Origin of the sequence: Embleya sp. NBC_00896 (assembly GCF_045207785.1) — a bacterium.
In the GTDB taxonomy this organism is placed as follows: domain Bacteria; phylum Actinomycetota; class Actinomycetes; order Streptomycetales; family Streptomycetaceae; genus Embleya.
In genome coordinates, this window is record NZ_CP108776.1 from 5,096,201 (window position 1) to 5,152,693 (window position 56,493).

Annotated in this window: 53 protein-coding genes and 2 pseudogenes (2 of these 55 only partly in view); 32 read left to right on the forward strand and 23 right to left on the reverse strand. The window is 70.9% G+C overall.

Annotated features, from left to right (window positions below; translation table 11 throughout):
• Positions 1-123 carry the 3' portion of an AMP-dependent synthetase/ligase gene (locus OG928_RS23200; RefSeq protein WP_406286852.1) on the forward strand. 1,803 nt of this gene lie to the left of the window's left edge, so the window shows 123 of its 1,926 coding nt (coding positions 1,804-1,926); the start codon falls outside the window, past its left edge; the stop codon is at positions 121-123.
• Positions 124-214: 91 nt separating this feature from the next.
• The gene (hemW, locus tag OG928_RS23205) at positions 215-1,435 is read left to right on the forward strand and encodes a radical SAM family heme chaperone HemW (RefSeq protein ID WP_406286855.1); all 1,221 of its coding nucleotides are present in this window, start codon (positions 215-217) and stop codon (positions 1,433-1,435) included.
• A 142-nt stretch (positions 1,436-1,577) separates the two neighbouring features.
• On the opposite strand, the gene OG928_RS23210 is transcribed toward hemW, so the two are convergent.
• Genes OG928_RS23210 through OG928_RS23225 form a run of 4 tightly spaced genes read right to left on the reverse strand, consistent with a single transcriptional unit; the run spans position 1,578 to position 9,452 of the window.
• Positions 1,578-3,551, reverse strand: a complete 1,974-nt coding sequence (locus OG928_RS23210; RefSeq protein ID WP_406286858.1) for a dynamin family protein — start codon at positions 3,549-3,551, stop codon at positions 1,578-1,580.
• 38 nt (positions 3,552-3,589) lie between these two features.
• Complete coding sequence (locus OG928_RS23215; RefSeq protein WP_406286859.1) at positions 3,590-6,235, reverse strand: dynamin family protein; 2,646 nt, start codon at positions 6,233-6,235, stop codon at positions 3,590-3,592.
• 44 nt (positions 6,236-6,279) lie between these two features.
• Positions 6,280-7,410 (reverse strand): C39 family peptidase, encoded by a 1,131-nt coding sequence (locus OG928_RS23220; RefSeq protein WP_406286861.1) that lies wholly within the window; start codon positions 7,408-7,410, stop codon positions 6,280-6,282.
• Positions 7,407-9,452 (reverse strand): dynamin family protein, encoded by a 2,046-nt coding sequence (locus tag OG928_RS23225; RefSeq protein ID WP_406286863.1) that lies wholly within the window; start codon positions 9,450-9,452, stop codon positions 7,407-7,409. The genes OG928_RS23220 and OG928_RS23225 overlap by 4 nt, the downstream gene beginning before the upstream one ends.
• A 291-nt stretch (positions 9,453-9,743) precedes the next feature.
• On the opposite strand from OG928_RS23225, the gene OG928_RS23230 reads away from it, so the two are divergent.
• Positions 9,744-10,637 (forward strand): phenylalanine 4-monooxygenase, encoded by an 894-nt coding sequence (locus tag OG928_RS23230; RefSeq protein ID WP_406286865.1) that lies wholly within the window; start codon positions 9,744-9,746, stop codon positions 10,635-10,637.
• Positions 10,638-10,744: 107 nt separating this feature from the next.
• On the forward strand, positions 10,745-11,320 hold the full coding sequence (locus OG928_RS23235; RefSeq protein ID WP_406286867.1) for a Uma2 family endonuclease: 576 nt from the start codon (positions 10,745-10,747) through the stop codon (positions 11,318-11,320).
• Between the two features lie 19 nt (positions 11,321-11,339).
• Here the strand turns inward: OG928_RS23235 and OG928_RS23240 are convergent, their stop codons facing one another.
• From OG928_RS23240 to OG928_RS23260, 5 genes are all read right to left on the reverse strand, one after another.
• A complete protein-coding gene (locus OG928_RS23240) occupies positions 11,340-12,560 on the reverse strand; it encodes a WD40 repeat domain-containing protein (RefSeq protein WP_406286870.1) in 1,221 nt (406 codons plus the stop codon).
• Between the two features lie 44 nt (positions 12,561-12,604).
• Positions 12,605-12,898, reverse strand: coding sequence for a hypothetical protein (locus tag OG928_RS23245; RefSeq protein WP_406286872.1), 294 nt, complete (start codon positions 12,896-12,898; stop codon positions 12,605-12,607).
• A gap of 452 nt (positions 12,899-13,350) precedes the next feature.
• Positions 13,351-13,464, reverse strand: a complete 114-nt coding sequence (locus OG928_RS23250; protein ID WP_406286875.1) for a putative leader peptide — start codon at positions 13,462-13,464, stop codon at positions 13,351-13,353.
• Positions 13,465-13,499: 35 nt separating this feature from the next.
• A complete protein-coding gene (locus tag OG928_RS23255; protein ID WP_406286877.1) occupies positions 13,500-14,330 on the reverse strand; it encodes a DUF3097 domain-containing protein in 831 nt (276 codons plus the stop codon).
• Positions 14,331-14,360: 30 nt separating this feature from the next.
• The gene (locus tag OG928_RS23260) at positions 14,361-15,116 is read right to left on the reverse strand and encodes an MBL fold metallo-hydrolase (protein WP_406286879.1); all 756 of its coding nucleotides are present in this window, start codon (positions 15,114-15,116) and stop codon (positions 14,361-14,363) included.
• 138 nt (positions 15,117-15,254) lie between these two features.
• Here OG928_RS23260 and hrcA point away from each other — a divergent pair, with 138 nt between their 5' ends.
• The 11 genes from hrcA to era all read left to right on the forward strand — a co-directional run bounded on the left by hrcA (position 15,255) and on the right by era (position 26,516).
• Positions 15,255-16,271, forward strand: a complete 1,017-nt coding sequence (gene hrcA / locus OG928_RS23265) for a heat-inducible transcriptional repressor HrcA (RefSeq protein ID WP_406286881.1) — start codon at positions 15,255-15,257, stop codon at positions 16,269-16,271.
• 2 nt (positions 16,272-16,273) lie between these two features.
• On the forward strand, positions 16,274-17,404 hold the full coding sequence (gene dnaJ / locus OG928_RS23270) for a molecular chaperone DnaJ (RefSeq protein WP_406286884.1): 1,131 nt from the start codon (positions 16,274-16,276) through the stop codon (positions 17,402-17,404).
• 135 nt (positions 17,405-17,539) lie between these two features.
• Positions 17,540-18,601, forward strand: coding sequence for an NAD(P)H-dependent flavin oxidoreductase (locus OG928_RS23275; protein WP_406286887.1), 1,062 nt, complete (start codon positions 17,540-17,542; stop codon positions 18,599-18,601).
• Positions 18,598-19,338 carry a 16S rRNA (uracil(1498)-N(3))-methyltransferase gene (locus OG928_RS23280; protein WP_406286889.1) on the forward strand — a complete coding sequence of 247 codons (741 nt, stop codon included), beginning with the start codon at positions 18,598-18,600 and terminating at the stop codon, positions 19,336-19,338. The genes OG928_RS23275 and OG928_RS23280 overlap by 4 nt, the downstream gene beginning before the upstream one ends.
• A 72-nt stretch (positions 19,339-19,410) precedes the next feature.
• Positions 19,411-19,773, forward strand: a complete 363-nt coding sequence (locus tag OG928_RS23285; RefSeq protein WP_406286891.1) for an HIT domain-containing protein — start codon at positions 19,411-19,413, stop codon at positions 19,771-19,773.
• A gap of 7 nt (positions 19,774-19,780) precedes the next feature.
• The gene (locus tag OG928_RS23290; RefSeq protein ID WP_406286893.1) at positions 19,781-20,692 is read left to right on the forward strand and encodes a ribonuclease Z; all 912 of its coding nucleotides are present in this window, start codon (positions 19,781-19,783) and stop codon (positions 20,690-20,692) included.
• Positions 20,693-20,906: 214 nt separating this feature from the next.
• Positions 20,907-23,033, forward strand: a complete 2,127-nt coding sequence (locus tag OG928_RS23295) for a PhoH family protein (RefSeq protein WP_406291145.1) — start codon at positions 20,907-20,909, stop codon at positions 23,031-23,033.
• Between the two features lie 5 nt (positions 23,034-23,038).
• The gene (gene ybeY / locus OG928_RS23300) at positions 23,039-23,512 is read left to right on the forward strand and encodes an rRNA maturation RNase YbeY (protein ID WP_360304623.1); all 474 of its coding nucleotides are present in this window, start codon (positions 23,039-23,041) and stop codon (positions 23,510-23,512) included.
• Between the two features lie 51 nt (positions 23,513-23,563).
• Complete coding sequence (locus OG928_RS23305; RefSeq protein WP_406286896.1) at positions 23,564-24,889, forward strand: hemolysin family protein; 1,326 nt, start codon at positions 23,564-23,566, stop codon at positions 24,887-24,889.
• A 253-nt stretch (positions 24,890-25,142) separates the two neighbouring features.
• A complete protein-coding gene (locus OG928_RS23310; RefSeq protein ID WP_406286898.1) occupies positions 25,143-25,505 on the forward strand; it encodes a cytidine deaminase in 363 nt (120 codons plus the stop codon).
• Between the two features lie 60 nt (positions 25,506-25,565).
• Positions 25,566-26,516 carry a GTPase Era gene (gene era / locus OG928_RS23315; protein WP_406286900.1) on the forward strand — a complete coding sequence of 317 codons (951 nt, stop codon included), beginning with the start codon at positions 25,566-25,568 and terminating at the stop codon, positions 26,514-26,516.
• A 34-nt stretch (positions 26,517-26,550) separates the two neighbouring features.
• Here era and OG928_RS23320 read toward each other — a convergent pair whose 3' ends face one another.
• Positions 26,551-27,285 carry a hypothetical protein gene (locus OG928_RS23320; RefSeq protein ID WP_406286902.1) on the reverse strand — a complete coding sequence of 245 codons (735 nt, stop codon included), beginning with the start codon at positions 27,283-27,285 and terminating at the stop codon, positions 26,551-26,553.
• 320 nt (positions 27,286-27,605) lie between these two features.
• On the opposite strand from OG928_RS23320, the gene leuA reads away from it, so the two are divergent.
• From leuA to OG928_RS23350, 6 genes and pseudogenes are all read left to right on the forward strand, one after another.
• Positions 27,606-29,363: a 2-isopropylmalate synthase gene (gene leuA, locus OG928_RS23325; RefSeq protein WP_406286905.1), complete on the forward strand. Its 1,758-nt coding sequence runs from the start codon at positions 27,606-27,608 to the stop codon at positions 29,361-29,363.
• A 356-nt stretch (positions 29,364-29,719) separates the two neighbouring features.
• Complete coding sequence (locus OG928_RS23330) at positions 29,720-30,328, forward strand: TerB family tellurite resistance protein (RefSeq protein ID WP_406286907.1); 609 nt, start codon at positions 29,720-29,722, stop codon at positions 30,326-30,328.
• A gap of 76 nt (positions 30,329-30,404) precedes the next feature.
• On the forward strand, positions 30,405-31,157 hold the full coding sequence (gene recO, locus OG928_RS23335; RefSeq protein WP_406286910.1) for a DNA repair protein RecO: 753 nt from the start codon (positions 30,405-30,407) through the stop codon (positions 31,155-31,157).
• 23 nt (positions 31,158-31,180) lie between these two features.
• Positions 31,181-32,041 carry an isoprenyl transferase gene (locus OG928_RS23340; protein WP_406291147.1) on the forward strand — a complete coding sequence of 287 codons (861 nt, stop codon included), beginning with the start codon at positions 31,181-31,183 and terminating at the stop codon, positions 32,039-32,041.
• A 77-nt stretch (positions 32,042-32,118) separates the two neighbouring features.
• Positions 32,119-32,526, forward strand: a pseudogene (locus OG928_RS23345) (permease); the annotation flags it as partial.
• Entirely contained in the window at positions 32,523-33,302 is a 780-nt protein-coding gene (locus OG928_RS23350) for a TIGR03943 family putative permease subunit (RefSeq protein WP_406286913.1), read from the forward strand. The pseudogene OG928_RS23345 and the gene OG928_RS23350, both read left to right, overlap by 4 nt.
• A gap of 117 nt (positions 33,303-33,419) precedes the next feature.
• On the opposite strand, the gene OG928_RS23355 is transcribed toward OG928_RS23350, so the two are convergent.
• Genes OG928_RS23355 through OG928_RS23370 form a run of 4 tightly spaced genes read right to left on the reverse strand, consistent with a single transcriptional unit; the run spans position 33,420 to position 36,527 of the window.
• The gene (locus OG928_RS23355) at positions 33,420-33,845 is read right to left on the reverse strand and encodes a Fur family transcriptional regulator (protein WP_406286915.1); all 426 of its coding nucleotides are present in this window, start codon (positions 33,843-33,845) and stop codon (positions 33,420-33,422) included.
• Entirely contained in the window at positions 33,842-34,798 is a 957-nt protein-coding gene (locus tag OG928_RS23360) for a metal ABC transporter permease (RefSeq protein ID WP_406286918.1), read from the reverse strand. Before OG928_RS23360 ends, OG928_RS23355 begins: the two co-directional genes overlap by 4 nt.
• Positions 34,795-35,571, reverse strand: a complete 777-nt coding sequence (locus OG928_RS23365; RefSeq protein ID WP_406286920.1) for a metal ABC transporter ATP-binding protein — start codon at positions 35,569-35,571, stop codon at positions 34,795-34,797. The genes OG928_RS23360 and OG928_RS23365 overlap by 4 nt, the downstream gene beginning before the upstream one ends.
• Entirely contained in the window at positions 35,568-36,527 is a 960-nt protein-coding gene (locus tag OG928_RS23370; protein ID WP_406286922.1) for a metal ABC transporter substrate-binding protein, read from the reverse strand. The genes OG928_RS23365 and OG928_RS23370 overlap by 4 nt, the downstream gene beginning before the upstream one ends.
• A gap of 163 nt (positions 36,528-36,690) precedes the next feature.
• Between OG928_RS23370 and OG928_RS23375 the strand changes: the two genes are divergently transcribed.
• On the forward strand, positions 36,691-38,073 hold the full coding sequence (locus OG928_RS23375; RefSeq protein ID WP_406286925.1) for a glycine--tRNA ligase: 1,383 nt from the start codon (positions 36,691-36,693) through the stop codon (positions 38,071-38,073).
• A gap of 112 nt (positions 38,074-38,185) precedes the next feature.
• Here the strand turns inward: OG928_RS23375 and OG928_RS23380 are convergent, their stop codons facing one another.
• The gene (locus OG928_RS23380; protein ID WP_406286927.1) at positions 38,186-39,193 is read right to left on the reverse strand and encodes a hypothetical protein; all 1,008 of its coding nucleotides are present in this window, start codon (positions 39,191-39,193) and stop codon (positions 38,186-38,188) included.
• 42 nt (positions 39,194-39,235) lie between these two features.
• The gene (locus OG928_RS23385) at positions 39,236-39,859 is read right to left on the reverse strand and encodes an NADAR family protein (protein ID WP_406286929.1); all 624 of its coding nucleotides are present in this window, start codon (positions 39,857-39,859) and stop codon (positions 39,236-39,238) included.
• A gap of 104 nt (positions 39,860-39,963) precedes the next feature.
• Between OG928_RS23385 and dusB the strand changes: the two genes are divergently transcribed.
• Complete coding sequence (gene dusB / locus OG928_RS23390) at positions 39,964-41,160, forward strand: tRNA dihydrouridine synthase DusB (protein ID WP_406286931.1); 1,197 nt, start codon at positions 39,964-39,966, stop codon at positions 41,158-41,160.
• A 71-nt stretch (positions 41,161-41,231) separates the two neighbouring features.
• The gene (locus OG928_RS23395) at positions 41,232-41,822 is read left to right on the forward strand and encodes a TetR/AcrR family transcriptional regulator (protein WP_406286934.1); all 591 of its coding nucleotides are present in this window, start codon (positions 41,232-41,234) and stop codon (positions 41,820-41,822) included.
• Between the two features lie 68 nt (positions 41,823-41,890).
• On the opposite strand, the pseudogene OG928_RS23400 reads toward OG928_RS23395, so the two are convergent.
• Positions 41,891-42,787 (reverse strand): annotated as a pseudogene (locus OG928_RS23400) (M23 family metallopeptidase); the annotation flags it as partial.
• On the opposite strand from OG928_RS23400, the gene rpsB reads away from it, so the two are divergent.
• The 6 genes from rpsB to rlmN all read left to right on the forward strand — a co-directional run bounded on the left by rpsB (position 42,786) and on the right by rlmN (position 48,739).
• A complete protein-coding gene (gene rpsB, locus OG928_RS23405; protein WP_406286936.1) occupies positions 42,786-43,742 on the forward strand; it encodes a 30S ribosomal protein S2 in 957 nt (318 codons plus the stop codon). The pseudogene OG928_RS23400 and the gene rpsB overlap by 2 nt on opposite strands.
• Positions 43,743-43,945: 203 nt before the next feature.
• Positions 43,946-44,779, forward strand: coding sequence for a translation elongation factor Ts (tsf, locus tag OG928_RS23410; protein WP_406286938.1), 834 nt, complete (start codon positions 43,946-43,948; stop codon positions 44,777-44,779).
• An 80-nt stretch (positions 44,780-44,859) separates the two neighbouring features.
• Positions 44,860-45,669: a UMP kinase gene (gene pyrH / locus OG928_RS23415; protein WP_406286941.1), complete on the forward strand. Its 810-nt coding sequence runs from the start codon at positions 44,860-44,862 to the stop codon at positions 45,667-45,669.
• A 32-nt stretch (positions 45,670-45,701) separates the two neighbouring features.
• A complete protein-coding gene (gene frr / locus OG928_RS23420) occupies positions 45,702-46,259 on the forward strand; it encodes a ribosome recycling factor (RefSeq protein ID WP_406286943.1) in 558 nt (185 codons plus the stop codon).
• Positions 46,259-47,524, forward strand: coding sequence for a phosphatidate cytidylyltransferase (locus tag OG928_RS23425; protein WP_406286944.1), 1,266 nt, complete (start codon positions 46,259-46,261; stop codon positions 47,522-47,524). Before frr ends, OG928_RS23425 begins: the two co-directional genes overlap by 1 nt.
• A gap of 108 nt (positions 47,525-47,632) precedes the next feature.
• Positions 47,633-48,739, forward strand: coding sequence for a 23S rRNA (adenine(2503)-C(2))-methyltransferase RlmN (rlmN, locus tag OG928_RS23430; RefSeq protein WP_406286947.1), 1,107 nt, complete (start codon positions 47,633-47,635; stop codon positions 48,737-48,739).
• 357 nt (positions 48,740-49,096) lie between these two features.
• Here rlmN and OG928_RS23435 read toward each other — a convergent pair whose 3' ends face one another.
• Together OG928_RS23435 and OG928_RS23440 are read right to left on the reverse strand one after the other, a co-directional pair.
• Complete coding sequence (locus OG928_RS23435; RefSeq protein ID WP_406286948.1) at positions 49,097-50,338, reverse strand: hypothetical protein; 1,242 nt, start codon at positions 50,336-50,338, stop codon at positions 49,097-49,099.
• Between the two features lie 19 nt (positions 50,339-50,357).
• Positions 50,358-51,107 carry an ABC transporter ATP-binding protein gene (locus OG928_RS23440; RefSeq protein ID WP_406286950.1) on the reverse strand — a complete coding sequence of 250 codons (750 nt, stop codon included), beginning with the start codon at positions 51,105-51,107 and terminating at the stop codon, positions 50,358-50,360.
• 178 nt (positions 51,108-51,285) lie between these two features.
• Here OG928_RS23440 and OG928_RS23445 point away from each other — a divergent pair, with 178 nt between their 5' ends.
• The gene (locus OG928_RS23445) at positions 51,286-52,086 is read left to right on the forward strand and encodes a tyrosine-protein phosphatase (protein WP_406286953.1); all 801 of its coding nucleotides are present in this window, start codon (positions 51,286-51,288) and stop codon (positions 52,084-52,086) included.
• Between the two features lie 29 nt (positions 52,087-52,115).
• On the opposite strand, the gene OG928_RS23450 is transcribed toward OG928_RS23445, so the two are convergent.
• From OG928_RS23450 to OG928_RS23465, 4 genes are all read right to left on the reverse strand, one after another.
• Entirely contained in the window at positions 52,116-53,495 is a 1,380-nt protein-coding gene (locus OG928_RS23450; protein ID WP_406286955.1) for an NAD(P)/FAD-dependent oxidoreductase, read from the reverse strand.
• Complete coding sequence (locus OG928_RS23455; protein WP_406286958.1) at positions 53,492-54,148, reverse strand: pyridoxamine 5'-phosphate oxidase family protein; 657 nt, start codon at positions 54,146-54,148, stop codon at positions 53,492-53,494. The genes OG928_RS23450 and OG928_RS23455 overlap by 4 nt, the downstream gene beginning before the upstream one ends.
• 141 nt (positions 54,149-54,289) lie before the next feature.
• A complete protein-coding gene (locus tag OG928_RS23460) occupies positions 54,290-55,675 on the reverse strand; it encodes an aspartate aminotransferase family protein (RefSeq protein WP_406286960.1) in 1,386 nt (461 codons plus the stop codon).
• The gene (locus OG928_RS23465; RefSeq protein WP_406286962.1) at positions 55,672-56,163 is read right to left on the reverse strand and encodes an Lrp/AsnC family transcriptional regulator; all 492 of its coding nucleotides are present in this window, start codon (positions 56,161-56,163) and stop codon (positions 55,672-55,674) included. Before OG928_RS23465 ends, OG928_RS23460 begins: the two co-directional genes overlap by 4 nt.
• Positions 56,164-56,348: 185 nt before the next feature.
• On the opposite strand from OG928_RS23465, the gene OG928_RS23470 reads away from it, so the two are divergent.
• Positions 56,349-56,493 carry the 5' portion of a gamma-aminobutyraldehyde dehydrogenase gene (locus OG928_RS23470; protein WP_406286965.1) on the forward strand. The gene runs 1,286 nt beyond the window's last position, so the window shows 145 of its 1,431 coding nt (coding positions 1-145); the start codon lies at positions 56,349-56,351; its stop codon lies off the right edge, out of view.

Below are 56,493 nucleotides of genomic sequence, written 5' to 3' on the forward strand. Positions count from 1 at the left end.
CCGTGCGACCTCAGCGTCGAGCAGGGCACGCTGACGCCCAGCCTGAAGGTCAAGCGGCGGGTCGTGGAGCGCGAGTACGCGGCCGTCCTGGAGGAGATGTACAAGGGCACGCTCGTCGGCTGACCCGGTCGGGGCATCCCGATCCGACCGGGACGCCCCGACCGGGTCGTCCCGGCCCGCCGGGGGTCACGGCCGACTCGTGGACAATGGGGAGATGCCCTCCGCACCCCCCGACGGTCTGCCCGTGCCCGAAGACGGTTCGCTGCCCGCGTCCGCGCTCGACGAGTTCGCGGGCGCGAACCGCCCGTTCGGCTTCTACGTGCACGTGCCCTACTGCGCGTCGCGCTGTGGCTACTGCGACTTCAACACGTACACCGCCACCGAGCTGGGCGGCTCGGCCTCGCAGGGGTCGTACGCCGACGACGCGATCGCCGAGATCCGGATGGCGCGGAGGCTGCTCGGCGACGTCGACCGGCCGGTCGAGACGGTGTTCTTCGGGGGCGGTACGCCGACCCTGTTGCCCGCCGCCGACCTGGCGCGGGTGCTCGGCGCGATCCGGGACGAGTTCGGCCTCGCGGCCGGCGCCGAGGTGACCACCGAGGCCAACCCCGAGTCGGTGGATCCGGCCTACCTGGAGACGCTGCTCGCGGGCGGCTTCAACCGGCTCTCCTTCGGCATGCAGAGCGCGCGCCGGCACGTGCTGCGGATCCTCGACCGCACGCACACCCCGGGGCGGCCCGAGCAGTGCGTGGCCGACGCGCGCGCGGTCGGGTTCGAGCACGTCAACCTCGACCTGATCTACGGCACGCCGGGGGAGTCCGACGACGACTGGCGGGCCTCGATCGACGCCGTGTTGTCCGCACGGCCCGACCACGTGTCGGCGTACGCGCTGATCGTCGAGGACGGGACGCGGCTGGCCGGCCGGGTGCGGCGCGGCGAGCTGCCGATGCCCGACGACGACGTGCTCGCCGACCGCTACCTGATGGCGGACGAGGCGTTCACGGCTGCCGGCCTCGGGTGGTACGAGGTGTCCAACTGGGCGACCGACGCGGCCGCGCGGTGCCGACACAACGAGCTGTACTGGACCGGCGCCGACTGGTGGGGCGCGGGACCGGGCGCGCACAGCCACGTCGGCGGCGTGCGGTGGTGGAACGTGCGGCACCCCGCGGCCTACGCGCGGCGGCTGTCCGCCGGTGCCTCCCCGGCGCAGGCTCGCGAGCTGCTCACCGCGGAGGACCGCCGGGTCGAGCGGATCCTGCTCGAACTGCGACTCTCCGACGGGGTTCCGCTGGACGTGCTCACCGAGCAGGGTCGCAAGGCCGCGGCGCGGGCCGCGGCCGACGGGTTGCTCGAACCGCTCTTGGGCGAGCGCGCGATCCTGACCCTGCGGGGTCGGCTTCTCGCCGACGCGGTGGTGCGGGACCTGGTGGACTAAGGGCGGCCCTCGACCGCTTTCGGCCTCAAACGCCGGCCGGGCTGTTGGCCTCAAGCGCCGGCCGGGCTGAATTATCCGGCCCGCGGCCGAGGTGGCCTCAAGCGCCGGCCGGGCTGATTTACCCGGCCGGCGACCGAGGGCCCTACATCGCGACGTCCATGATCAGGTCGGCCAGTGATTCGTCCACCCGGTTCAGCTCCTGCGCGTAGCGCCGCATCTCGCCGCTCTCGCGCTTCGCGTCGGACTCGCCCTGTTCCTTCGTCCGCAGCGCGGCGCCGACCTCGTCGCGGATCGACTTGATCTCCGAGTCGAGCCCCTGCGCGATGGCGTCGCGCATCTTGCGGAGCTGCTTGACCACCTCTTCGCCCAGGTTGGTGACGTCGGTGTCGGCCTGCTTGCGCAGCTCCAGCTGGACCTGTTCGGCGACCTGTTCCCGGAGCCGCCGGTTGGCCTTGTTGAGCTGTAGCGCGCCCTTGAACACGGTCGAGCCCAGGACCGCGCCGAGGATCACGAACGGGCCGAGGCCGACCAGGAACGCGGCCGTGCCGATCGCGATCTGCGGCAGCAGCGCGGTGAGCATCGACCTGAGGTTGAACTTCCCGCCGGAGACCGCCGTGGCGGGGTCGAGCACGAAGCTCACCGCGTCCGCGAGCAACCGCTCGATCGGCGTCGAGGGCTTGCCTTCCTCGTCCTTGCCGACCGGTCCCGCCGTGAGCGACGCGCGGATCTCGTCGATGCGCGTGACGAACTGCTTCACGTCGTCGTCGATCATCCGCTCCATATCCTCGACGCGACGCCCGACGAGCGGCTTGAGCTCGCTCTCCTGCCACTGGGCGAACTCGACCTGGACCCGCCCGGAGAGGTGGTCGGTGATCTCCTTGACCGCGGCCTCCATCTTCTCGCGCGCGTTGAACGGGTTGGCGCCGATGGTGTTGCTCGGGTCGTACTCCTGCGCCCAGGTCGGGATGCTCGCGGCGACCTTGTCCATGAACCGCCGCGTCGTGGCCTCGACCTCGCCGCGGGTCTCGCGCAGGTGTTCCTCCATCTGCGCGACGATCACCCGACGGTTTTGCTCCAGCCGGGTCAGCGGGCCCTGGACCCGCTCGTAGGTGGCCCGCAGCTCCTCGACGTCCTGGGTCAGCAGGGCTTCCTTGCGGTCGATCTGCTCGCGCGCCTCGATCAGCAGGTACTTCAACTCCCGGGCGGGGGACAGGATCTTGGCCCGGCCGCGCTCGCGGGTGAGGAAGTCCTCCAGGCCACGTTCCAGTTCGGGCATCCCGGAGCCGGACAGCAGCTCCGGGTCGCCCTTCTGTCGGCCGGTCAGGGCGGCCCGGGCGTTCACGAAGAAGACCCGGTCCGGGCGGGAGAGGTAGGGCGAGAGGCGCTTGCGGATCTCCCGCTGGACGTCCTCGCGCTCCTCCTCCTCGACCAGGTTGATCTTGTTGCCGACGTAGAACACGTCCTCGTGCCCGCGCGCCTTGACGTGCACGTCCAGGAAGAGCTGCTCGCTGCGCGACATCGCGGCCTGGCAGTCCACCACGAACACCAGCACGTCGGCCTGTTCGAGGTAGTTGAGGGTGACCTTCTCGCGTTCCGGGGCCTCGTTGAGCCCGGGGGAGTCGACCACCACGACGCCGTTGCGGCACAGCTCCAGCGGCCAGCGGACGACCGCGCGCTCGTACGGGTTCGGCGTGTTGTCGTCGTCGGCGCCGATCGTCACGTAGTCGGCGATCTCCTCGACGCCGACCTCCAGCGGATCGCCCGGCGTACCGTCCGCCTCCAGCGGATAGATCAGCGCCGAGCGAGTATCGCCCCACGTCACCTCGTTGATGATCGCCGTGCACGGGCGAGCGAACGAGGGCAGCACCTTCTCGCCGAGCATCGAGTTGATGACCGTGCTCTTGCCGCGCTTGAACTCGCCGACGATCATCACCTTGAACGACTCGGACGCGGCGCGATGCTTGAGTGAGTCCAACTTCTTGACGCCCGCGCCGATCCGCAGCCCGGCCACGATCGGCGTGAGCCGGTCGATCAGGCCGACCAGGGTCTCCTGCCGTGCCCGCCACGCGCCATAGCCCGCGTAGGCCCCATCGGCTGCCCCGTGACCCTTGTCCACCCTGGACGCTCCCCTCCTCGACGGCCGATCAGACCTTGTCAGCCCCGGTCGGCCCGGGCGCCCAGCATGCTGTTCACCTGGACCCCGAGCTGCTCGCTGCGCGTGACCAGATCCTGCCATGCGGGTCCGTCGGTGCCGACCTTGGCCAGTGCGGTCCGGCGGTCGTCCCGCCACGCCTTCTGTCCGCGCACCGCTTCGTCCATGACTCCGCCGTACAGCGTGTGCAGGCGCTTGGACACCTCTTCGGAGAAGTTGCCGAGCACCTCCTCGACGGTCGGCTCCAGCGCCTTCATGCCCTGCGCGCGCTGCTGATCGACCAGCGAGCCGGACTTGACCTCGCCGAGCACCATGCCGCCCGCCGAGGCCGCCATGCCCACGCCCATCGGGAGCGCGGCCGCACCGCCGGTGAGCGGGATCAGCAGCATGCCCAGCACCGCGACGCCGGTGGGACCGATCCGCCACGCGAGCTTGCGGCTCTTGAGGTCCTTGAGGCCGAGCGACTCGGCCTCGCCCAGCTCGAAGTCGGCCGAGAGCTGCTCGACCTTCTCCATGCGGTACTTGGTGCCGCGCCCGAAGTGCGCCTTCATCTTCGCGTCCAGCCAGGCCACGTCGGCCTGCACGCTGGAGTGCAGTTGGGCCTCGAACTTCTTGGCCAGCGCCGTCAGTTCGCGGCGCAGCCGGTACGGCAGGTCGCGCTCCCACCAGGTGCGCGGGTCCGGCGTGCGCTCCATCTCGTAGCGCAGCGTCTCCAACAGGTCGCCGCGCGAGGAGTGCAGGTGCTCGCGGAACTTCTCCGCGGTCTGCGTCCGGCGCTGCTGGAGCTCGACCCGGACCTTGCCCCACTCGGTGGCCATCCGGTCGATCTCGATCTCGGACTCGTCGGCGGTGCGCCGGCGTTCGGCGTCGCCGAGCACCGCCGCGGCCAGCCCGTCCCGGCCGACCTGGACCATCTCGTCCAGCAGCGACAGGAGTTGGCCCGCCGTCTGCCGCGAGCGCATGTTCCGGCGCCCGCTCGACGTCGTGTACTCGGTCAGCCGCTCGTACACACCCGCCACCGGCGCCGCGTCCTCGCGGTGCGGTCCCGCCAACACCTGGAGCGTGGGCGAGATGCGCCGCACCCGGCCGCCCAGATACTCGACGATGTCCTCGCGCTCGTCCTCGTCGACCGTGTCCAGTTTGGACACCACGACGGTGATCCGCGGGACGTGCCGGGCGAGCACCTCCTCTTCCAGGAACGAGGTCTCGGACAGGCCGAGCGGCGCGCTCGCGGACACGACCATGAGCACCGCGTCGCTGGCCGCGACCGTGCGCCGGACCAGGTCCTCGGTCCGGCGGTCGTGCTCCTCGGCGTCCTCGCCCTTGCCGCGCCCGGCGTTGACGCCCGGTGTGTCCACCAACTCGACGTCCAGGCGGGCCAACTCGGGCTCGGTGACCAGCACCCGGACGCCGACCAGCGTTGCCGCGTCCGGGTCCCGATGCTCACTCGACCGCAGGATCTCGTCCCAGGACCCGGACACCGCCGGCCGCGGCTCGGACCGGCCGTCGGAGAACTGCAACTCCAGGCGGGCCTCCGGGCCGGACGCGATCACCAGCGGGACCGGGGTGTGCCGGCCCTCGGGGATCACCGGCGCGCCGAGCAGCCGGTTGATCAGCGACGACTTGCCGCGCCCGAACTCGCCGACCACCGCGATCCGCAACCCCGGCCGGCGCATCCGGGCCCGCAGCCGGTCCAGCTCGCCCGCCAGCGCGTCCAGGCCGAACTCGGTCGCGATCACGTGCGCGTCGCTGATCCGCCGGCCGAGCGCGGTCGCCGAGGGCGCCTGCTTGACCAGGCTCGTCACCGAACCCTCCGGCACGGCCGGGCGCACCGGTGCGGCGGGCGCACGGGGAGCGGGGACCGGTGCCTGTGCGGCGGCCGGAGCCGCCGGACGCGGTCCCGCGGAGCCGGACGGGCCGCCGCCGACGCGGCCCGCCCAACTCGCGTTCGGCCCCGCCGTTGCCTGCCCCGCCGGGGGCGTACCCGGAGCCGGGGCCTGCCTCCGGTCCGCCGTGTTCCCCGACGGGCCGGGTTGGCCGGAGGGCGAGTCGCCCGAGTCGCGGCGCGCGGACGCCTCACGCGGCGCCGCGGCGCGCAGCCACGAGGCCGTGGACGGGACGAGCCGCTGGTACGCGGCCACCGCCCCGATCGGCATCACCCGGGCGTACAGCCCCGCGAGGATCTTCGGGCCGCCCTTCGCGTCCGCCTCGGGGTCGGCCAGGAACCGGCCCAGCGACTGGAAGAAGCGGGCCCGCTCGGCCAGCGCGTCCGCCTGCATCGACAGCGTCCACGCCGCCGGGTCCCCGATCGTGCTCTCGATCGACTTCGCGACCTCGGGCAGCTCGGTCAGCTTCACGTGCCGCAGCACGTCCTCGGACGGCCACGCCCACTGGACCGCGCCCCACACGGGACGGATCGGCAGCTCGCGCCGACCGGGGGTGGCGTTGCCGACCCCGATCAGGCTCCACAGCGTCCAGCCGGCGGCGGTCCGCTCGGGGACGGGCGGCAGCGCCACCGACTCCATGGTGATCCAGCCGCGCAGCTCGTCGCTGCGATGGATCCCGCTCAGCAGACCGGCGACACCGGGACGCCGCCGCGGCTGTACCTGCGCGGCCTGGCGCAGCACGTGTTCACGATCGAACGACATGTGTGGTCCCTACTCCCATCGAAATGCGTTGTGGTGTCGAACGATCAGGCGCCGACGGGGTGGGCGACGATCATCGTCGTGTCCCGGTCCTGCCACGCGTTGACGAAGTCCTCCAGCGGCACCGGCTCGACCGAGCCGAACGGCGCGCCCGGGTCGTTGAGCAGCACGTACACCGAGCCGTCGGGCTGGGTGTCGATGCCGGTGACCCACACCGCGTGGCCCATCGTCGGGTCCTGCTCCATGGGCGCGTCGGTACCGACGTCGTGCACCGGCGACCAGATCTCCTGGGCGTCCAGGGCGACGATGACCTGGTCGCCCTTCTCCAGGGCGTCGAGCATCTGGCGCATGTCGGCGTTCGGCACGGTGTCGGTGTCCACGCCGTGCATTTCGAGCAGCTTGCCGATGTCGTCCGTGTAGGTGCCGTTGGCGGGGTCGTAGATGCCCGCCTGCTGGGCTTCCGTCATCAGCGCGTTCTCGTCGAGCGGCATGCCGGTGAGCTTCTCCAGGATCATCCCCTGGGTGACCACCGCGCAGCTGGTCGGGCTGGTCTGCTGCTGCCAGTACTGCGCGTCGCCGACCGGGTCGCCGAAGCCGTCGAACTGGTCCGGAGTCCAGTTCGGCGGGGTGTACGACATCTCGCCGTTCGCGTCGACGGCCGCGCCCCACGGGGTGTACGTGGCGTTCCCGTAGTCGGCGGCGCCGCCCGGGTCGTAGCCGGCGGGCTGGGCGTACGGGTCGCCGTAGGGATCGCCGTAGGGGTCCCCGTACGGGTCGCCGTAGGGATTCGCGGGGTCCGCGTACGGGTCGATCGGATTGGCGGGGTCGCCGTAGCCGTGGTCCTCGGCCCAGGTGAGCTGGTCGTCGCGCCACTGCTGGCTCGGCGTCGCCGGGTTGCCGTCGGTGGGGTCGAACGCCGACGGGTCGTAGGCGTCGACCTGGCCGTCGCCGTCGCTGTCCGCGTGGAACGGGTCGTAGTTCGGGTCGCTCAGCGGGTCGAAGTTCGGATCGGTGTACGGCAGGTTCGAGTTCGGGTACGCGCCGTTGAACCCGCCGGCCGCGTCGGTCTCCCACAGTGGTGCCGCCGCCTCGGTACCCCCGTCGGCGGTGTCCAGTGTGTCGATGGTGTCGTCCGAGACCATCGAGAACAGGTCGTCGTCGTGCGTGAAGTCGCTCATGTGCCGAATTCCCCCCGGCGTGTGAGGCGCTCGCGTTGGCTGTTGACCGTCGCGCGGCGCCGTTCCGTCTGCCTGTCCGCGTCGTGCAACAGGCTTCTGCGCGCCGCGAGGATATCCTCGCGGCGGTGATGCTCGGCCACCAGTTCGGCGACCGTCGCCTCGTACGTGGCCCGGTACCGATCCACGTGCTGCGATACGTCGAGCGAGTAGTGCGTGGTTGCCGTCCGAACGGCCTCGTCGATCTGTTGTGACAGACCATCGGCGACCGTTCGCAGTGTCTGATGCATTTCGCCCCGGGCGTGGTTCCGCAGCGCCGTCATGTCGGTGGATGCCAACGAATCGGCCACTTTGGCCATGAAACCGCCGAAGCCGGCCCGTCCCGAATGCGGACCGGTCTCCCCATTTCGCCCATTGCCGAACCACTGATCCAATGCTCCGCCGATGCGCGCGCCGGGGGTCTTCGCGGCGCCCGGCTCCAGGCGGACGGCCCGAATCTGTTGGGTCACACCCGTGACCGAATTCTCATATGTCTGCATCGCGGCGTCGGCCAGTTGATGTCCGGTCAGCACCGTGAGCCGGTCCTGCCGGGGCAGTTCGGCGACGCCGCCGAGCTTCTCGTACGCGGCCTCGAACGCCGCGTCCACGGCCGACTTCGCGGTGTCGGTCGCCGCCGACAGGGCGCTCGTGACCGCCTGTTGGACGATGTCGCCGATCCGCGGGAGGCCCTGGCGGATCAGCTCCGGGGCCCGGGTCCCGATCACCGCGCGCAGCTCGTCCGGGGTGCTCGCGCCGTCCAGCTCCCGGTCGATCTCGGCCCGGGTGTACCGCCACCACTGCGGGGCCATGCCGCCGACGGCCTGCTCCGCGCGCTGGGCGCCGGCGCCGAGCAGGCGCGCGGTCTCGCCGTGTTGGGCCCGGACGAACCCGGCCATGTCGGCGATCCGGGCCCCGTTCAGCTCGGCCTCCTCGGCGTCGAGGCGGTGCTGCGCGAGGGTCACCTCGCGGCCCAGCTCGTCGAGCAGGTCCTCGAGCAGGCGCAGCAGGTGATCGGAGACCGCGACGATGCGTTGACGCTGCATGAGGTCGCGGAGCCGGGCCAGCGTGCGCGGAAACTCCTCGGCCCAGTGCGCCTGCTCGGGCCCGCGCAGCGGCCGGCCCGTGGCGAGCCGGACCACCGGCTCGGCCGCGACCGGCTCGACGACCGGATCGGTCACCCCCAGCATCCGCGCGAACCGCTGCCTGACGTGCGCGAGCAGGTCCTCGCGCTCGGTCTCGTCGATGTGGTCCATCTTGGTGACGAGGATGATGCAGCGGCGGATCTGCCCGGGGTCGAGCGCGTCGGTCAGGAACTCGGTCAGCGACACCGGCGACGGCGACGTGGACGCGGTCAGCACCGCCGCGACGTCGGCGATGTCGCGCATCACCGCGCGGGTGATGTCGGTGTGCCCGGCCCGGGCGTTGGTGCCGGGGGTGTCGATGATCACCAGCCCGTCCCGCAGCGCCGCCGCGGGGTGGCGGACCTCCAGGCTCAGCACGTGCGGCGCGATCGCCTCGTGCGCGGTGAGCAGGCGCAGCACGCCGGCGGTGTCCTCGGGCACGGGGACGTCGGGCGCGAGGTGGCCGAGCATCCGGCCGAGCGGGCTCGCGGCCCCGGTGTACCGGCCGGACGGGTACACGTACCGGATCCCGTCGCCGCTGAAGCGCACCTCGACGGCGAACTCGTCGCCGTGCGTGATCCGGGTGGCGGCGCCGGTCGTGGGCAGTGCCGAGGTGGGCAACAGATCCTCGGCGAGCAGCGCGTTGATGAAGGTGCTCTTGCCCGCCGAGAACTCGCCGATCACGGCGAGGTAGTAGCGGTCGTCCCTGAGCCGGACCTCGATCTCGCGGATCCGGGCGGTCAGCTGGGCGAGCCGCTCCTGGTCGCCCACGGTGCGGCGCACCATCGCGAGCGCGAAGTCCAGGTGATCCGACGTCTCGGTGAGCGCCTCGACCACGTCGCGCCGCTCCGAACGCCCCCCGGCCGTGCCGCGAGAATCCACCACCGTGCCCCCTCCCGACGGTGCCCTCCCCGATGTAGGGGCGATCCTGCCACGGCGGCCCGATTCGCGTCTCGGCGGATCTCGGGCATTCCGGCGGCTGTGGCCCGGGCCCTTGTGTGACGCCCCGCCGGGTGATGCGATGAGGGCGCCGAGGCGATCCCTCGCACCTGATCGATGTGTCGCTTCCCCAAGTCGCCTGATCGGCCGAAAAGGGGTGTAAGCGGCGCATACTGGTTGCATGGGTGCTTCGGCCCGTCAGGCGAGTCGATATACCGATGCGATCAGGAGATGGCGATGTTCGAGGAGGCCCAGTATCTGGCCCCGGTCACCCGGCGGGCCGACGGCGGAGTCGAGGTCGAGCTGTCCCGCAGCCACCCGGGCTTCGCCGACGAGGTCTACCGCGACCGGCGCAACCGGATCGCGGCACTGGCACTCGACCACCGGCGGGGCGAACCGATCCCCGAGGTCGAGTACACCGAGGAGGAGCACGAGGTCTGGCGTCTGGTCTCGCGCGAGCTTTCCATCTCGCACGAGCAGTACGCGGTAGCCGACTACCTGGACGGCGCCGCCCGGCTGAAGCTGCCGACCGAGCGGATCCCGCAGCTGGAGGAGGTCAGCAGCGCGCTCCAACCGCTGACCGGCTTCCGCTACCTGCCGGCGGCCGGCCTGGTCCCGCTGCGCGACTTCTACGGTTCGCTGGCCGATTCCTACTTCCACTCGACGCAGTACATCCGGCACCACAGCGTCCCGCTGTACACGCCGGAGCCCGACGTGGTGCACGAGGTCATCGGCCACGCCAACATGCTCGCGTCGGACCGCTTCGCCGACCTGTACCGGGTCGCGGGCGAGGCCGCCCAGCGGGTCGAGAGCCGCGAGGCGCTCGAATTCGTCTCGAAGGTCTTCTGGTTCACGCTGGAGTTCGGCGTCATGCGCGAGGCCGGTGCGCTCAAGGCCTACGGCGCGGGCATCCTGTCCTCGTACGGCGAGATCCGCGAGTTCCGCACCGTCGACATCCGCGACCTGGACCTGATCGCGATGGGCACGATGCAGTACGACATCACCCACTACCAGGACATCCTGTACGCGGCCGACTCGATGACCCACCTGGAGGACGTGGTGGGCGGCTTCTGGGCGAACTGCGACGACGCGTCGATCGCGGCCCTGACCGCCTCGGCGAAAACCCCGTAGCGCGACGCACGACCGTCATTCACTCGCGCGGGCGACCCGACCCCGAACACCCGGTCGCCCGCCCGAGTGGCGGCATACGCTCGCCCCGACCACGGAAGGGGCTCAGAATGTCAGCCATGACGCACGAGATCCCCACGCAGGAAGACGTCGTCCTGGACGGCTTCCTGGCGTTGGACACCCCCCTGGGCTTCCGCGCCGAGCTGATCGAGGGGGAGATCGTCGTGACACCACCACCGCTGGGAAATCACGAGCGCGTCGTGAGTTCGGTGCTGCGCCAGATCATCGCGGGCACGGCCACCGCCATGGACTTCTCCGGCAACAAGGGTCTCAAGGTGGACGGCGGATCGGCCGCGCGCAACCACGTCATCCCGGACGGCACGTTCGCTCCGGAGGAGCTCGACCTGTTTCTCGACGCGGAGTCCTGGATGGCCTGCGACGGTGTGGCACTGGTCCTGGAAGTCACCTCACAGCGCGCCGAGATCGATCGTGAGGCCAAGCGACAGTCCTACGCGCGCAGTGCCATTCCGCTCTACCTCCTGGTGGATCGGGAGCACGGCAAGGTGACGCTGTTCTCCGCACCCGAAGGCGACGACTACACGGAGATCCACACCGGGCCGTTCGGTAAGCAGATCGATCTGCCGGCGCCGTTCTCGACGACCCTGGACACCGCGAGATTCGGCTGAGTGGGGCCGCGCCGGGGCGTCACCCGGCGGGCGGTGGAATTCGTCGTACGTACACCAGGCCGAAATCGCCGCCGGTGGCCAGCAGGTCGCCGGTGCGGGAGAAGACCAGGCGGCTCACGCGCTGGTCGTCGTAGCCGTCCAGGTCGACCCCGCTCGGCTCGCGGAGGTCGGCGTCGTACAGGCGCAGCGCGCCGGTACGGTTGCCGCCCACCGCGATCCGCCCGCCGTCCGGCGTGTAGCTCCAGCCGTAGCAGGTGTGCAGGATGTTCGGGTGGAACGGGTTGGTGAATTGCCAGACCACGTCCCCGGTTTCGATCGAGATCGCGTACGGGCCGTGCACCCCGCCGCGGTTCATCACCAGCAGCGTCTCGGTCGGATCGAACCCGACCCGGCCGATGTCCCACGCGAGCGGCACGCGGGTCACGAGCCGGCCGGACGCCACGTCCCACACCTCGACCTCGTTGGTGGTGTCCGCCAGCGCGTCCCGGTGACCGTAGACGACGCCCCGGCTCACCCGGCTCACCGCCAACAGCCGTCCGGACGCGGACAACGCCGCCGTCCGGCACTCGGTGGTCGGCGACGCCGTGGACACCTCGCACACCGGCTCGCCCGCCGCGTCCAGGACGCGCACGAGGTCGCCGGCGTCGAACACCACGAGCCGCTCGCGGGCCCGGTCCCAGGACGGCCGGACGCAGTACGGGTTGAACCGCGAGTCGTCGAACTGGGTGAATCCGGCGACCGCCTCGTCCCGCCCGGTGGCCAGGTCGAGGCGGCGGGTCCGGCCTTCGATCGTGTACACCACACATTCGCCGCTCGCGTCGAACAGGGTCGCGTGGAAGATTCCCCCGCGCTCCTGCTCCGGCACCTCGAACACGGTGCGCCGGCTGCCCGTCGCCACGTCCACGAGCAGGATCGCGCCGTCGCACCCGATCACCACGGAGCTTCCGTCCGGGTGCAGGTCCATCGCCCGGGAGGTCGCCTTGCGTGGCGTCAGGAACTGCAGGGCCACCGACTCGCCCTCCGTCCCGAGTCGGACGAACCCGGCCCGCAGCGCCTTCCAGACCTCCCTGCGCAACGCGACGGTGGCCGCCTTCGGGTCCGGGAACTCCTTGCGGGTCTCCCGGGCCTTGCCCGACCCCGTTCGACCGGACCGCACGAACTCGGCACCCAGCAGTTCGAATCGGCGGTACTTGGGCCCGGTCGAGTCGGGCTGCACGAGCGTGATCTGTTCGGATCCCATCCCGGCACGCTAACCGATACCCGGGACACCCCCGCCCGCTCGACTCAGGGCGAGAAGGCGTCGATCAGCAGCCCCGCGCTCACGTACAACCCGCCGGCGAAGAGCAGGATCAGCCCCGCCACGAACATGATCTGCCGCATGGGCCCGGCGGTCCGGGCCGCGCTGATCACACTCGCGCCCAGCAGCAGCATCCCGAGGACCATCTCGAACAGCGCGAACAACGGCGACAACAGCACCGCCACCACCAGCGCCATGGCCGCGGTGCCGACCCGCAACACACTCGGATGCGATGCCCGAGCCATGTCCACCGCCTGTCCCTGGGCCGTGCGGGGCACCACGACGCGGCCCCTCCTTCGAGAATGACACGTCGTCCGTCCGCCGTCTGCCCCGAAACAACTCCCGCGTGAACCACGTCACTTGCCCGCCGGTGCGCCGAACCCCTCGACGACGCCGCCGCAGTGGCCGCGCCGAGTCCGGCGGGGATTGCCCATTTCGTCCGTCGAATGGCGCGGGGTGGTCGTTCGGGGATTCGAACGACCACCTCGACCAACGCGGGCTACTCGAACGTGGCCGCTGCCTCGCGGAGGGTGCGGACGACGGTTTCCGGGTCGTACGGGGCCGGTGGGCCCGGGGTGTAGGTGACCGCGGACAGGGGTGCCCGTGTAGCGGAAGGAGCCGTGCCGCTCGAGGGGTCGAGCGGCGCGGAGCGGGATCGATCGCGACAGGGCGCGACGATCGTGGGGCTCACACGGGTGCTGAAAAAGGTCCTACCGGAAGAGACGAACTCCGGTCAGCGGACGGTCCGGACGGCACAGATCGCGCTCGCCTGCCGACGGAGGTCGACGTGGCGGCGCGTCGCGAGGCTGACGTCACGGTGGTTCACGAAATGGAGACTCGCAGGCACGTGCCGCAACGGTCAACGAACAGACGGGGCGTGTCTCACATCTCGGACGGTGCGGTCACGAAATCGATCAGTTCCTCCACTTTTCCCAGGAGCGCGGGTTCCAGGTCGCGGTACGAATTCACCGCCGCGAGGATCCGCCGCCACGCCTGTGGCGGATCCACCGGCCAGCCCAGAGCCGCGCACACACCCTCTTTCCACGGCACGCCGCGCGGCACCTCCGGCCACGCGGCGATCCCCACCGACGCCGGCCGCACCGCCTGCCAGACGTCGATATAGGGGTGTCCCACGACCAGCACCTGATCGCCCGTCACCCGCGCCGCGATCCGGCTCTCCTTCGAGCCCGGCACGAGGTGGTCCACCAGTACGCCGAGCCGACGGCCCGCGCCGGGCCCGAACTCGCGCACCATCGCCGGGAGGTCGTCGACGCCCTCCAGATATTCGACGACCACCCCCTCGACGCGCAGGTCGTCGCCCCACACCCGCTCGACCAACTCGGCGTCGTGCCGGCCCTCGACGTAGATGCGCCCCGCGCGCGCGACCCGGGCCCGCGCGCCCTGTACCGCCACCGAACCGGAAGCGGTCCGGCCGGGGGCGCGCACGGGACCCGCGGGCCGCGGGCGCGCGAGCGTGACGACCCGGCCGTCGATCAGGAACCCACGCGGGTCCATCGGGAAGACCCGGAGCCGGCCGTGCCGGTCCTCCAGCGTGACGGTGAAGCCCTCCGGGGTCTTCTCGACCCGCACGACGGCACCGCAGAACCCCGTTGACGCCTCCTCCACGACCAGATCGCGGTCGGCCGCGACCTCGGGGACGGGCTTGTCCTGCTTCCATCCGGGGATCAACGACTCGGGTCCGTAGCTGCGCATGACACGAGACGCTAGTGGGGTGACGGTACGTCAGTCGGGTACGACGCGCCCGGCCGCGACGTCGGCGAGCCAGTGGTTCTGCCGGACCACGAAATCCTCGTCGACCACCGCGCCGTGTCCGGGCAGCCACACGCTCGCGTCCAAGGCCCGGACCCGGCCCAGCGAATCGCTCCACTCGGCGGCGAACGCGTCCGAGCCGAACAGCGGCGGCCCGCTCTCCTCGACCATGTCGCCGGCGATCAGCACGCCGCAGTCCGGGACGTGCACCACCAGGTCGTTGTCGGTGTGCCCGCGCCCCGGCGCGTACAGCACCACCTCGCGCCCGCCCAGGTCCACGGTCACCGCGTCCCCGGTCGGCACGAGCCGGGTCGGCGGCACGATCCGCGCGGCGTTCATCAGGTCGACGTCGAAGCCGTGCTCGATCCCACTCGCCCGACCGGCGTCCGCGTAGCGCTCCAGGTACGCCGGCAGCGCCGCGTGTCCCCAGACCTCGGCGTCGGGAAAGACCCGCAGCACGTAGTCGTTCCCGTAGCAGTGGTCGAAGTGACCGTGCGTGTTCACCACGGCGACGATCCGATCCGGGAGCCCGTGCGCGGGCAGTTCGCGCGCGAGTGAGGACAGCAGCTCCGCCGCCTCGCGCTCGTGCGAACCGGTGTCCACGAGCAGGATCCCGTCGCGTCCCGTGACGACCGCCACATTGAGTTCGAGGCCGGGCAGTCGACGGCGCAGAACGCCCGGTCCGATCGGCTCCCAGGTGGCGTCTTTCGGCTGTTCGGCGCGTACCATGCGTCAACCTTGGCACGGACGCAGGGGTACGGTCCGGATCGGGTGACCCGTACACTGGCACTCGGCGGGACGGAGTGCCAACCAGCGGGACAAACCGCAGGGAATGGGACGAGACGACGGGTCAGGGAGGTGCGCACCATGCTCGACGATCGCAAGCAGGACGTGCTGCGCGCCATCGTGCAGGACTACGTGGCGACCCAGGAGCCGGTCGGCTCCAAGGCGCTCGCGGACCGACACAACCTCGGTGTCTCACCGGCGACCATTCGCAACGACATGGCCGCGCTGGAGGAGGAGGGCTACATCACGCAGCCCCACACCAGCGCCGGCCGGGTGCCGACCGACAAGGGCTACCGGCTCTTCGTCGACCGGCTCGCGGGCGTCAAGCCGCTGTCGGGCGCCGAGCGCCGCGCGATCCAGACCTTCCTCGCGGGCGCCGTCGACCTCGACGACGTCGTGGGGCGCACGGTGCGGCTGCTCGCGCAGCTGACCCACCAGGTCGCCGTCGTGCAATACCCCTCGCTCACCCGCTCGACGATCCGGCACGTCGAGCTGCTCACGCTCGCGCCGACGCGCGTCATGCTCGTGCTGATCACCAGCACGGGCCGGGTCGAGCAGCGCGTGATGGACACGTCCGGACCGGTCGGCGAGAACCTGCTGGCCGACGTCCGCGCCCGGCTGAACAGCCGGATCACCGGCAAGCGGTTCGCCGAGGTCCCGTTGTTGGTGCAGGACCTCACCGAGCCGTTCACCGCCGAGGAACGACCGATCGTGGCGGGCATCCTCGCCACGCTCCTCGACACCCTGGTCGAGCACAAGGAAGAAAAGGTCGTCCTCGCCGGGACGGCCAACCTGACCCGATTCGGCATGGACTTCCCGAACACGATCCGCCCGGTCCTCGAAGCACTCGAGGAACACGTCGTACTGCTTCGTCTGCTCGGCGAGGCGACCGACCCGGGGATGGTCGTGCGAATCGGACACGAGAACATGCACGAAGGACTGGCCGCGACCTCGGTGGTCGCCGTCGGATACGGCAGTGGGCAGGAAACGCTGGCGAAGCTCGGGGTGCTCGGGCCGACCCGAATGGACTACCCCGGAACGATGGGAGCGGTGCGCGCCGTGGCACGGTACGTCGGACAGATCCTCGCGGAGTCGTAGAGTTGGCTACCGATTACTACGAGGTCCTCGGGGTGCGGCGGGACGCCACCCCGGAGGAAATCAAGAAGGCCTTCCGCCGGCTCGCTCGGGAGCTGCACCCGGACGTCAATCCGGACCCGAAGACGCAGGACCGGTTCAAGGAGATCAACAACGCCTACGAGGTCCTCTCGGACCCGCAGAAGCGGCAGATGTACGACCTCGGCGGCGACCCGCTGTCCTCCGGGGGTGGCGGTGGCGGCGGCTTCGGGCAGGCCGGCTTCGGCTTCAGCGACATCATGGACGCGTTCTTCGGCCAGGCCAGTCAGCGCGGGCCGCGCTCGCGCACGCGCCGCGGCCAGGACGCGATGATCCGGATCGAGATCACGCTGGAAGAGGCCGCGTTCGGCACCACCCGGGAAATCCAGGTGGACACCGCGGTCACCTGCAACACCTGCAACGGCGAGGGCGCGGCTCCGGGCACCACGGCGCAGACCTGCGACATGTGTCGCGGGCGCGGCGAGGTCAGCCAGGTCACCAAGTCCTTCCTGGGCCAGGTCATGACGTCGCGGCCGTGCCCGCAGTGCCAGGGCTTCGGCACCGTGGTCCCGCACCCGTGCCCCGAGTGCGCGGGCGACGGCCGGATCCGGGCGCGCCGCACGCTCACCGTCAAGATTCCGGCGGGCGTGGACAGCGGCACCCGGATCCAGCTCGCGGGCGAGGGCGAGGTCGGCCCCGGCGGCGGCCCCGCCGGCGATCTGTACGTCGAGATCGTCGAGGTCGCGCACACCACGTTCCAGCGCCGCGGCGACGACCTGCACTGCACGGTCACGATCCCGATGACGGCGGCGTCGCTCGGCACCAAGGTGCCGCTCCAGACGCTCGACGGCACCGAGGAGATCGACATCCGCCCCGGCACGCAGTCGGGCCAGTCGATCCCGCTGCACGGGCGCGGCATCACCCACCTGCGCGGCGGCGGGCGCGGCGACCTCGTCGTGCACGTCGAGGTGCAGACGCCGAACAAGCTCGACCCCGAGCAGGAGGAGCTGCTGAAGCGGCTCGCCAAGCTGCGCGGCGAGGAGCGGCCCTCGGGCCAGTTCACGCCGGGCCAGCAGGGCCTGTTCTCGCGCCTGAAGGACGCCTTCAACGGACGCTGAGCGAACCGGCGCGGGGCGAGTACCGAACCTTGGTACACGCCCCGCGCCGTCGCACGTCCGGTCCCGGGCCACGCCCTAGGGTGGTGGGCGAGCACGCGAGGCGATCCACCGGAGCGAGCGGGGAGTCCGATTCCGATGAGCACCGATCCGACCCGACTGAGCAGGCTGCCGATCGTGCAGGCCCCGATGGCCGGCGCCGGTGGCCCCGCGCTCGCGGCGGCCGTCACCGGCGCCGGCGGGCTCGGCTTCCTGGCCGCCGGATACCGCTCGGCCGACGCGCTGGCCGCCGACATCGCCGAGCTGCGCGCGCTGATCGGGGCCGCGCCCTTCGGCGTCAACGTGTTCATGCCGCACCACACCGCCACCCCCGCCGAGCAGGAGCGGCTGCGCCGCTACGCCCGCTCGCTCGCCCGCGCCGCGACCCGCTACGGCGGCACCGTGGGCACCCCCGCGCCCGGCGCCGAACGCGACGACTGGGACGCCAAGCTCGCCCTGCTCCTCGCGCACCCCGTGCCCGTGGTCGGCTTCACCTTCGGCCTGCCCGACGCCGCCGCGATCGCCGCGCTCAAGGCCGCCGGCACGCTGACCGTCGCCACCGTCACCTCGCCCGCCGAGGCCCGCCTCGCGGCCGACCTGGGCGTGGACGCGCTGTGCGTCCAGGGCGCCGAGGCCGGCGGCCACCAAGGCACGTTCGACAACCCCGACGACCCCGCCCCGTACGGCCTGCTCACCCTGCTGGCCCTGATCGCGCCCGAGACCGACCTCCCGCTGATCGCCGCCGGCGGCATCATGACGGGACGGCAGATCGAGGCCGTGCGGATCGCCGGCGCGAGCGCCGCCCAACTGGGCACGGCCTTCCTGCGCTGCCCCGAGAGCGTCGCCTCCGCCGCGCACAAGGCCGCGCTCGCCGACCCGGCGTTCGAGCACAGCGTGCTCACCCGGGCGTTCTCCGGCCGCTGGGCCCGCGGCCTGCGCAACGGCTTCGTGGCCCGGCACGAGGCCGAGGTCCCCGGCGTCTACCCCTACGTCCACCACCTGGTCTCGCCCATCCGCAAGGCCGCCGCCGAACGCGGCGAACCCGACGGCCTGGCGCTGTGGGCGGGCCAGGGCTGGCGGCTGGCCCGCGCGGAACCCGCCGCCGATGTGATCACCCGGCTCGTCGACGAGATGGCCGCCGCCCGAAAGGCCCACGCTTGAGCGCCCCCGTCTTCCTCGCCCCCGGCGACGCGATCCGGCACGGCCGGCAGGTCGTCCTCGACGGCGCCGAGGGCCGACACGCCGTCACCGTGCGGCGCCTGGCCCCCGGCGAGGAGATCGTCCTCGCCGACGGCGCCGGCCTGGCCGTGTACGGCACGGTCAACCGCACCGAGGGCAAGGACACGCTGTACATCGACGTCGACACCCGCACCGAGGAACCCGCGCCCGCGCCCCGCGTCGTGGTCGTCCAGGCGCTGCCCAAGGGCGACCGCGGCGAACTCGCGGTCGAGACGATGACCGAGGTCGGCGTCGACGTGATCGTGCCCTGGGCCGCGTCCCGCTGCATCACCCAGTGGAAGGGCGAGCGCGGCGCGAAGGCGCTCGCGAAGTGGCGCTCGACCGCGCGCGAGGCCGGCAAGCAGGCCCGCCGACTGCACCTGCCCGAGGTCACCGACCCGATGAGCACCCGCCAGGTCGCCGCGCTGCTGGGCGCCGCGGCCTTCGCGGGCGTCCTGCACGAGGCCGCGACCGCGCCGATCGCGACCGTCGTCACGCCCACCGAGGGCGACCTGGTGCTCGTGGTCGGCCCCGAGGGCGGCGTCTCCCCGGACGAGATCGCCGCGTTCACCGCCGCCGGCGCGACCGCCTACCGACTCGGCCCGACCGTGCTGCGCACCTCCACGGCCGGCGTATCGGCCGCATCGGTGCTGTTGGCCCGATCCGGGCGCTGGGGCTGAGGCGTCGGACGGGACACCTGACTACGATCGGGGGCAACCGCTCGTGATCGACTGGATTCGATGGAGGCACCCATGGCTGCGGGGGAACCCCAGGCCGACTGCCTGTTCTGCAAGATCGTCGCCGGCGACGTGCCGGCCACCATCGTGCACGAGACCAAGGACGTGGTGGCCTTCCAGGACATCAATCCGCAGGCACCCACGCACATCCTGGTCGTCCCGCGCGCGCACTACGCGAACGCGGGCGAGCTGGGCACCGAGGCCCCCGAACTCGCGGGCGCGCTGCTCGCCGAGGCCGCCGCCGTCGCGGTCGGCGAGGGCTGCTCCGACTCGGGATACCGGATCGTCTTCAACACCGGCGCCGGCGCCGGCCAGACGGTGTTCCACGTACACGCGCACGTCCTCGGCGGTCGTGGCCTCAACTGGCCGCCCGGCTAGTCGTCGAGTGTCCACCAGGGAATTCGTCGTCCTCGGCACCGCCAGCCAGGCCCCGACGCGACAGCGCAACCACAACGGCTACCTGCTGCGCTGGGACGGCGAGGGCCTGCTGTTCGACCCCGGCGAGGGCACCCAGCGGCAGATGCTGCACGCCGGGGTGGCCGCGCACGACATCACCCGGATCTGCGTCACGCACTTCCACGGTGACCACTGCCTCGGCCTCCCCGGCGTGATCCAGCGGATGTCGCTCGACCGGGTCCCGCACCCGGTCACCGCGCACTTCCCCGCGAGCGGCCGGCACTGGTTCGACCGGCTGCACCACGCGACCGCGTTCCACGAGGCCGCCGTGCTGATCGAGCACCCCCTGGAGGGGGAGCACACGAGCCTGCCCGCCGGGCCCTTCACGCTGGAGGCGCGCCGGCTCTCGCACCCCGTCGAGTCCTACGGCTATCGCGTCGTGGAGCCCGACGGGCGCCGGATGCTGCCCGACCGGCTCGCCGAGCACGGCATCGCGGGCCCGGACGTGGGCCGGATCCAGCGCGAGGGGCGGGTCGGCGAGATCACCCTCGATCAGGTGAGCACCCACCGGCCGGGGCAGAAGTTCGCCTTCGTCATGGACACCCGGATGTGCCCGGCCGCGGTCGAGCTCGCGCGCGACGTCGACCTGCTCGTATGCGAATCCACCTTCGCCGGGGCCGACGCCGCGCTCGCGCGCGACCACGGGCACCTGACCGCGGGCGAGGCCGCCACGATCGCCGCCGAGGCGGGCGCCCGCCGGCTGGTCCTGACCCACTTCTCGCAGCGCTACACCGACATCCAACCGCTGCTCGCCGAGGCCCGGGCGATCTTCCCGGACACCGTGGTGGCGCACGACCTCGACCGCTTCGAGGTCCCGCGCCGACGCCCGCCGACCGAATAATCCCGGGGGTCGCGGAGGTCGGAGAGTTACCATTGGGCACCACCGAAATGCTTTCCGAACCCGGAAAAGAGGCGTGATCAGGCCGCCAAGGCCGCCCATGGCTCCCACGACGAACGCGCGCGGCGCGAGCTTCGAGAACACCGCGCAGAACACTGCGAAGGAAACTCCGGCCACGCAGGCTCAGGCGAAGATCACGATCCCTGCCAAGCACCCCATGGTGGCGCTCCTCGGTTCCGGCGACTCGTTCCTGCGGGTGGTCGAGCAGGGGTTCCCCGAGGCCGACATCCACGTCCGCGGCAACGAGGTGACGGTGTCCGGCCCCGAGGCCGAGGTGGCCCTCGTCCGCCGGCTCTTCGACGAACTCCTCGTCATCGTCCGGACCGGGCAGCCGCTCAACGAGGAGGCCGTCGAGCGCTGCGTCGCGATGGTCCGCTCGAACAACGGGCAGGGCCCCGCCGAGGTGATGACGCTCAACATCCTGTCCAACCGCGGTCGCACGATCCGTCCCAAGACGCTCAACCAGAAGAGCTACGTGGACGCGATCGACGAGCACACGATCGTGTTCGGTCTCGGCCCGGCGGGCACCGGCAAGACCTACCTCGCGATGGCCAAGGCCGTCCAGGCCCTGCAGTCCAAGCAGGTCTCCCGGATCATCCTGACCCGCCCCGCGGTGGAGGCGGGAGAGCGGCTCGGCTTCCTGCCCGGCACGCTCTACGAGAAGATCGACCCCTACCTGCGCCCGCTCTACGACGCGCTGCACGACATGATCGACCCCGACTCGATCCCGCGCCTGATGGCCTCCGGCACGATCGAGGTCGCCCCGCTCGCCTATATGCGCGGCCGCGCCCAGCCGGTCTTCACCAAGGTGCTGACGCCTTCGGGATTCCGCCCGATCGGCGAACTCGAGGTGGGCGATCTGGTCATCGGTTCCAGCGGCGAACCGACCCCCGTCCTCGGCGTGTATCCACAGGGCGAGAAGGACATCTACCGGGTCACCGCCCAGGACGGGTCGTCCACTCTGTGCTGCGGTGAACACCTGTGGACCGTGCGGACGGCTGCCGACCGTCGCCGAGGCAAGCCCTGGCGGGTTCTCGAAACCGAGGCGATGATCGGCAACCTTCGGGCCGGGCCCGCCCGGCGCTACGAGCTGCCGCTGCTGACCGGGCCCGCGTGCTTCCCGGAGCGCGCGGTGCCCATGGATCCGTACGCCCTGGGATTGCTGCTCGGCGACGGCTGCCTGACGGGCGCGACCACCTCCTCCTTCTCCACCGCCGATTTCGAATTGGTCGCCGCTCTGGAGGCGGCGCTGCCGGGCGTTCAGGCGCGCAGGACGAACCGTGTGGACTACATCCTGAACCGGACGAAGACACCCGGTGACGTCGTTACGCTGGAGAATCCGGTCACCGGCGTGCTCCGGAAGCTGGATCTGCTCGGCGGCCGGTCACACTCGAAGTTCGTGCCGGACGAGTACGTGTACAACTCGGCCGAGGTCCGGCTCGCGTTGCTCCAAGGGCTGCTGGACTCCGACGGAGGCCCGGTGTCACAGAGCGGGCGGACCTGTCGGATCCAGTACACGACAACGTCGATCCTGCTGCGTGACGACGTCATCGCACTGGTTCGGTCGCTCGGCGGCGTGGCATACAGTCGCCGAAGGGCTGCGGAAGGCCGTGCCCCCGGGCGGGCCCGGGGTCGGGCGGTGGAGCATCGTCGAGATGCACACATCGTCGACATCAGGCTCCCCGAGGGCCTCGAACCATTCCGGCTCGCTCGCAAGCGGGAGCGGTACCGAGCGGCGGGTGGCGGTGGTCGGCCGATGCGGCACATCGACAGCATCGAGCCCGCGGGCCGCGAGGAAGCGGTGTGCATCCAGGTCGCGGCGGCCGACTCGTTGTACGTAACGGAGGACTACCTCCTGACGCACAACACGCTCAATGACGCGTTCATCATTCTCGACGAGGCGCAGAACACCTCGGCCGAGCAGATGAAGATGTTCCTCACCCGGCTCGGCTTCGGCTCGCGCATGGTCGTCACCGGCGACACCACGCAGGTCGACCTGCCCGGCGGCACCCAATCGGGTCTTCGGGTGGTCCAGGAGATCCTGCGCGGCGTGGATGACATCGCTTTCTGTAACCTCACCAGCGAGGATGTCGTACGACACAAGCTCGTCGGCCGGATCGTGGACGCGTACGCGCGCTACGACGTGGAGGTCGAGACCAGCCAGGCGAACGGCGGCGGCACCAACGGTGACGTACCCAGGTCGCGGGGTCGGCGGCCGGTCGAGAAGAACGGCCGGGGCAAGCACACAGTGAACATGCAAGCAGTGGAACGGGAAGTGAACTGAAGGCCATGTCCATCGACATCGCCAACGAGTCCGGCACGGGGGTGGACGAACACGCGATCGTGGACGTCGCCCGGTGGACGCTGGACCGTATGCGCATCCATCCACTGGCGGAACTGTCCGTGGTCATCGTGGACGAACCCGCGATGGAACAACTGCACATCCAGTGGATGGACCTGCCCGGTCCGACCGACGTGATGTCCTTCCCGATGGACGAGCTGCGTCCCGGGAAGGCCGACGAGGATCCCCCGCAGGGTCTCCTCGGCGACGTCGTGCTGTGCCCGACCGTCGCGCAGCGCCAAGGCGCGGCGGCCGGCCACTCCATGGACGACGAACTGCACCTGCTCACCGTGCACGGCGTGCTGCACCTCCTGGGCTACGACCACGCGGAGCCCGACGAGGAGCGCGAGATGTTCGCGCTGCAGAAGGAGCTGCTCGAATCCTGGCGGGAGGCCCGCCGCGCGGCGGGCGACCGCGGATGAGCCCGCCACCGGATAGAACCACCCCCGGCCCGAATCAGGCTGGGGGCGGACGTGCCCGCTGACAGCGTGGTGCAACTCGTGATCGGCGCGATCGCCCTGGTGATCGTGGCCGGTCTCTTCGCATGTCTGGAGGCCGCGCTCTCGCGGATCTCGCGGGTCCGGGCGGAAGAGCTCGTGCGCGAGGAACGCCGGGGCGCCAAGCGGCTGCTGACGGTGGTTCAGGACCCCGCGCGCTACCTCAACCTGGCCCTGCTCGTCCGGGTCGCGTGCGAGTTGTCCGCGGCGGTCCTGGTCACCGTCGTGTGCATGGACGACTTCGACGAGACCTGGCAGGCCGTGCTGGTCACGATCGGCGTCATGGTGGTGGTGTTGTACGTCGCGGTCGGGGTCTCCCCGCGTACGATCGGCCGGCAACACCCGGTCACCGTCGCGGTGATCGGCGCGCCCGTGCTGTTCGGCCTGGCGCGTGTGCTCGGGCCGCTGCCCAAGCTGCTGATCCTGCTGGGCAACGCGCTCACCCCCGGCAAGGGCTTTCGCGAGGGGCCGTTCGCGTCCGAGGCCGAGCTGCGCGCGTTCGTGGACCTCGCCGAGAAGAACTCGCTGATCGAGGACGACGAGCGCGAGATGCTGCACTCCGTCCTGCAACTGGGCGACACGATCGTGCGCGAGGTCATGGTGCCCCGGCCCGACATGGTGTTCATCGAGCGGCACAAGTCGCTGCGCCAGGCGATGTCGCTCGCGCTGCGCAGCGGCTACTCGCGGATCCCGGTGATCGGCGAGAACGAGGACGACGTCGTGGGCATCGTCTTCCTCAAGGACCTCGCCCGGCGCAGCACGATGGGGGACCCCGCCTGGGCCGGGGAGCGGGTCGACTCGATCATGCGCCCCGCGACGTTCGTCCCGGACAGCAAGCCGGCCGACGACCTGCTGCGCGAGATGCAGGCCGACCGCACGCACATGGTGGTCGTGGTCGACGAGTACGGCGGCACCGCCGGCCTGGTCACGATCGAGGACATCCTGGAGGAGATCGTCGGCGAGATCACCGACGAGTACGACACCGAGTCCGCGCCGGTCGAGGAACTGCCCGACGGCGCCTTCCGGGTCACCGCGCGACTCCCCGTCGACGAGCTGGGTGAGCTGTTCGGCCTGGAACTCGACGACGAGGACGTCGAAACCGTCGGCGGCCTGCTTGCCAAGGCCCTCGGCCGAGTCCCGATCCCGGGCGCCGCAGCCGTGGTCGAGGGCCTACGCCTGGCCGCCGAAAGCCCCTCGGGCCGCCGCAACCGAGTAGGCACCATCATCGTCACCCGAGTCCCCTCGAACCCGAGCACCCCACCCGACACAAGAGCCCCCCACCCAGCCTTCGAGGACAAGTAACCAGCCCAACCCTCAAGCCCACCCAGTCCGCCGCCCAACCAAAACCAGCCCGTCCGGCGCTTGAGGACAACCAGCCCGGCCGGCGCTTGAGGCCACCCAAGCCCACCCAACCGGGACCGCCGCTTGACCAAAATCAGCCCGTCCGGCGCTTGAGGACAACCAGCCAGGCCGGCGCTTGAGGCCACCCCGGCAGCCGCCCCACCCACCCGAGATACTCTGCCGCAGCAAAGCGCAGCGAAACGCAGGAGGATCCGTGAGCGCCGAGACGCCCGCCCCCATCACCGTCGACCCCGAGGACGCCAAGATCGTCACGCTGGCCCGGGCCACCCGAGCCCGCAACGGGGCCGACGAGGGCGCCGCCGTACGCGACGAGACCGGCCGCACCTACACGGCGTCCACGGTCGCACTGCCCTCCCTGGAGCTGTCCGCGCTCCGCACCGCGGTGGCGATGGCCGTCGCCGGCGGCGCCCGCGGCCTCGAGGCCGCCGCCATCGTCGGCGTCGGCGACGCGGCGACCGACGCCGATCGCGCCGCGGTCCGCGACCTGGGCGGCGCGGGGACCCCGATCCTGCTGGCCGGCCCGGACGCCGTCGTACGCACGATCGCGACCGTCTGAAGGCCGCCCGCAGGGCCCACCGCACCCGCGGCGCAAGGAACGCTCGCTTCTTGAGCGACAATGTCACCCATGAGTGATCGCCCTAACCCCTCCGCGCCCGTCCACCGCTCGGGCTTCGCGTGCTTCGTGGGCCGCCCCAACGCCGGCAAGTCCACCCTGACGAACGCGCTGGTGGGCACGAAGGTGGCGATCACGTCGGGCCGCCCCCAGACCACCCGCCACACGGTGCGCGGCATCGTGCACCGTGCCGACGGCCAGCTCGTCCTGGTGGACACCCCCGGTCTGCACAAGCCGCGCACCCTGCTCGGTCAGCGGCTGAACGACCTGGTCCGGGCCACCTGGGCGGAGGTCGACGTGATCGGCTTCTGCATCCCGGCCGACCAGAAGGTCGGCCCCGGTGACAAGTACATCGCGGCCGAACTGGCCCAGGCCAAGCGCACGCCCAAGGTCGCCATCGTCACCAAGACCGACCTGGTCGACCAGCAGACGCTGGTCCAGCAGCTGCTCGCCGTGCAGAAGATGGGCGAGGACGTCGGCATCGAGTGGGCCGAGATCATCCCGGTCTCCGCGGTCGGCGACAGCCAGGTGGCCCTCGTGGCCGACCTGCTCGTCCCGATGCTGCCGGAGGGCCCGCCGCTGTACCCGGGCGGCGAGCTCACCGACGAGCCGGAGATGATCATGGCCGCCGAGCTGATCCGCGAGGCGGCCCTCGAAGGCGTGCGGGACGAGCTCCCGCACTCGCTCGCGGTGGTCATCGAGGAGATGATTCCGCGCGAGGACCGCCCCGCCGACAAGCCGCTGCTCGACGTGCACGCCAATCTCTACGTCGAACGCCCCAGCCAGAAGGCGATCGTCATCGGCCACAAGGGCGCGCGGCTCAAGGATGTGGGCACGCGCGCCCGCAAGCACATCGAGGCGCTGCTTGGGACGCCCGTCTACCTGGACCTCCACGTGAAGGTGGCCAAGGACTGGCAGCGCGACCCCAAGCAGCTGCGCAAGCTCGGTTTCTGACGTCTTCCGACGTCTTCCGGAGTCGGACCGTCGGTCAGCGCCCGTAAGGGGCGTTGCTCTGCCGGCGGTTGGCGGTGATCAGGACGAACACGGCGGCGCCGATCGCGATGACGGCGCCGGCGAGCACCAGCCACAGGCCGAACCCGGTCGAGCCGAGTTCGTCGATGACCTTCTGCACCTGGTCGGAATCGTCGCTCTTGAGGGCGGACTCCTTCTGGATCACCAGTCGGGTCGGATCCGCGAGGTTCCAGACGGCGAAGCCGAGCGCGACCACGGCCGGGAGCCCGGCGCCGATCGCGAGCGGGGCCTTGCGGGCCAGGATGGCCGCGCCGAACAGCGCGATCGCGAGGATGCCGGCGATCAGCGTGAACACGCCGTCGCCGTCGAGACCCTTGTACGTCGCGGTCTTGCCCCGGTTCTCCAGCTCGAGCCAGGCCACGCACGACCCGATGACGATCAACACCGCCCCGACCGCGCCCGCGATCGCTCCGGGCGCGAATGGTGCGAGTCCGCCGCCCATGCCGCCTCCGCTCGGCGTGGGCGGCGGGTATCCGCCCGGCTGCTGCCCGTAGCCCGGCGGCGGCTGCTGGCCGTACGGGCCGGGCTGCTGGCCGTATCCGCCCTGCGGCGGCTGACCGTACTGCGGCGGCTGGCCGTATCCGCCCTGCTGGGGCTGCTGTCCGTACCCCGGCTGACCCTGCTGCGGGTATCCGCCGGGCTGGCCCTGTCCCGGCTGTGGTCCGTAAGGGCCCTGGTTGTAATCGCTCATGGGGACCGAGCGTAGGAGGCTCACGCCCGCTGGGCGAGAGGGGCCCGCCGAAAAGATGGCGTGTTTTCGCTTGTGTTCGCATGTCGGATGCCTGCCCGACTTATTCATCGGGTCGGGTATGGTTGCGGGCATCATGCGTCAGTGGCTGCTCCTCCTTAGCCGCCGCGCCGGGGGCTCATCCCTCTGACAGAGGTCAGACCGGCTCCCCCGTCGCGGGGACAGAGGCATGTCCGTGATTCGGAGCCTCCGGGATGTCGTTCCTCCCGTCGCCGGCCTACCTGCCGTTGCAGCCCGTTCCTCGCATACAGGAGACCAGCCGCATGACTTCCGTGAACCGCCCCACGCCGATCACCGCCTCGTCCGTGACGCAGCAGCCGTCCGGGATGCCGATCCACAAGTACAAGCCGTTCCGCGGTGTGGACCTGCCCGATCGCACGTGGCCGTCGAAGACGATCACGGTCGCGCCGCGCTGGCTGTCCACCGACCTGCGGGACGGCAACCAGGCCCTGATCGACCCGATGAGCCCGGCCCGCAAGCGGACCATGTTCGACCTGCTGGTGCGGATGGGCTACAAGGAGATCGAGGTCGGGTTCCCGGCCGCGTCGCAGACCGACTTCGACTTCATCCGCTCGATCATCGAAGAGGGCGCGGTACCGGACGACGTCACCATCTCGGTGCTGACCCAGGCCCGCGAGGAACTGATCGGGCGCACCGTCGAGTCGCTGATCGGCGCGCCCAAGGCCACGGTCCACCTGTACAACGCGACCGCGCCGGCCTTCCGTCGGGTCGTCTTCAACGTCGACCGCGACCAGTGCAAGGCGATCGCGGTGTCCGGCACCGAGCACGTGATGCGCTTCGCGGACAAGCACCTGGGCTCGGAGACCGCGTTCGGCTACGAGTACTCGCCCGAGATCTTCATCGACACCGAGCTGGACTTCGCCCTGGAGGTCTGCGAGGCGGTGATGGACGTGTGGCAGCCCGAGGCCGGGCGCGAGATCACCCTGAACCTGCCCGCGACCATCGAGCGTTCGACGCCGAACGTGTACGCGGACCAGATCGAGTGGATGAGCCGCAACCTGACCCGCCGCGAGTTCATCGCGCTGTCCGTGCACCCGCACAACGACCGCGGCGCCGCGGTGGCCGCGTCCGAGCTGGCCGTGATGGCCGGCGCCGACCGGGTCGAGGGCTGCCTGTTCGGCCACGGCGAGCGCACCGGCAACGTGGACCTGGTCACGCTGGGGATGAACCTGTTCAGCCAGGGCGTCGACCCGATGATCGACTTCTCCGAGATCGACGAGATCCGGCGCACCGTCGAATACTGCACCCAGCTGCCGGTGCACCCGCGCCACCCGTACGCGGGCGACCTGGTCTACACCGCGTTCTCCGGCTCGCACCAGGACGCGATCAAGAAGGGCCTGGAGGTCCTGGAGCGGGACGCGGCCGAGGCCGGCAAGCCGGTCGAGGAGCTGGACTGGGCGGTCCCGTACCTGCCGATCGACCCGAAGGACGTCGGCCGCACCTACGAGGCCGTGATCCGGGTCAACAGCCAGTCCGGCAAGGGCGGCGTCGCGTACGTGCTCAAGGCCGACCACAAGATGGACCTGCCGCGCCGCGCGCAGATCGAGTTCTCCCGGATCATCCAGACCAAGACCGACGCCGAGGGCGGCGAGGTGACGCCGGCTCAGATCTGGGCCACGTTCCAGGACGAATACCTGCCCACCCCGGACGCCGCGTGGGGCCGCCTGGAGCTGCGCGGCCACCGCACGGTCTCCGGCGAGGACGGCAAGGACGTGCTGACCGTCGAGATGAGCGTGGACGGGGTCGTGCAGGCGCTGGAGGCGACCGGCAACGGCCCGATCGACGCGTTCGTGCGCGCCCTGGGCGAGCTGGGCTTCGACGCGCGGGTGCTGGACTACAGCGAGCACGCGATGAGCGGCGGCGAGGACGCGCGCGCCGCGGCCTACGTCGAGTGCGCGGTCGACGGCCGCGTGCTGTGGGGCGTGGGCGTGGACGAGAACATCGTGCGCGCGTCGCTCAAGGCGATCGTGAGCGCGGTGAACCGGGCCGCGCGCGGCTGACCCGACCGCGAACCCCCGAAGTACCGAAACGCGCGAAACACCCGAAGGACGGCGGTTCCCGGCTCGACCGGGGGCCGCCGTTTCCGCGTGTCGTTCCTCGGGTCGGGATTTCCGGTTCCCCGCCGGTCGAGCACCCCGTCGTGCGCACCCACCCGGTGACCGGACGGCGCGCGCTGTTCGTCGACGGGACGTCGCCGCTGCTTGTCGCTTGACGTAACAGGCCAGGTCAACCGTGCTCCCAGGCGAACAAAAGTAACCATCTGTCCGCTTCTGATGACGCTTCGTGAAAATCGTGGCAGCATCGTGGGCAGGCGGAAATATCGCTTTCCGTCGCGCGGGACGCAGGGGGCTGCACCATGTTTGTCTTCGTGGGCATCCGGACGATCCGATCGGCGATCGGGGACGGCGAGTTCCACTGTCCGGCGTGCGGCGGTGATCGGCGCTTTCGCAAGGGCGGCGGTCGTCGACGGCTCGTGGTGTTCGGGGTCGCGCTGATCCCGCTGGGGCGGGCCGGCTCGGGCATCGAGTGCGCGGTGTGCTGCACCCGGCACGACATCGCGGTCCTGGAGCCGCCCACGGCCCGCGCGCTCACCCTGATGCTGCGCGAGGCCGTGCGCTCGCTCGTGGTGGCCGTCGTGGCGGCGGTGGACGACGAGCCGCACGCGGCCGACACGGTGCGCGCCGCGGCGGTGGAGGCGGTCCGGGCCGCGGGCATGCCGAGCTACGACGCGTGCACGCTGGCCGCCGACGTCGGCGCGCACCAGCCGCAGGACACCGCGTGGGCTCTCGCGGAGATCGCGCCGCACCTCGCGGTCGCCGGGCGCGAGCACCTGGTCGGCGTCGCGGCCCGGGTGGCCCTGGCCTGCGGGGCGTACGACCCGGCGCACCGGGTGATCCTGTACCACGCGGGCGACCAGCTCGGGCTCGGCCGGGCCCGGGTGGATCACGTGCTGGCCGGCCCGTGAGCGACGCCGCGTCGGCCGGACGTGGCGGCGGCGGGCGGCGCCCGGGCGCGTCGGCGGGACGCGGCACAATGGGGGTATGAGCCTCCTCCGTGACGAGGGTGTCGTCCTGCGCGCCCAGAAGTTGGGTGAGGCCGACCGCATCATCACCCTCCTGACCCGCGATCACGGGATAGTGCGCGCCGTCGCGCGTGGTGTGCGCAAGACGAAGTCGAAGTTCGGCGCCCGGGTCGAGCCGTTCGCGCACGTCGACATCCAGTTCTTCACCCGCAACAGCGACTTCCCCGGCCGCGGCCTGCCGATCATCACGCAGGTCGAGACGCTCGGCGCGTACGGCGGCCGGCTCGCGCTGAACTACGCCGCCTACACGTCCGGCACCGCGATCCTGGAGACCGCCGAGCGGCTCACCGACCACGAGCGCGGCCAGCCCGCGCTGCAGCAATACCTGCTGCTCATCGGCGCGCTGCGGACCCTCGCGGCGGGCACCCACGAGCCGGGGCTCGTGCTCGACGCGTTCCTGCTCCGCTCGCTCGCGGTGGCCGGATACGCGCCGAGCTTCGCGGACTGCGCGCGCTGCGGCCTCGACGGGCCGAACCGCTTCTTCTCCGTCCAGGGCGGTGGGACGGTCTGCGGCGACTGCCGGCCGGCCGGATCCGTCGTACCCTCACCCGAGACCCTTTCCCTGCTCGGTGCGCTGTTGACCGGTGACTGGGACCGTGCCGACGCGAGTGAGCCGCGGCACCGGCGCGAGGGCAGCGGCCTGGTGGCCGCGTATCTGCAATGGCATCTGGAGCGGGGCATCCGCTCGTTGAGATTGGTGGAGAGATCGTGAGTCAGTCGCGTGGCCGCTTCGGCCTGTTCCCCCGCCGCCGGCGGGCCGAGTCGGCGCCGGCCCGGGCCGCTCGCGAGCAGCGGCAGTACCGCGACCCCAAGCCGCACGCGGAAGGCGCGCTGCCGCCCGAGATCCCGGCCGACCTCGTGCCCAGGCACATCGCGCTCGTGATGGACGGCAACGGCCGCTGGGCCAAGGAGCGCGGGCTCGCCCGGACCGACGGGCACACCGCGGGCGAGGCGTCGCTGTTCGACGTGGTCGAGGGCGCTGCGCAGATCGGCGTGAAGTACGTGTCGGCGTACGCGTTCTCGACCGAGAACTGGAAGCGCTCGCCCGAGGAGGTGCGCTTCCTGATGGGCTTCAACATCGACACGATCCACCGCCGGATCGACGAGATGGACGAGCTCGGCGTGCGGATCCGCTGGTGCGGCCGGCGGCCCCGGCTGTGGGCGAGCGTGATCAAGGAGCTGGAGATCGCCGAGGAGCGGACCAAGGACAACACCAACCTCACCCTGGCGATGTGCATCAACTACGGCGGGCGCGCGGAGATCGCGGACGCCGCGGCGGCCATCGCCGAGGAGGTCAAGGCGGGCCGGCTCGACCCGAAGAAGGTCGACGAGAAGCTGTTCGCGAAGTACCTCGACGAGCCGGACATGCCCGACGTCGACCTGTTCATCAGGTCCTCCGGTGAGCAGCGCACGTCCAACTTCCTGCTCTGGCAGTCCGCGTACGCCGAGATGGTCTTCCTCGACGTGCTCTGGCCGGACTTCGACCGGCGGCACATGTGGGAGGCGTGCGAGACGTACGCGGCGCGCGACCGCCGCTACGGCGGGGCGCTGCCGAACGCGGTCACGGCGGCGGGCGCGACGTCCTCGGGATCCTGATCGCCCGCGGCGGCCGGGCCGCCCACGGGGCGCCTGTTCGCCCACGTGGGTGACGACGTGCGAGTGAAAGCTACGGCGGCAGCGGCAAGTGGGAGAACTTCCGGCTCGCGCTCCAGCACGACTTCCTGCATGCGGGCGGCTTCCTGGTGGTCGGCGCGCTGACCGCCGCGACTCTCAATGTCACGGTGCCCAAGCACGTGATCGACGCGGTGTCCGGCTCGCCGTGGTTCGCGGTGCTCGCGCTCGCGTTCCTCGCGGTCGTGCTCGCGGTGTGCTCGGAGGCGGACGCGTTCGTGGCCGCGAGCCTGCTGGGCTTCTCGCCCACCGCGAAACTGGCGTTCATGGTGGTCGGCCCGATGGTGGACGTGAAGCTGATCGCGCTCCAGTCGGGCACGTTCGGGCGCGGTTTCGCGGCCCGGTTCTCCTCGGCGACGTTCGTGGTCGCGATCGTCGCAAGCTACGTCGTCGGGTGGTGGCTGCTGTGAGGCGGGACGTTCAGGCGGTCGTGTTGATCCTGATCGGCGGCGCGCTGCTGCGGATCTCGCTGACCGACATGTACCTGCGCTACGTCAAGGAGGGCCTGCGGCCGGCGCTGATCGCGGCGGGCGCGATCCTGCTCCTGGTCGGGCTGATCTCGGCGGTACGGGACGGCATCCAGCGGCGGGCACAGGACGCGGTGGGGCCCGCCGAAGCGGAGGGGGGCGGAGCGGAGGCGGTCGAGGCCGGGCACGGAGACGGGGACGGGCACGGGCACGATCACGCCGCGGGCCCGCGCGCGGCCTGGCTGCTGTGTCTGCCGGTGCTCGCGCTGTTCCTGATCGCGCCGCCCGCGCTCGGTTCGTACACCGCGTCGCGCTCCGACAACGTGGTCGCCAAGCCGGCCGCCGCGTCGAACGACTCCGGCTTCCCGGCGCTGCCGCCGGGGGATCCGCTGCCGATGACCCTGGCCGACTTCCTGATCCGCTCCGTCTGGGACACCGCCGAGCCGCTCAAGGACCGCACCGTCCGGCTCACCGGCTTCGTCACGCCCGGCCGGGCCGGCTCGTGGTACATCACGCGCATGGTGATCAGCTGCTGCGCGGCCGACGCCTTCGCCCGCAAGGTCGAGGTGCACGGCATCGCCGCACCGCCCACCGACTCGTGGGTCACGGTCACCGGCCGGTGGCTGCCCAACGGTCAGGTCCAACAGGACGACGCGATGCCGGCTCTGACCGCCACCGCCGTCGAACCGATCGAGGCACCGCGGGAGCCGTACGAATGATCCGCCGGCGCCGGGCGGTCTTCTCGAGCCCGCCCGGCGCTCCAGGGCGTGTCACGCCCTAGCGCCGGGCGCCGAGAGCCGGTGAACGTTTCCGGTCACGGCACTGGGACGAATCGATCAGCTCAGGCCCGCGGCGGAAGCGCACTGCGAACAGGTGCCGAAGATCTCCAGCTCGTGCGAGACGTCACCGAAGCCGTGCTCGGCCGCGATCCGGTTCGCCCACCGCTCGACCGCCGGGCCCTCGACCTCGACGGTGCGGCCGCACGTGCGGCACACGAGGTGATGGTGGTGGCCGCGGCTGCACCGGCGGTACACCGACTCGCCGTCCTGGGTGCGCAGCACGTCGACCTCGTCGGCGTCGGCCAGGGCCTGGAGCGTGCGGTACACGGTGGTCAGGCCGACCGCCTCACCGCGCTGCTTGAGCAGGTCGTGCAGGTCCTGGGCGCTGCGAAAGTCCTCGATCTCGTCGAGGAGCGCGGAGACCGCCGCACGCTGCCGGGTGGATCGGCCCCGCACCGGGCTCGGGCTGTTGGCGGTGGTCACCTGGGTGCCTCCTCGATCGCGGCCGGCCGGACGTTGTGTGCCTGGATCGCCATTGTGCCGGCGTGCGGTGCCTCCGCGTCCACATGCACGTCGTCGACCCGGGCCTCGTCCGCCGCCGCGAGCGCCGCCTCCGCCTGCCTGGCCCGGCGCCGATTGAGCGGCGTCGCGAGCACACCCACCACCACGAACAGCGCGATCGCGAGCAGCACGATGGTCGCCCCGGGCGGCGCGTCGACGTAGTAGGTCAGCGCGGTGCCGGAGACCGAGACCAGCACGCCGACCACGATCGCGACCGCCGCCGTCATCGCGAACGTGCGCGAGACCTGCTGGGCGACCGCCACCGGCACCACCATCAGCGCGCTCACCAGGAGCAGCCCCACCACCCGCATCGCGACCGTCACGGTGACCGCGGCGGTGACCGCGAGCAGCAGGTTCAGCGCGCGTACCGGCAGTCCGGTCACGCGCGCGAAGTCCTCGTCCTGGCACACCGTGAACAACGCGCGGCGCAGCCCCAGCGTGACCACGAGCACGGCGACGGCCAGGACCGCGATGATCCGGATGTCCTCCGGCGACACCGAGGTCAGCGAGCCGAACAGGTAGGACTGGAGATTCGCGTTGGAGCCCTCCGGAGCGAGGTTGATCAGCATCACGCCGCCCGCGATGCCGCCGTAGAAAAGCACCGACAGCGCGACGTCGCCGCTGACCCTGCTGCGTTCGCGGATCAGCTCGATCGCGATCGCGCCGACCGACGCGGTGAGCACCGCGGTCAGCACCGGCGACGTGCTCAGCAGGAAGCCCAGACCCACGCCGGTCAACGCGACGTGCCCGATGCCGTCGCCCATGAACGCCTGCCGGCGCTGCACGAGGTACACCCCGACGGCGGGCGCGGTCATGCCCACGAGCAGGGCCGCGAGCAGCGCCCGCTGCATGAAGGCGAAGTCCAGGATCGTCACGAGAGCAGTCCCATCCCGGCGCCGTGCGCGGTGTGATCGTCGTGCGGGTGCACGTGGTCGTGCCCCGGAAGGGCGTGTTGGCCGACCGCCCTGGGCGGCGGGCCGTCGTGGCACACGCAGCCCTCGCGCAGCACCACCGCGCGGTCGATGAGCGGCTCCAGCGCGCCGAGTTCGTGCAGGACGAGCAGCACGGCCCGGCCCTCCTCCTGCTGCCGGCTCAGGGTGCCCGCGAGCACCTCCTGGCTGCGCAGGTCCACGCCGGCCATCGGCTCGTCCATGATCAGCAGGTCGGGGCGGCGGGCCAGCGCGCGGGCGATCAGCACGCGCTGCTGCTGGCCGCCGGACAGGTTCGCGATGCCGTCGCGGGCACGGTCGAGCATGCCGACCGCGTCCAGCGCCTCGTCCACCGCGGCCCGGCCGTCGCGGCCCGGGCCGAGCAGGCGCCGGCCGGTGAGCAGCCCCGAGGTGACCACCTCGCGCACGCTCGCCGGCACGCCCGCGGCGGCCGTGGTGCGCTGCGGCACGTAGCCGATCCGCGACCAGTCGCGAAAGCGCGCGAACGGCTTCCCGAACAGCTCGATCGAGCCGTCGGTCAACGGCACGAGCCCGACCAGCGTGCGCACGAGCGTGGACTTTCCCGAGCCGTTGGCGCCGAGCAGCGCCACCACCTCGCCGGGGCGCACGGTGAGGTCGACCCCGCGCAGAACCGGCCTGCCCCCCAGCGATGCCGTGCCGCCGACCAGCCGGGCGACCGGTGCCTGAAGATCCGTCATGAGCAGCCCAGCCCCTTCCGCAGCGCGTCCAGGTTGGCGCGCATCACGGAGAAGTAATCGCTGCGCGCCTCGTCTTTTATGCCTTCGAGCGGGTCGAGCACCGCGGTTTGGATCCGCAGATCCTGGGCGAGGGTCCTCGCGGTCTTGGGCTCGGCGAGCGTCTCGAAGTAGATCGTGGTCACGCCCTTGTCCCGGGCCAGCTTCTGGATGTCGGCCCGGCGCGCGGGGGAGGGCTCGGACTCCGGGTTGACGCCGTTCACCGCTATCTGGTTGAGGTGGTAGCGCTCCGCGAGGTAGCCGAACGCGGCGTGGCTGGTGACCACGTCCTTGCGCGCGCAGGTCGCGAGGCCGGCGGTGAACTCGCCGTCGAGCCCGTTCAGTCGGGTCACCAGGTCGGCGGCGCGGGCCCGGTAGTCCTGCGCGTTGGCCGGGTCGGCCGCGGCGAGCGATTCGCCCACCCCCGTGGCGATGGCCGCGAGCCGGGTCGGGTCGAGCCACACGTGCGGATCGCCGTGCTCGGCGTCCTCGTGGTGGTGGCCCTCGTGCTCGTCCTCGGCGCCGTGCACCTCGGTGCCGTGCTCCTCCAGCGGCGCGAGTCGGCTCACCTCGACCGTGTGCCTGGGCTTGTTCTGCTTGATCGCCTCGTCCACGGCGGGTTGCAGGCCCTTGAGGTAGACCACGAGATCGGCCTTCGACAGCTTGCCGACCTGCTTGGGGGTCAGCTCCAGGTCGTGCGGCTCGGCGCCGGCCTTCGTCAGGTTCGTCACCTTCACGTGCGGTCCGCCGACCTGCTCCGCGACGAATTTCATCGGGTAGAACGAGGCGATCACGCCGAGCCTGTCGCCGGCTCCGGTGTCGGCCCGCGCGTCGTCGGTCCCGGCGCATCCGGACAGCAGCAGTGCGGATGCCGCGGTGGTCGCGAGCAGGGCGGCCGGGACGGCACGACGTATGTTCATGACAATCATTCTCAACTCAAATGACAATCGTTGTCAATAATGGGGTGCTGGGCCAACCGTGGCGGGACTTCGGCGGCGGTTAAGGATTTACGGGGGTGACCGGCGCGCCGGTAGCCTGTGCCGACACTGTCACTGCCCGCATCGTCGCACCGAAGAGAGCATTGTGGCCGCCGACAAGATCGACACCATCGTCAGCCTGAGCAAGCGCCGAGGCTTCGTTTACCCCTGTAGTGAGATCTACGGCGGCCAGAAGGCCGCCTGGGATTACGGTCCCCTCGGCGTGGAGCTCAAGGAGAACATCAAGCGCCAGTGGTGGCGCACGATGGTCACCTCGCGTGACGACATCGTCGGTCTGGACTCCTCCGTCATCCTCGCCCGCGAGGTGTGGGAGGCGTCCGGTCACGTCGAGGCGTTCGTCGACCCGCTGACCGAGTGCACCTCGTGCCACAAGCGTTTTCGCGCCGACCACCTCGAAGAGGCGTACGAGGCCAAGCACGGCCGGCTGCCCGCGAACGGCCTCGCCGACATCGCGTGCCCCAACTGCGGCAACAAGGGCACCTTCACCGAGCCCAAGATGTTCAACGGTCTGCTGCAGACCTACCTCGGCCCCACCCAGGACGAGTCGGGTCGCGCGTTCCTGCGCCCCGAGACCGCCCAGGGCATCTTCGTCAACTACAAGGCCGTCGAGCAGACCTCGCGCAAGAAGCCGCCGTTCGGCATCGCCCAGACCGGCAAGAGCTTCCGCAACGAGATCACGCCCGGAAACTTCATCTTCCGCACGCGTGAGTTCGAGCAGATGGAGATGGAGTTCTTCGTCAAGCCGGGTGAGGACGAGACCTGGCAGGAGTACTGGATGCAGCAGCGCTGGGACTGGTACGTCGGTCTCGGCCTCAGCCCCGACAACATGCGGTTCTTCGAGCACCCGAAGGACAAGCTGTCGCACTACTCGAAGCGCACCGTCGACATCGAGTACCGCTTCAACTTCGGCGGCACCGAGTTCTCCGAGCTCGAGGGCATCGCCAACCGCACGGACTACGACCTGCGCACCCACTCCGAGAAGTCCGGCACCGACCTGTCGTACTACGACCAGGAGGCCAATGAGCGCTGGTTCCCGTACGTCATCGAGCCCGCGGCGGGTCTGAACCGGGCGATGCTCGCGTTCCTGCTCGACGCGTACTTCGAGGACGAGGCGCCGAACGCCAAGGGCAAGCTGGAGAAGCGCACCGTGCTGCGCCTTGACCCGCGCCTGGCGCCGGTCAAGGCCGCGATCCTGCCGCTGTCGCGCAACACCGACCTGTCGCCCAAGGCTCGCGGCCTCGCCGCCGACCTGCGCCAGTACTGGAACTGCGACTTCGACGACGCCGGTGCGATCGGCCGCCGCTACCGTCGTCAGGACGAGATCGGCACGCCGTTCTGCATCACCGTCGACTTCGACACGCTCGAGGACGACGCCGTGACCGTGCGCTCGCGCGACACGATGCAGCAGGAGCGGGTGTCGCTCGACAAGGTCGTGGGCTACCTCTCGGCGCGCCTTCCGGGCTGCTGATCGAGGGGGCCGCAGGCCCTGAGGGAACAAACGTGAGGGGCGCCGTCGTGGACGGCGCCCCTCACGTGCTGCCGGGCCGGGCCGCGGCCGCGGCTCGGATATGTGCGGCCGGCTACATCTTGAAGACGCCCGCCACGATGCGGTCGGTCATCCGGTAGTTGAGGTCGCTGTAGACGCTGCTCGCGGCCTTCGAGGCCGCCTCGCCCTGACCCTTGAGGGGTCCGCCGTCGGCTCGGCCGATGTCGATCACCAGGACGTAGTGCCCGGTCGTGGTCGAGACCGCGATGTGCTCGGAGCCGTCCTTGAAGGTGATCCCGCTCGACGCCGGCGGCGCGAGCCACGCGATCGGCGTGGTCGAGAACGGGATCTTGTCCAGCGCCTGGTGGAGCGCGGCCGCCTTCGCCTTGTCCTGCACCGAGATCACCGACAGCGTCACGACGTACTTGCCGGCGGTGTCCTTGTACGACCCGCGCAGCACTCCCAGACAGCCGTTCTCGGTGACGGCCGTGCCGGTGGCCGTGACCACCTTCGAGCAGTCCTTGGCCGAGCTGTCGTCGCTCGTCAACTGGCGGTACTTGCCGCCGGACCGGCCGTCGAACTCGGCGGTTTCCTTGAAGAAGGTCTCCGTCGTGAAGGTCAGCTTGTCGGTCGAGACGTCGTCGATGTTCGAGGTCTTCGGCGGGGGCGCCGACTGGAACGCCTTGGGGCCGTCATCGGGCGCGCCCGAGCCCTGCGGCGCAGGCTGCTCCGGACCGCCCTGGACCGGAGCGCTCTGCGAGGACTTCGCGACCGGTTCCTTGTCGTCCTCGTCCTTGGACAGGAAGAAGAACGCCCCGCCCCCGATCACGGCGAGCGCCACGACCGCGGCCGCCGGCACCATCCACCGCGGCCGACGCGGCGGCGGGGGCGGCGGCTGGCCGTAGCCCTGGCCGTACTGCTGAGGCGGAAACGGCTGCCGACCGTAGGGCTGTTGACCGTAGGGCTGCTGTTGACCGTACGGCTGTCCACCCTGGGACGGATCGCCGTAGGGCTGCTGACCGGGGTTCGGCTGTCCGTACGGCTGTTGCCCGTAGCCGGAGCCGGGCCCGTTCGGGGGCTGCGGGGGCGGGAAGGCACTCATGGTGCGGAGATTAGTTCATCCGAGCGACGGGTCATGCCCCATTCACCCCGGACGGTCGGTTGCGTTGGCCAACCGTGACCTGGCCTCCATCAACGCGAATCCCAAGAGGTTGAGCCCGCGCCAACGCTCGGGGTCGCCGGCCCGCTCGTCGTCGGCGGCGAGCCCGATGCCCCAGATCCGGTCCAGCGGACTGGCCTCGACCAGGACCCGCCGCCCGGTGCCGAGCAGGAACGCGCGCATCGCCTCGTGCTGCCCGAACTTCGCGACGTTGCCGCGCACGATCAGCTCGAACCGCGCGGCCACCCAGCGCTGTTCGTCGAACCCCCGCACCTGCCGGCCGATCGTCTTCGCCGTCTTGGGATGCCCCGCTGCCAACACCCGACGCTCGGCGTCCGCGTCGCCGAACATCCGCGCCTTGCCGGCCATCATCCAGTGCTCGGCCGTGGGGTAGGTCACATCGTCGACCGTGAAGGGCGACGGATACCACTGGCTCATGCAGGCGGAGTCGACCCCCGTGAGCGGCTCCCGATGCCCCCAGAAGAAGACGTACTTCAGCCGCGGCCCGCGCCGGGCCCGCAGTACCAGGGACGCGACGTCGCGCGGCTCGTCGACGACCGCTTCGGTGGACTCCTCGGCCGCGGCCGACGTTCCGGGTTCCGTGCTCATGGGCGCGATGGTGTCAGGATCGACCGACGGCCCGAAACCGCTTTTCCCGGTGGGGGACAATGGATCGGAACCGGCCGCACACCTCTTCCCTGGAGCACGTTCGCATGGCATCCGCCGACGCAACCACCCCCGACGCGACCGGCGGCCCGTGGGCGCCATTGCGCCTGGGCGCCGCCGGCGGTGCGCGGATCTGGCCCCCCGTCGTGCTGGCCCCGATGGCCGGCATCACCAACGCGCCGTTTCGCACGTTGTGTCAGGAACAGGCCGAGTCGGCCACGACCGCGCGGCCCGCCGGGCTGTACGTCAGCGAGATGATCACGACCCGCGCGCTCGTCGAGCGGGACGCCAAGACGCTGCGGCTGATCCGCTTCGCCGACACCGAGCGCCCGCGCAGCATCCAGCTCTACGGCGTCGACCCGCACATCGTCGGCCGCGCGGTCGCGATGATCGTCGACGAGGACCTCGCCGATCACATCGACCTCAACTTCGGCTGCCCCGTCCCCAAGGTCACCCGCAAGGGCGGCGGCTCGGCACTGCCGTACAAGCGCAACCTGCTGCGCGACATCCTGCGCTCGGCGGTCAAGAACGCGCGCGACGTGCCGGTCACCATCAAGATGCGCAAGGGCATCGACGACGACCACCTGACCTATCTGGACGCGGGCCGGATCGCCGTCGACGAGGGCGTCACCTGGGTCGCCCTGCACGGGCGCACCGCGGAGCAGCACTACGGCGGCACCGCCGACTGGTCCGCGATCGCGCGCCTGAAGGAGGTCGTCACCGACATCCCCGTGCTCGGCAACGGCGACATCTGGGACGCCGAGGACGCGCTGCGGATGATGCGCGAGACCGGCTGCGACGGCGTCGTGGTCGGCCGCGGCTGCCTGGGCCGGCCATGGCTGTTCCGCGACCTCGTCTCCGCCTTCGAGGGCAGCGCGGAGCGGGCCCGCCCGACCCTGGGCGAGGCGACCGCGATCATGCGCCGGCACGCGGTGCTGCTCGCCGAGTGGATCGGCGACGAGGCACACGGTGTGACCGACCTGCGCAAGCACGTCGCGTGGTACATGAAGGGCTTCTCGGTCGGCGGCACGATCCGCCGCGGCCTGGCCACCGCGAGCAGCCTGGCCGAACTCGACGAATACTTCGGGCAGCTCGACCTGGACCAGCCGTGGCCGATCGGCGCCGACGGCCCGCGCGGGCGCACCGCCGGCGGCAAGCGCGTGATCCTGCCCGAGGGCTGGCTCGACGACCCCGAGTGCGCGCTGCCCCCGGTCGACGCCGAGCTGGACCACTCCGGCGGCTGACCCCGCGCGACCCGGCGGGAAAACCGCCAAGCTCCCCTTTGGCACGCACAGTGACGTCGTACAGTGAGGGGATGCCCAAGATTCGCGCGTCCTCCGTCGCCGAACACCGCGCGATGCAGCACGCCGCGCTGCTGGACGCCGCGCGGAGTCTGCTCGACGAGGGCGGCTTCGCCGCGCTGACCTTCCCCGCGCTCGCCGAACGCACCGGGCTCGCCCGCTCCTCCCTGTACGAATACTTCGCCTCGCGCGCGGCCGTCGTCGAGGAGCTGTGCGCCGTCGACCTGCCGGCCTGGGTGGCCGAGGTCGAGAACGCGATGGGCGCGACCGAGGACCCGGCCGAGAAGATCGCGGCCTACGTCGCACGCCAGTTGGAACTGGTCGGTGATCGCCGTCATCGCGTCGTCGTCGCGATCTCCACCGGCGAGCTGGACGCCAACGCCCGCGAACGCATCCGGGCCGCCCACGGGCGCATCGTCGAACTGGTCGTGGACGCGCTCGCGTCGCTCGGCCACGAGGACCCGATGCTGGTCGCCTCGCTCGTCCAGGGCATGGTCGACGCCGCGGTCCGCCGGATCGAGTGCGGCGCCGAGGGATCCGCCGTCGAGGCGGCCACGTTGGCCCTCGTACTCGGCGGCGTCGCCCGGGTCGGATCGGCCGGGTAGAGCCGCACCCGCGTCCGCCGTACCAAGGCGAGCGGATCCCGGTACTCGGGCACGAGCAGTCCCCAGTGCAGGCACGGCCTCGGCAGATGGAACGGCCCGGGGCCGACCACCCCGAGCACCGCGCCCGCCGCGACCACGCCGCCCGCCGACACCGAGGCGATCACCGGCTCGTAGGTCGTGCGCACGCCGCCGTGCCGCACGGTGACCACCCCGCGTCCGGCCACCGGCCCCGCGAACAGCACGATCCCCGCGCCCGCCGACCGCACCGGCTGCCCGACCTCCGCCGCGAGGTCCACGCCGCGATGGCCCGCCAGCCATGTCGCCGCGGGCGGTTCGAACCCACGCAGCACCTCGGGTCGCGGGTCCAGCGGCCACACCCACCGCCGACCGGCCGCCGCGGCCTTGGCCGCCGCCGCCGGCGCGGCCGGCGGACCGGCGGTGGACAGCACGGCGGTGAGCAACAACAGACACAGCACGGTGGGCCCGCGCCCCGGATTCGATGCGTTCATGTGCTCGAGGCTCGCCGCCCGGAGCACCCGCGCCCGGCGATCGCGACCGGCCTGTGGACGAATCGGAGCGCTCTGTCCGTAGACAACTTTTCTGTGGACAAGCAATCGACAATCCAAAGAAGTCGGATATCGACGGAAAAGACGGTCTGTGAGCAGACAAGGAATCAAAAAGGGGTGTCGGAAGGCGAGTCGCTCGGCCGCGCGCGGTTCCCGTACACTTCCGGAAGCGGCCCGGCTTTCCGGGTCGACTTCGCGCGCCCACCTTCGAGCCGCCGACGTCCCGCATGGCGAGACGCCACCGAGCGGGACTCGATGGGGACACCTCTCGGTCCGGGATCCGCAAGGACCTCGGCGTGGTGTCGCGGGCGTCAGGCGTGACGGCGACCCGTCGTCACGGGAAAACCGAGAGTCCCGGGCACGATCGCCGGGACGAGAGCCCAAGGAGCGTACGGCCATGGCCGTCGTCACGATGCGGGAGCTGCTGGAAAGCGGCGTCCACTTCGGTCACCAGACCCGCCGCTGGAACCCGAAGATGAAGCGCTTCATCTTCACGGAGCGCAACGGCATCTACATCATCGACCTGCTCCAGTCGCTGTCGTACATCGACCGCGCCTACGAGTTCGTCAAGGAGACCGTCGCCCACGGTGGCACGATCCTCTTCGTCGGCACCAAGAAGCAGGCGCAGGAAGCGATCGCCGAGCAGGCGACGCGCGTGGGCATGCCCTACGTCAACCAGCGCTGGCTCGGCGGCATGCTGACCAACTTCTCGACCGTCTACAAGCGCCTCCAGCGCCTGAAGGAGCTCGAGCAGCTCGACTTCGACGACGTGGCCGGCTCGGGCATGACGAAGAAGGAACTGCTCGTCCTCAAGCGCGAGAAGGACAAGCTGGCGAAGACCCTCGGCGGTATCCGCGACATGCAGCGCGTGCCTTCGGCCGTGTGGATCGTGGACACCAAGAAGGAGCACATCGGCGTCGGCGAGGCCCGGAAGCTGCACATCCCGGTCGTCGCGATCCTCGACACCAACTGTGACCCCGACGAGGTCGACTACAAGATCCCGGGCAACGACGACGCGATCCGCTCGGTCACGCTGCTCACCCGCGTGATCGCCGACGCCGTCGCCGACGGTCTCATGTCGCGTGCCGGTGGCGCCGCCGCCGACACCAAGGCCACCGCCGGTGAGCCCCTCGCCGACTGGGAGCGCGAGCTGCTCGAGGCCGGCAAGAAGGAAGAGGCCGCCCCGGCCGCCGACGCCACCGCCGAGGCCGCCCCGGCCGCCGAGGAGATCGTCGAGTCGGGCTCGGTCACCGAGGCCGACGTCGCGGCCGAGGCCGGCGAGGCCGCTCCGGCCGCCGAAGAGGCTGCCGCCGAAGAGGCCGCTCCGGCCGCCGAGGCCGACCCGCAGGTCTGACCTGGAACGAGGGGTACGACGGCCACGCCGGCGTACCCCTCGCCCTGTGCCGGGACTCGATCACGGAGCGTACGCATCGCGTGCGTCCCCGTATGTGTCGAAATACCGCACAGCCCCTTGACCTTCATCGGGTGGGGCGACAACCTCACCCGCAGTCGCTCGGGCAACCGGGCCGCTGACCCGAGAGACGAGAGAATCAGGACATGGCGAACTTCTCCGCCGCGGACGTGAAGAAGCTCCGTGAGCTCACCGCCGCAGGCATGATGGACTGCAAGAAGGCCCTCGAAGAGGCCGAAGGTGACGTCGACAAGGCTGTCGAGATCCTTCGCGTCAAGGGCCAGAAGGGCGTCACCAAGCGCGAGGGCCGCTCGGCCTCCAACGGCGCGGTCGTCGCGGTGCTCGACGGCAACGCGTCGGGCGTCCTGGTCGAGCTCAAGTGCGAGACCGACTTCGTGGCCAAGAGCCCGAAGTTCATCGAGGCCGCCAACGCGATCGCCGCGCACGTCGCCAAGACCTCGCCCGCCGACATCGCCGCGCTGCTCGCGAGCGAGATCGAGGCCGGCAAGACCGTCCAGCAGTACGTGGACGACGCCAACGTGACGCTCGGCGAGAAGATCGTGCTCGACCGCTTCGCGCAGTACGCCGACGGCTTCGTCGCGTCGTACCTGCACAAGACCAGCCCCGACCTGCCCGCGCAGATCGGTGTCCTGATCGAGCTCGACGGCGCCGACGCCGAGGTCGCCAAGGACGTCGCGCAGCACATCGCGGCGTTCTCGCCGACGGTGCTCAGCCGCGAGGACGTTCCGGCCGAGACGGTCGAGAACGAGCGTCGCGTGGCCGAGGCCACCGCGCGCGAGGAGGGCAAGCCCGAGGCCGCCCTCGCCAAGATCGTCGAAGGCCGGGTGACGGGCTTCTTCAAGGAGAACGTGCTGCTCGACCAGGCGTTCGCCAAGGACAGCAAGAAGTCCGTCGGCAAGGTGCTCGACGAGGCCGGCGTCAAGGTCAAGCGCTTCACGCGCTTCCGCGTCGGCGTCTGAACCGGCCCACGCGAGACCCGTCCCGATTTCGGGGCATGCAGTAAGCAGAAGGCTGTAAGCGGTAGGTAGTAGGCAGCAGTATGGCGAGGAGGCCGCAAGGCGTGGAGGGAACCGTGCAGGAAACCGAAACGAAGGCGGCCTCCTCGTCGTCCGCCGAGGGCGACGAGCCGAACCCATACGCCCGCCGAGTGCTGCTCAAGCTCTCCGGCGAGGCGTTCGCGGGCGGTGGAGCCCTGGGCGTCGACCCCGACACCGTGCAGACCATCGCGCTCCAGATCGCCGATGTGGTCCGCCGCGGCACCGAGGTGGCCATCGTCATCGGCGGCGGCAACTTCTTCCGCGGCGCCGAGCTGCAGATCCGCGGCATGGACCGCGCGCGCTCGGACTACATGGGCATGCTCGGAACCGTGATGAACTGCCTCGCGCTCCAGGACTTCCTGGAGAAGCAGGGCATCGACACGCGCGTGCAGACCGCCATCACGATGGGCCAGGTCGCCGAGCCGTACATTCCGCGCCGGGCCGTGCGACACCTCGAAAAGGGTCGCGTGGTCATCTTCGGTGCGGGCATGGGCATGCCCTACTTCTCCACCGACACCACGGCCGCCCAGCGTGCGCTCGAGATCGACGCGGTCGCGCTGCTGATGGCCAAGGGTGTCGACGGCGTGTACGACTGCGACCCGAAGTCCAACCCGGACGCGGTCATGTTCGATCGTCTGGATCACGCCGAGGTGCTCGCCCGCGGGCTCAAGGTCGCGGACGCGACCGCGATCAGCCTGTGCATGGACAACGAACTGCCGATCGTCGTCTTCAACCTGCTCGTCGAGGGCAACATCGCCCGCGCCGTGCGGGGTGAGAAGATCGGCACCCTGGTCAGCCGTACCGACGGCTGATCGACGGCGACAGGACCGGGACAGGAGCCGACATGATCGACGAGATTCTCCTCGAAGCCGAGGAAAAGATGGAGAAGGCCGTCGCGGTCGCCAAGGAAGACTTCTCGGCGATTCGCACGGGCCGGGCGACCCCGGCCATGTTCAACAAGATCCTTGTGGACTACTACGGCTCGCCGACCCCCGTGAACCAGCTCGCGTCGTTCACCACGCCCGAGCCGCGCATGGTCATCGTGACGCCGTTCGACCGCAGCTCCACCAACGCGATCGTCAAGGCGATCCGCGACTCGGACCTCGGGGTGAACCCCACCGACGACGGCAAGCTGATCCGGGTCGTCTTCCCGCAGCTGACCGAGGAACGCCGCAAGGAGTTCATCAAGCTCGCGCGCGGCAAGGGCGAGGACGCGAAGATCTCGCTGCGGGCGATCCGCCGCAAGGCGAAGGAAACCCTCGACAAGCGCGTCAAGGACGGCGAGAGCGGCGAGGACGAGGTGCGTCGCGCCGAGAAGGAACTCGACGACACGACCCACAAGTACGTCGCGCAGATCGACGAGTTGCTCAAGCACAAGGAAGCCGAGCTGCTCGAAGTCTGATGAACGACTCGACCTGGGGCGGTACGCCGCCGGCCAATCCGCCCGTGGACCCGCACACCGACCTGCAGCCCGGCCACGACCCGTACGGGTCGTACGGCGCGTGGCCGGAGCAGGCCACGGGTGCGGCGACGGGTCACGAGGCAGACCGCTACGACCCGGACCGGCACGGGTACGGGGACGCCTCCACTCGTGCGCAGCAGCACTTTCCCGCCGGCGTCGGGGTACAGGCGCAGGATGACCACACGCAGGTGCTGTCACCGATCGCCGGCCACGACCTGCTCGCCGAACCGGAGCCGTCGGCCGGTCCGCCGTTTCGCGAGGAGCCCGCACGTGTGGACGCAGCCCGGGCGGAATCCGCGCGTGGGGGGCTCGTGGTGACCGAGGAACCGCCCGCCAAACGGGTCGGCAAGGCCGGCCGGAACCTGCCCCAGGCGATCGGCGTCGGCGCGGGCCTCGGCGCGGTCATCATCGCCTCGCTGCTCACCATCCCGATGCTCTTCGTCGGCGTCGTGCTGATCGCCGTGCTGGTCGGTCTGTGGGAGTTGACGGGGGCGTTCGGCAAGGCCGAGGCGATCGCCGACGGGTCGGGTCGGACCGCGCAGGGCGCGACCGTCGGGCGCGGCATCCGGCTTCCGGTGGTACCGCTGGGGGTCGGTTCGGTGGCGATGCTCGTCGCCGGCTACGCGCGGGGCGCGGAAGGGCTCGCCATCGCGACCGCGCTGACCGCGATCGCGGTCATGGTCTGGCGGATGACCGAGGGTCCCGAGGACTTCCTGCGGGACATGACCGCCGGTGTGTTCACCGTCTTCTACCTGCCGTTCCTGGCCGGCTTCGCGGTGCTCATGCTCGCGGACGACGACCACGGCGCACAGCGCGTGCTGACCTTCATCATCCTCGTGGTGTGCGCGGACACCGGTGCCTACGTGGCCGGGGTCACCTCCGGCGGCCCGCACAAGATGGCGCCGACGATCAGTCCCGGCAAGAGCTGGGAGGGTTTCGCCGGCGGCGTGTTCACCTCTGCCGTCGCGGGTGCCCTGTGCGTGGTGCTGATGCTCGACGGCGCGTGGTGGCAGGGCGCCGTCGTGGGCGTCGCCGCGGCGGCCGTGTCCGCGCTCGGCGACCTCGCCGAGTCGATGATCAAGCGGGATCTGAAGGTCAAGGACATGGGCAGCCTGCTGCCCGGTCACGGCGGGGTGATGGACCGACTCGACTCGCTGCTCGCAGCGGCCCCCGTGGTGTGGTTGCTGCTCGTCCTATTCGTATGACCCGGACCTGATCCGGTTTCCGACCGGACAGGCCACGTGTACGCGAGCGGGGCTCGAGGACACGCCCTGGGCCGGCCCCGTCCGTACACCTGCGACACTGGATGAGCGATGCCCAAACCAGGAGAACTCACCTTCACCGCGCCGCCGCGTCGTTCGAAGCCGCCGCGCCACCTTGCCGACCTCACCCTTGCCGAGCGCCGCGAGGCCGTTGCCGAGCTTGGGGAGAAGCCGTTTCGCGCGGCCCAACTGTCCAAGCACTACTTCGGTCACCTCTCGGACGATCCGGCCGACTGGACCGACATGCCCGCGGCGGCGCGCGACAAGCTCGCCGAGGCGCTGCTGCCGACGCTGATGACGTCCGTGCGGGACATCTCGTGCGACGACGGCGCGACCCGCAAGTCGCTCTGGAAGCTCTTCGACGGCACGCTCGTCGAGGCCGTCCTGATGCGCTACCCCGACCGCGTCACGATGTGCGTGTCCTCGCAGGCGGGCTGCGGAATGAACTGCCCGTTCTGCGCGACCGGCCAGGCGGGCCTGACCCGCAACCTGTCCACCGGCGAGATCGTCGAGCAGGTCCTCGCGGGCGCGCGCTCGCTGGCCCGCGGCGAGGTGCCCGGCGGTCCGGGCCGGGTCAGCAACATCGTCTTCATGGGCATGGGCGAGCCGCTTGCCAACTACAAGGCCGTGATCGGCGCCGTGCGCCGGTTGACCGACCCGAGCCCGGACGGGCTCGGCGTCTCCGCGCGCTCGGTGACGATGTCGACGGTCGGGCTGGTGCCCGCGATGTACAAGCTCGCCGACGAGCGCGTCCCGGTCACGCTCGCGCTGTCGCTGCACGCGCCGGACGACGAGCTGCGCAACGAGCTCGTGCCGGTCAACACCCGGTGGGATGTGCGCGAGGTGCTGGACGCCGCGTGGCACTACGAGAACGTCACCGGTCGGCGGGTCTCGATCGAGTACGCGCTGATCAAGGACATCAACGACCACGGGTGGCGGGCCGACCTGCTCGGGCGCCGTCTCAAGAACCACAACGCGCACGTCAACCTGATCCCGCTGAACCCGACCCCGGGCTCGAAGTGGACGGCCTCCACCGCCGAGCGCCAGGAGGAGTTCGTCCGCCTCCTGACCAAGCACGGAGTCCCGGTCACCGTCCGCGACACCCGCGGCCGGGACATCGACGGCGCGTGCGGTCAGCTCGCCGCCGCCGAGGTCTGATCCGGCTCCGGCTCCGAGGGCAGGCACACCCCGGGTCGCGCGTCGATATCCATCGGATAACGAAATCCTTATCGGATCCTTAGGCGCCTCAGGGCAGACTGATCTCAGTGCCAAGCCGTCGGATCCTTTGATCCCCCCGTTCGAATGATCCGGCGGTGGCACGCCCAAGCCGCCGGTCGAAGGGACACGATCCGGCGCCACGGCTCGGGGTCGCGTGGCCCCCGAGACGATGAACACTTCGAGCCCGTCGCGGAAGGGGACGCCGCGGCGGGCTCGGAGTGTTTTCCCATGTCCGGGAGCTTTTCGCCGTCGAGCACCGCTCGCCGGCCCGCGGAACGTCGCCCGACATCGCCCGGCTCAGGCCCGTTCCCGCCGGCGCGGCCGCTCGTCGCGCAGGATCACGAAGCCGGCGCAGATCACCGCGCTCGCGAGGAGCACGATCGCCCACACCGTGCCCAGGGTCGCCGTACCCGTCGACACCGTCGGGAACGGGCTGCCCTCGCGCGCGGGCCACGCGGCGAGCGCGCCGACCGCGACCGCGGTCACGGCACACACCAGGACCGGTACGGTCAGCGCGGCCAGCGCCGCCCTGCGATCCACCGGCGCGGTCGCCCCGAGCGCGTGCAGGGTGCGCGAGGTCTCCCGGCGCGCGGAGCCGTACTCGACCGTCACCAGGAACAGGATCGCCGCCGCGCACAGCGACACCGTCGCGATGGTCAGGAACAACGGGGCGTCGCGCATCCGGACCGGGGTGTGGACGCCCGCGAACCGGGTCGTGGTCACCACGGCCAGCGCGATCGTGGCCAACCCCAGGGGCAGCGCCAGGCCGCGGGCGCTCGCCTCGATCCGGCGCGCCGCACACAGCGACCACGCCCGCCCCGCGCGGGCCGCCCAGCCGGTGCCGATCCAGGTGACGAACCACGGCACCGTGAGCGCCGCGCCGACCAGCACGGCCCCGTAGCCCGACACGGCCGCCGGCAGCGCGCCGCGCGGCAGCTCCCCGGGCCGGGCCGGATCGGCGATCAGATACTGCGCGAGCAACCCGGCGAGCACGAGCAGCGGCCCCAGGTACGGCGGAATGCGCGGAAGCAGCCGCCTCGAGGGCAGGTGCACCGCGAAGGCGGCGGCCGGCCCGGCGATCGCGGGCACCACGGCGAGCACCGCCACCAGGCCCACCCACGGCACACCGGTGCCCTCCGCGAGCAGCCGGCGGATCGGCGCGGGGGCCGAACCCAGCAGCGCGCGCACGACCAGATGCGCCTGCACCCCCGCGATCGCCCCGACCAGGGCGGTGGCCACCGCCTCGGACGCGGCCAGGCCGCGGATCCGGCGGACCGGCACGTCGACGGAGTGCGGGACCGCGGTGCGGTCGATCCGATGCAGGACCGCGAGGCGGGTGCCGACCGCGGTCAGCACCCCCACGGTGGCCAGCACCGGCAGCGCCGCGAGCAGCGGACCCGCCACCGCCGGCCCGCCCCGCCCGGTCGCACGCGCCCACCCGAGCAGGCACAACAGGATGGTGGCGGCCGCGCCCGAGACCGCCGCGGTGGCCAGGACTCGTACGGCGTCGGCGCACGAGGCGCCGCGCAGAATGCTCATGCCGGCTCGAAACACGGATCTACCACTCTCCGTGCGGGTCGGGACGACCGTCCCGCAGGGGCAGCAGCCGATCCGCGTGCGCCGCGACGCGCGCGTCGGCGGTCGCGAGCACGAGGGTTATGCCGTGCGAGCGCGTGGCGGAGACCAGGATCCGCATCAGATGGTCCAGTTCCGGACCCGACAGGGTGTGTGCCGGCTCGTCCGCGAACACCACGACCGGCCGGGTGACCAGGGCGCGGGCGACCGCGGCCCGACGGATCAGGGCCGGCCCGAGCCCGCGCGGTCGGCACTCGGCGTGCTCGGTCACGTCGAGCCGCTCCATCCAGTGCCGGGCGTGCGCGAACGCCTCGGAGCGGCGGACCCGATCGAGCAGCAGCGGCAGCGCGACGTTCTCCGCGACGGTCAGCTCCGGCAGCAGACGCGTCCGGCCGTCGATGATCCCGAAGTGCCGACGCCGCAGGGCGGTACGGCCCTTCTCGTCGAGCACGTGCACCGGACTGCTGTTGAACCACACCTCACCGGAATCCGGGGCGACCACCCCGGACAGGCACGCGAGCAGCGCGGACTTGCCGGAGCCGCTGGGCCCCGTCACCGCGAGCGTCTCGTTCGCGCGCGCGGCCGCGGAGACGCCCCGGAGCAGGGTCACCGGACCCTGGGTCAGGGTGAGCTCGCGACCGCGCAGGACGTCGTTGTCGGGCGGGGCGATCGGTACATCGGTGCCGGCGGCGCGTTGCTCATGTGGTCTCGCCGAGCGGGACGACAGGGACATGGCACACCTCCCGCAGAGAAACGATCATTGCCACCCGTCTCCTCCAACGAGCGTCGAGGCACGTGGTTGCGGCAGAGCCGACAACCCCCTCACGCGGGAAGCCATGCCGGCGGTGGGGGTTCGCGCGCACCATGATGAGGCGAACAGACGTATCGAACGCGTTCCGAACGGGGTGCACATGAACCGCCGGCTCGATCTTCCCGACCTGCTCAATGCCCGCGACGTCGGCGACCTACCGCTGATCGACGGCGGAGTCACTCGAACGGGCGTACTCATGCGATGTGAGACCCCGGATCTGCTGACCCCCGAAGGGGTCCGGCGGCTGACCCACACCTACCGGGTTCGACACGTCCTGGACCTGCGCTCGGACGGCGAAGGACTCCCGGTCCAGGAGTGGGCGGGCATCACCCGGCATCGGCTGCCGCTGCTCGGTCGGCGTTCGGCGCTGGCCGCGGACCGGGCCGCGGTCGGGGACGTCTCGGCGGGGCAGACCCAGGGTCTGGGGCTGGACGACGACATCGACCTGGGCAACGTGGACGAACACGGTGCGGGTCTGCTGTACATGCGGATGGCCGAACGCGGCGGCGAGTCGTACGTGCGTTCGCTGGAGATCCTGGCCGGTGACGGCGGTGTGCCGGCGCTCGTGCACTGCACGGCGGGCAAGGACCGGACCGGGATCCTGGTCGCGTTGCTGCTGTCGGTCGCCGGGGTCGAGCGCGAGGCGATCATCGCCGACTACACCGAGACCGAGATCCATCTCGTGGAGATGTTCGAGCGGATCGACCGGCTGCCGCGGCAGCCGCGGATCGACCCGGCGCACCCGGTCGCGCCCGCGATGCGCGGGGCCGCGCGGGCGTCGATCGACACGTTCCTGCGGGTGCTCGCCGAACGGCACGGCTCGGCGGCGGAGTTCCTGCTCAAGGCCGGTGCGGCGCCGGAACACCTGGAGTCCTGGCGCCGCACGATCAGGGGTCGATGACCGAGTGGGCCGCGATGGCCGGGCCGGCCTCAGTGTCCGAGGAAGCGACCGAACGCGTGCGCGAGTCGGGACTCCTTGCCCGTGCGCTGCTCCTCGACGTCGGCCCCCGCCATCACCCGCAGGCCGACGTTGGTGCCGATCCACCGGAACGGCTCCGGCTCCCACTTGGGTGAGCGGTGCCGCACCCACGGCAGCCGGGTCAGGTCGGTGTACTCGTCCCGGATCAGGTCGGCGAGCGTGCGGCCCGCGAGGTTCGCGGTGCCCACGCCGTCGCCGACGTAGCCGCCGGCCCACGCCAGCTTGCGCGCGCGGTCCACGCCGCAGCTCGCGTACCAGTCGCGGGCCACGCCCAGCGGTCCGCCCCACGTGTGGGTGACCTCCGCGTCGGCGACCGCGGGGAACAGTTCGGTGATCACCCGGCGCAGCTCGGCGAAGACCTTCTCGTCCCGGTCGAACTCGGGCCTGACCTTCGACCCGAAGTGGTACGGCGCGCCGCGACCGCCGAACGCGAGCCGGTCGTCGGCCGTGCGCTGCCCGTAGATGATCAGGTGCCGCATGTCGCTGAAGCTCTCGCGGCGGGCCAGGCCGACGGTGTCCCAGAACTCCCGGGGCAGCGGCTCGGTGGCGATCATCAGCGAGTACACCGGCGCCAGTTCGCGGTGGAAGCCGGCCAGTTCGGGGGTGTAGCCCTCGGTGGCGCGGACCACCACGTCGGCGCGCACCCGCCCGTGCGGGGTGGTCGCGACACCGTCCCCGATCGCGGTGACGGGGGTGTTCTCGTGGATGGTCACACCGAGACCGGTCACCACCGCCGCGAGGCCGCGCACGAGCTTGGCCGGGTGGATGACCGCGCAGTGCGGCGTGTACGTACCGCCCAGCACGTCGGTGGCGCCGACCATCGCGCGGGCCTCGGCCGCGTTGAGCAACCGGGCGTCCGACTCGTCGAAGCCCCACGCGTGTTCGTCCGCGACCAGGGCGCGGGCCCGGGCGAGCTGGACCGGGGTGCGGGCGAGGACGACCGTGCCGCCCTTGTCGAAGTCGCAGTCGATGCCCTCCTCGGCGACGACCCGGCCGACCTCGTCGACCGTCGCGTTCATCGCGCGCTGCTGCGCCATCGCGCGCTCGCGCGTGCTGCCGCGGGCCACTTTCGCCATCGACGCGGGGAACAGCGCCGAGCACCAGCCGCCGTTGCGGCCGGACGCGCCGAAGCCGGCGATCTCGCGCTCCAGGACCACGATCCGCAGCGTGGGGTCGGCCTTGGCCAGGTAGTAGGCGGTCCACAGGCCGGTGTAGCCGGCGCCGACGATCGCCACGTCCGCGTCCAGGTCGCCCGCGAGCGCGGGGCGCGGGGCGATCTCCTCGTCGAGGGTGTCGAACCACAGCGACAGTTCGCGGTAGCCGGCGGTCATCGCTCCCACTTCCTCACGTACTCCGGTGCGGCGATGTCGAACCGCAGGTCGGGGGCCGAAACAGGGGTGCCGAAGCGCTCGGTGATCGGCACGACGCCGGCCCAGATCGGGGTGTCCAGGTCGTCGTCCTCGTCGTCCGGCGGCTCGTTGGAGATCTTGACCGAGGCCTCGTCGAGGGACAGCGCGAGGACCAGGGTCGCCGCGAGCTCCTTGGCGCGGTGCGGCCGCAACTCGTCCCGGCGGCCGGGCAGCAGCCGGTCGGTGAGCAGGTCGAGCGCGGCGACCTTGGCGTCCTCCGGGAGCACCACGCACGAGCCGAGCACCATCGCGCTGCGGTAGTGCATCGAGGACTCGAACGCGGAGCGCGCGACCACCAGGCCGTCGAGCAGGGTCACGGTCAGACAGGTCGGCGCGCCCTCCGCGAGGCCCCGGAAGAGTCTGCTGCCGGTCGAGCCGTGGATGAGGACCCGCTCACCGTCCCGGGCGTAGGCGACCGGCAGCACGAACGGCTGACCGTCCTCGCCGGTGATCGCGAGATGCCCGACGAGGCCGGCGTCGAGCACGGCGTGCAGCGCGGCACGGTCCTCGACGGCGTGGTCGGGCAGCCGTCGTATGCGGGTGCGGGGAGTGGAGCCGGGGATGGGGTGGCTCATCGGGCCTCTTCAAGAATCCGAGCGTGGGCGAACGATGTCGGTATTTCGGGGGATTGCGACCCGGATATGAGTCTGCCGCCGTCGCGCACGGGTGTGCGCGACGGCGGCAGATTCACTGAGGGTTCGTCGAAATGCTTGTGGCTACAGCTTGGTCCACGCCTCGGTGAGCACCCCGCGCAGGATCTGCTCGATCTCGTCGAACACACCCTGGTCCGAGGTCAGCGGCGGCGAGAGCTGGATGACCGGGTCACCGCGGTCGTCGGCGCGGCAGTACAGACCGTTGTCGTAGAGCGCGGTCGAGAGGAAGCCGCGGAGCAGACGCTCGGCCTCGTCCTCGTTGAACGTCTCCTTGGTGTTCTTGTCCTTGACCATCTCGATGCCGTAGAAGTACCCGTTGCCGCGCACGTCGCCGACTATCGGCAGGTCCTGGAGCTTCTGCAGCGTGGACAGGAACTTGGACTCGTTGTCCAGGACGTGCTGGTTCAGGCCCTCGCGCTCGAAGATGTCGAGGTTGGCCAGCGCGACGGCGGAGGACACCGGGTGCCCGCCGAACGTGTAGCCGTGCATGAAGACGTTGTCGCTGCCGTTGTAGAACGGCTCCGCGATGCGGTCCGACACGATCATCGCGCCTATCGGCGAGTAGCCCGAGGTCATGCCCTTGGCGCAGGTGATGATGTCGGGGACGTAGTCGAACTTGTCGCACGCGAACATCGTGCCGAGTCGGCCGAAGGCGCAGATGACCTCGTCCGAGACGAGCAGCACGTCGTACTGGTCGCAGATCTCGCGCACGCGCTGGAAGTACCCGGGCGGCGGCGGGAAGCAGCCGCCGGCGTTCTGTACCGGCTCCAGGAAGACCGCGGCGACGGTGTCGGGACCCTCGTTGAGGATCGCGACCTCGATCTGGTCGGCGGCCCAGCGGCCGAAGGCCTCGGGCGACTGGTCGGCGAGGAACTCGGGCTTGCGGTACTCGTTCGTGTTCGGCACCCGGAAGGTGCTCGGCACGAGCGGCTCGTACGGCGCCTTGTAGTCCGGCAGACCGGTGATCGACAGCGCGCCGTGCGGGGTGCCGTGGTAGGCGATGGCCCGCGAGATGACCTTGTGCTTGGTCGGCTTGCCGGTCAGCTTGAAGTAGTGCTTCGCGAGCTTCCACGCGGACTCGACGGCCTCGCCGCCGCCCGTGGTGAAGAAGACCTTGTTCAGGTCGCCCGGGGCGTAGTTGGCCAGTCGCTCGGCGAGCTCGATCGCCTTGGGGTGGGCGTAGCTCCACACCGGGAAGAACGCGAGCTGCTCGGCCTGCTTGCGCGCGACCTCGGCGAGCTCGGTGCGGCCGTGTCCGGCCTGTACGACGAACAGGCCGGCGAGCCCGTCGATGTACTTGCGACCGTTCGTGTCCCAGATGTAGCTGCCCTCACCGCGCACGATGGTCGGCACGGGAGCGTTCTCGTACGACGACATGCGGGTGAAGTGCATCCACAGGTGGTCGTAGGCGCTCTTCGAGAGGGCGGCGTTGTCGTACTGCTGTGTCATCGAGTACCCCACTGGTAGGTCTGCTTCCGAAGCTTCAGGTAGACGAAGCTCTCGGTGCTCCGTACGCCCGGAATCGCTCGAATCCTCTTGTTGATGATGTCGAGCAGGTGGTCGTCGTTCTCGCATACGAGTTCCACGATGAGATCGAACGAACCAGCCGTGATCACGACGTAGTCCACCTCCTTCATCGTGGCCAGTATGTCCGCAACGGGTTCGATGTCTCCTTCGACGCGAACCCCGACCATGGCCTGGCGATGGAAGCCGACGGTCAGCGGATCCGTCACAGCGACGATCTGCATCACGCCTTGGTCGAGCAAGCGCTGTACGCGCTGGCGCACGGCGGCCTCCGAGAGACCGACGGCCTTGCCGATCGCGGCGTACGAGCGGCGTCCGTCCTCTTGGAGCTGCTCGATGATCGCCTTCGACACGGCGTCGGCCGGAGCGCTCGTGTTTCTGTCTCGACCGGCCACGGGGTCACTCTGCCTCATCAGATGGGCCTTTCGCAAGGGAATCCGTTGACTTGTGTCCAAGAGACAACTGATTCAGTTGTTGGTGCGCGTCGGGTATGCGGATAAGGGCAGCTTCCCGGCTAGGCTGGGAGCGCGGCCCACGTCGGGATCGACCCCCTCGCCGTCCTGTCAATGCCGCCCCGTTTTCGAAGGAGACTTGGGACATGAGCGACCTGCGTACTCTGCGCAACTACATCGACGGCACGTTCACCGACGCCGCGGACGGCGGCACGCTCGACATCGTCGACCCCGCCACGGGCGAGGTCTACGCGACGTCCCCGCTCTCTCGCGAGCGGGACGTCGACGCCG

Excerpts from the sequence above, each read along its gene's own strand:
- hemW (WP_406286855.1), top strand. The coding sequence starts at position 215 with ATGCCCTCCGCACCCCCCGACGGTCTGCCCGTGCCCGAAGACGGTTCG.
- OG928_RS23215 (WP_406286859.1), bottom strand. The coding sequence starts at position 6,235 with ATGTCGTTCGATCGTGAACACGTGCTGCGCCAGGCCGCGCAGGTACAG.
- OG928_RS23220 (WP_406286861.1), bottom strand. The coding sequence starts at position 7,410 with ATGAGCGACTTCACGCACGACGACGACCTGTTCTCGATGGTCTCGGAC.
- OG928_RS23230 (WP_406286865.1), top strand. The coding sequence starts at position 9,744 with ATGTTCGAGGAGGCCCAGTATCTGGCCCCGGTCACCCGGCGGGCCGAC.
- OG928_RS23235 (WP_406286867.1), top strand. The coding sequence starts at position 10,745 with ATGTCAGCCATGACGCACGAGATCCCCACGCAGGAAGACGTCGTCCTG.
- OG928_RS23240 (WP_406286870.1), bottom strand. The coding sequence starts at position 12,560 with ATGGGATCCGAACAGATCACGCTCGTGCAGCCCGACTCGACCGGGCCC.
- OG928_RS23255 (WP_406286877.1), bottom strand. The coding sequence starts at position 14,330 with ATGCGCAGCTACGGACCCGAGTCGTTGATCCCCGGATGGAAGCAGGAC.
- OG928_RS23260 (WP_406286879.1), bottom strand. The coding sequence starts at position 15,116 with ATGGTACGCGCCGAACAGCCGAAAGACGCCACCTGGGAGCCGATCGGA.
- hrcA (WP_406286881.1), top strand. The coding sequence starts at position 15,255 with ATGCTCGACGATCGCAAGCAGGACGTGCTGCGCGCCATCGTGCAGGAC.
- OG928_RS23275 (WP_406286887.1), top strand. The coding sequence starts at position 17,540 with ATGAGCACCGATCCGACCCGACTGAGCAGGCTGCCGATCGTGCAGGCC.
- OG928_RS23285 (WP_406286891.1), top strand. The coding sequence starts at position 19,411 with ATGGCTGCGGGGGAACCCCAGGCCGACTGCCTGTTCTGCAAGATCGTC.
- OG928_RS23295 (WP_406291145.1), top strand. The coding sequence starts at position 20,907 with ATGGTGGCGCTCCTCGGTTCCGGCGACTCGTTCCTGCGGGTGGTCGAG.
- ybeY (WP_360304623.1), top strand. The coding sequence starts at position 23,039 with ATGTCCATCGACATCGCCAACGAGTCCGGCACGGGGGTGGACGAACAC.
- era (WP_406286900.1), top strand. The coding sequence starts at position 25,566 with ATGTCACCCATGAGTGATCGCCCTAACCCCTCCGCGCCCGTCCACCGC.
- OG928_RS23320 (WP_406286902.1), bottom strand. The coding sequence starts at position 27,285 with ATGAGCGATTACAACCAGGGCCCTTACGGACCACAGCCGGGACAGGGC.
- leuA (WP_406286905.1), top strand. The coding sequence starts at position 27,606 with ATGACTTCCGTGAACCGCCCCACGCCGATCACCGCCTCGTCCGTGACG.
- OG928_RS23330 (WP_406286907.1), top strand. The coding sequence starts at position 29,720 with ATGTTTGTCTTCGTGGGCATCCGGACGATCCGATCGGCGATCGGGGAC.
- recO (WP_406286910.1), top strand. The coding sequence starts at position 30,405 with ATGAGCCTCCTCCGTGACGAGGGTGTCGTCCTGCGCGCCCAGAAGTTG.
- OG928_RS23365 (WP_406286920.1), bottom strand. The coding sequence starts at position 35,571 with ATGACGGATCTTCAGGCACCGGTCGCCCGGCTGGTCGGCGGCACGGCA.
- OG928_RS23370 (WP_406286922.1), bottom strand. The coding sequence starts at position 36,527 with ATGAACATACGTCGTGCCGTCCCGGCCGCCCTGCTCGCGACCACCGCG.
- OG928_RS23380 (WP_406286927.1), bottom strand. The coding sequence starts at position 39,193 with ATGAGTGCCTTCCCGCCCCCGCAGCCCCCGAACGGGCCCGGCTCCGGC.
- OG928_RS23385 (WP_406286929.1), bottom strand. The coding sequence starts at position 39,859 with ATGAGCACGGAACCCGGAACGTCGGCCGCGGCCGAGGAGTCCACCGAA.
- dusB (WP_406286931.1), top strand. The coding sequence starts at position 39,964 with ATGGCATCCGCCGACGCAACCACCCCCGACGCGACCGGCGGCCCGTGG.
- OG928_RS23395 (WP_406286934.1), top strand. The coding sequence starts at position 41,232 with ATGCCCAAGATTCGCGCGTCCTCCGTCGCCGAACACCGCGCGATGCAG.
- rpsB (WP_406286936.1), top strand. The coding sequence starts at position 42,786 with ATGGCCGTCGTCACGATGCGGGAGCTGCTGGAAAGCGGCGTCCACTTC.
- tsf (WP_406286938.1), top strand. The coding sequence starts at position 43,946 with ATGGCGAACTTCTCCGCCGCGGACGTGAAGAAGCTCCGTGAGCTCACC.
- pyrH (WP_406286941.1), top strand. The coding sequence starts at position 44,860 with ATGGCGAGGAGGCCGCAAGGCGTGGAGGGAACCGTGCAGGAAACCGAA.
- frr (WP_406286943.1), top strand. The coding sequence starts at position 45,702 with ATGATCGACGAGATTCTCCTCGAAGCCGAGGAAAAGATGGAGAAGGCC.
- OG928_RS23425 (WP_406286944.1), top strand. The coding sequence starts at position 46,259 with ATGAACGACTCGACCTGGGGCGGTACGCCGCCGGCCAATCCGCCCGTG.
- rlmN (WP_406286947.1), top strand. The coding sequence starts at position 47,633 with ATGCCCAAACCAGGAGAACTCACCTTCACCGCGCCGCCGCGTCGTTCG.
- OG928_RS23435 (WP_406286948.1), bottom strand. The coding sequence starts at position 50,338 with ATGAGCATTCTGCGCGGCGCCTCGTGCGCCGACGCCGTACGAGTCCTG.
- OG928_RS23440 (WP_406286950.1), bottom strand. The coding sequence starts at position 51,107 with ATGTCCCTGTCGTCCCGCTCGGCGAGACCACATGAGCAACGCGCCGCC.
- OG928_RS23445 (WP_406286953.1), top strand. The coding sequence starts at position 51,286 with ATGAACCGCCGGCTCGATCTTCCCGACCTGCTCAATGCCCGCGACGTC.
- OG928_RS23450 (WP_406286955.1), bottom strand. The coding sequence starts at position 53,495 with ATGACCGCCGGCTACCGCGAACTGTCGCTGTGGTTCGACACCCTCGAC.
- OG928_RS23455 (WP_406286958.1), bottom strand. The coding sequence starts at position 54,148 with ATGAGCCACCCCATCCCCGGCTCCACTCCCCGCACCCGCATACGACGG.
- OG928_RS23460 (WP_406286960.1), bottom strand. The coding sequence starts at position 55,675 with ATGACACAGCAGTACGACAACGCCGCCCTCTCGAAGAGCGCCTACGAC.
- OG928_RS23465 (WP_406286962.1), bottom strand. The coding sequence starts at position 56,163 with ATGAGGCAGAGTGACCCCGTGGCCGGTCGAGACAGAAACACGAGCGCT.